Origin of the sequence: Flagellimonas alvinocaridis, assembly GCF_004916895.1 — a bacterium.
GTDB lineage: Bacteria > Bacteroidota > Bacteroidia > Flavobacteriales > Flavobacteriaceae > Flagellimonas > Flagellimonas alvinocaridis.
Genome location: NZ_SNTZ01000013.1, coordinates 1 through 57,671, shown reverse-complemented (window position 1 = coordinate 57,671; position 57,671 = coordinate 1). Strand labels below are relative to the sequence as shown.

Sequence of the window (57,671 nt, the reverse complement as noted above, 5' to 3'; positions counted from 1 at the left end):
GCATTGCCCACCCAAACCCCAATGGTGTATTTGGGAGTTGTGCCTACGGCCCAGGCGTCCTTAAACCCAAAGCTGGTGCCTGTTTTCCATGCAATGGGTTGGGAGGAATCAAAAAATTGCCAATTCTCGCTTCCTTCCGGGCGGTTCACCTCCATCATGGATTGAAAGGTGCCATAAATGGCCCCCGCGCCAAAAATGGGAGGGTCAAATTGTTGTTCCCCAAAATCCAGTTTATCCTCTAGAAGATAAGAAGGTTCCAGAAACTCGGTTGGGCGGTAGGTGCTCGAGTGGTCCACAAAATAATTCAATGTGGAGGCCAAGGCAGCATAGGTTTGGGTGACCTCCCATAAAGAGCTTTCGGCTCCCCCGAGAATCAAGGACAATCCATAATACGAAGAGGGGCGGTCCAGTGATTCCAAATTCATTTTTTTGAGCTTGTTGTAGAATTTTTGCAACCCATATTCCCTGAGCAATCGTACCGCAGGGACATTCAAAGAGCGGGAAAGTGCCCTGCTGGCCGGTACCGCGCCCACATGTTTTTTGTCGAAATTCTGAGGATGGTATCCATTAATGACCGTGGGAACATCCTCGACCAAACTATGGGGCAACACAATACCTTCATCGAGCAAGGAAGCAAAAAGAAAGGGTTTTAGTGTACTGCCCGTACTTCTATTCTTGGTGATGATATCCACATAATTGGCATGGTCTTTCCCCGAAGGGGAATTCCCCACATAGCCCAAAACCTTTCTGGTTTCCACATCTAGGACCAAAATGGCCAGATTATGGATTTCGTTGCTCTTTAGTTGCTGATAGTGCCTTTCGGCCAAAAGGTTGAGTCGATTCTGCAGGGGGCGTTCAATAGACGTTGTGATGCGTTGTCCAGGATGTTCATTTCTAATCCGTTCCGTGAGATGGGGTGCCACATCTGGGAGGGGCATGGGTTTTTGGGGCAAGGGCTCCTCCAAGGCCAATTCATAGGTGGTTTCGTCTATCACACCCTTATCCCGTAGCTTTTGCAGCAATCGGTTACGTTTGTCCAAAAGCACCTGCTCATTTCTGCCGGGAAAGATCAGGGAGGGTGCATTGGGTAAAATCGCCAATGCCGCCGATTGCCCCCAACTCAATTCATGGGCGGGAAGACCAAAGTAGCGCCATGCAGCCGTTTCCAATCCTACCACATTGCCGCCATAGGGGGTATGCGAAGCGTATAAATTCAGAATCTCCTCTTTGGAATATCCCAACTCCAAGCGGGTGGCCATAAAAATCTCAATACACTTCTCCCAATAGGTTCGACCCCTGTTTTTCCGACTTAGACGAATCACCTGTTGGGTAATGGTACTTCCTCCCCTGCGGTTTTTTTTGGTGAGGTTATGTCCAATCGCCTTAACAATGGAGATGGGATTGAAGCCGGGATGTCTGTAAAAATATTCATCCTCAAATAATAGGATGCATTCTTCGAAACGCTTGGGAACCGAGTCCAACTGGGGAAACCGCCATTGCCCGTCATCAGCAATCCTGGCCCCAATCAGAATCCCATCGGAACTGTTGACGACCGTTGAGGTAGGATCTTCGAACAGTTTTTTGGGCAGACAGAACAACCATAAAACCAAGATAGCACCAAGGACACTTATCTTGATTTTATGCTTGGCAAGAGTATTTCGCAGGGTCGCTATGTTCTTTATCCACGCCACATCACTGAACCACTTTAATCCATTGTCCTTTGTTTCGGGCTTGGTAGTTATTGTCGTACATGGCTTCGGCTTGTGCTCCGGGCAGATAGTAATCGCCTAGGAATGAAGCATTCAGTTTTATCGTGAAGCTTTTTGATTTTTTCGGACCAAGGTCAAAATATAGATGGGTACGGTCGTCCCTTGTATCCACATAATCCGCTTTGGAAGCATTACCATTGTCACCACCCGCATAGGAAGTGTCCACGATTTCCCATCCGCTGGGCACAATATGGGTCAGGGCCACATTGTCCACATAATCATTGGAACTGTTGTAAATCGTGATTTTTGCCTGAAACTCGCTTCCTTGCCTAAGCTCGTTCACATTGATTGCGTTTCCAATGGCATCCAGATAGGCAACGGACAGATTCAGGTTTTGCTGTTGGGCCAATTCTTCACCAACAGGAAGTTTTCCGGTTTGCGTGAGGGTGGCATAAATGATGTTGCCCTGTTTGTTGTTTATCTGCAATTCATTGTTGAAAGAAGTAATGACAAGACCTCTTTGGGCAATGGCCCTATCGGTTTTTAGGGTCGTTTCTTTCCCGTTTTGAGTGAAGGTCAAATTAATGGACTTACCACCGTTCTTCAGCACCATTTTAGATAGGGAGAGTAGGGCGTAGGCCGTTTCCTGGGTGCTGTACCAATGTTGTGATGATAGGTTTTTGGCCAAGGAAATTGCCAGCTCCCGTTGTTGGGCATCCCCCAAAATGACCAAGGTTTCCAATGCCATGGCCCGGTTTCGGAACACAGAACCATAGGTTCTGTAATTGTAATTGTTGGGAGTGAAGTTGATGTTGGCCTTTTGCGCAATCTCTTGTGCCACTTCTTTCTTTCCAGCCAAGGCGTAAGCCGCTGCCAAACGCCATTTGGCCTCGTTGCTCAGGTTTTTGGATTCGCGGAGTCGGTTCATGGCTGCCAGTTCCGGTTGTTGAGCCAAGGCCAAGGTGTAGAGGCGGTAAGCCTGTGCAACATCAGTGTTGTATCCCGTAGCCTGATTGCTCCATTGGCGGGCCGTATTCTTTTGGTATCGCAGCCAATTGCTCAAGAAGGTCAATGGTAGCTGATACCCTTGTTGTTTGGCCTCCAACATAAAATGACCGGCATACGAAGTGCCCCAATCATCAACATTGCCATAACCAGCCCAATAGCTGAGTCCGCCAGATGGGGTTTGAAAATCACCCAACCTGCGGATGGCCGCCTTCACGTTTTTCTCGATGTCTTTTTTTCGCTCAAAGGTGATGTCCAAGATATCGGCCAAGAACAACTGCGGGAATGCGGCGGAAGTCGTCTGTTCTACACAGCCATGGGGGTAGCGCAGCAGATAATCCATCCGTTTTGAGAAATCCATGGGGGGGAGGGTGGAGAATTCCACAAAAGCCTCATTGGTTCCCGAAGTGCCGAAGGTTTCAAAGGATAGGGTCTGCGAACCATTGGCGGCGATGGTGTGCAGTTCACTTTTTGTGGTGATGGGGTTGGGGTTTTCCACATCAATTTCGGTTTCACTACTGGCATTTTCCCCAGCGCCCGAAGCTTTGACCTTTATGGTTTGGTAGGAGGTCGCGGGATTGACTTTAAAGTCAAAATTCACGATCTGTTCCCCAACCGAGCTGAACGTAATGTTTTTGGAGGTGCCTTCAACGGGTTCCAAGGCTTTGCCCGCATCAATGGAAACCGTTACGTTTTTTACTTTGGGTTCCATGGCAAAGACCGTCACAGGGATGGTCACTTTTTCGCCGGGGGACAATTTTCTGGGAATGGAAGTCAATACCATCAGAGGCTTGCGAACCGGCGTGGTTTTTTCGGTATTCCCATAAGCGCTGTTACGATTTCCGGCCACCACCATGGTTCGGACGGCACCCACATAATTGGGCATGTCAATGGTATGGGATGCTTTTTCGCCAGCTTTTAAGGTGAAGGGACCCAAATAGGTGACTACAGGTTTAAAGCGTTGTGCCTTGCGATTTTTGGCCCCGGCTCCGATACCACCCCCACCAATGGCGTAAATATTATCCACACTGATGGAATAAGCCCCCATGACATCATCAAAAATATCGAAGGTCTTTACGCCCAAGGCCTGCCTTGCGTAAAATGAACTGTGAATGTCCGGGGTCTTGAAACGGGTCAGGTCCAATAGACCTTCGTCCACCACGGCCAAGGAATAGGTCATAGGTTTTTTATTGGCTTCGGAAACGGATATGGTATAAGATTTCTCAGGTTGCAGCACCTCGGGCATGGTAAGTTGTGGTTCCAAAAAGGTGGCTGGGTTTTCAACCAAAAGGGGTACCACGCCATACAGACGGATGGGCAGATCATTCTTTACCTGTCCATGGGGTTGCAACAACGAGATATTGATATAGGCATTGGGCGCCATCTCGGCCGTAATGGGTATGGTGGCCTTGGTTTCTTGGGCTGAGGTCTCGATCCACTGTTGGGAAAGAACCTCGGTTCCGTTTTCAATACTGATCAAAGCGCGCCCACCTCTATCCGAAGGGAAGGTAACCACAGCTTCTTCACCCAATTGGTATTTTTCCTTATCAGCGGAGAAGACCAAGATTTTGGAACTTTCGGTATCCCCGGAAGCGGGTCTTTTCCACCAATTTCGGTAGAAATAGGCGGTTCTTCCTGTGGCGTGGCCAGAGGCTTCATCAATCACCCGAATCAAGAAACGCCCGCCTTCCTCGTCGGGAACATTGATGTTGAAGTTGGCTTTTCCATCTGCACCTGTGGTAATTTCCATTTCCTTGAAGGGACGATGAACCGTGGCGTTTTCATATCGTGAGAGATTGTCATAGCCCCGGTTCCACCACCAGCGCCATTCAATTTTGAATACTTGAACCTTTAATTTTCGATTCCCTGATGGTTTTCCCTGATCATTGACCGAAACCACATCAAAAGAGGTGTTCTCATCGGTGAGGAAGGAGCCATATCGTTTGGCTTCTGGTGAGCGAAGACCCACAAAATGTGAAAATGGAGCCAGTTTTTTGGAGAAGACATCGATGGAGAAATCTCCACCGCCTTCAAACACTTTTGTGGTAAAAGTAGCCTGCAGCATGCCAGGAGCATTGCCATTGATGCTGATTTTTTCGTTGATGTCCAAAACCCCATTGGCATCCAATTTTGAGGTGATCCATTGTAGCTCGGTTTGGTTGAAACTCCGCACGGGATCTTGAAAAACGTACCCCTTGAAGTTGGGGAAGGCGCTGCTGCTTTGCTGCAAAGAGGCATTGATATCGATCTTAAGATTTCGCGCGGGTGCTCCGTGCAGCCATTGCACCGTTGCTTTACCCTTATTGTTGGTGTTGGCCTTAAGGACTTCATCATCAAAGGTAAAGTCTACTTTGAGTCTGTTGGGCTTTACGGTGGCCACCTTTAAACTCTTATTGAACTGGGCCCCGCCCACAATGATTTTGGCATTCCAGGTCCCGGTTGGTGAGTTGGGTTGGGTGGGAATGGGGAAATAGTGGAACTTTTCCTCTTTTTTGGCATAGAGACCTTCAGATATGTGAGCGGCTTCCCCGGTGAGCACATTGCGCTGCACCAATTTGCCACGGGCATCGCTGACCTCCAAGGTTACCGGATGATCTTTGGGCAAGGGATTGCCCTTGTCGTCCAATACAAAGGTAAGGTGGATGACATCGCCCGGGCGGTGTACCCCTCTCTCGGTATAAATGAAACCCTGAAGTCCCTTTTGAAGTTCTTCCCCGGAAACATCAAATTTGCTCAAGGAAAGGGCATTGCCATCCGCTAGTTTGGCATAGGCAAAGTTGTTGTTCTTTTGGGCCACGGCAAAAGCGATGGACTTATCACTGTCAAAAACGGCAAAGCCAGAAGCATCTGTGGTCACTTCACCCACCAATTGCTGTTGGAAATTGTACAGTTTTATGGGAGTGTCGGCTTCCGGTTTGGTGGTCAGTAGATTGGTCACTGCAAAATGATGGGAGCGATTGTTTCCTTTTTTTACGATAAGCCCAAGATCACTGCCCAATAAGTTGGTGGATGCAATACGATCGTAGTTGTAATAGGCTTCATGACATGGATTGTCACGCTCTTCCCAGTTGTAGTTGTAATTTCTCCAATAATAGATTTCATTGTCCCAATACCGCTCCTCCAGAGATTCATCGCTGGAGCTTTGGGAAGTATACTCTTGGGTTTCTTCTGGGTTGTTTGTATTGCCACAATCATAGGTGGTGTGCTCTTTTTTAAAACTGAATTCCACTCGGTACAGGGAACCAGGGTGAATTTTTATCAACTCGGATAGGTCCAATGCATGGGCCTTCCAGTAGCTTGAGTTTTCAGTTCCGTTTTCCGCCAAGGGAATGACCTTGTAGGCTACCCTTCGCCCCACAGGTCTAAAATCGGGGTCGTAATCTTGGGTGAGGTCATTGTTTTGGAGGTATTGCAGCATATTGTTCTCAAACACCTGGATCACCCGTACTTCAACGGCGGAAAGGTTCACGGTTTCAAAATAAATGGGCGTGGATGCCGCATTGGGCAGAATGGTTCCTTTGGAAATGAGCCGAACGGCAGGCTTTAATTGCTCAAAGGAAACCAGTTCCGAAAATGTGTTTTTCAAGGTAAAGCCATATTCGCTTTTTATACCCTCAAAGGCATTGACCCGAACCTCGCCCAAGATGCGGTTGGATGGATATACTTTGAGCAAGTTCCCATCAATTTCATAACGGAGGCTCTCCGCATTTTCAATGGTGACCAGACCCTTTAAATTTTGGTTTGGTTTAAGGGGTTCTGAAAAATTAAGGGTCAGTACCGCGTTGGGTGCCGAAGTGGTCTTGGCGTCCACAATCACAAATTTGTTCAATCCAGGAATGGGATAGGTCTCGGAGCCTTGGTTGTCCACACCCAACGCCTTTCCATTCCAATTGATAAGCAGCTCACTATCCTCTGTTTTTCGTGAGATACTGTCAATTCGGAAACTGAAGTATTGGGCATTTTCAGCAGTTTCGTCCCATGTAACCGGTACGTTATTGCCATTTTGCTGTACGGAAAGTACTTGAATGGCCTTTGAGGCCTCCAAGATATCGGAAGCATCCAAGGTCCCGGTCAAATATTGCCAATCCTTGCTGTAGGATTGCAAGGTACCCAGATTGATCTTAAAGTTTGGGGCAATGGTCTTAAAGCTGAAGGTGTATTTTTTAAAATCTCCCTCAATATCCTCAAAAAGTTTATTGAGGGCCACTGTGACGGTATACTCGGTATTGGGTTGTAGGTATTCCGAAGGTTGGAAGATAAGTTCCCGTCCATTTTCTATGATCAGTTTTCCATTGACCTTAGGAGAAATCTTGAAATATTCATTGGGGAGTTCCTGGGTAAGTTCAAATTGTTCCAATTGCTGGGCAAGGGCAAGGGTAATGGGTGTGGAAATACTTTGGTTGCCATGGGTATGGTAACTGATATAATCCTTGAACTTAAAGAGGTTGTCCGTTGCGGTTTCATCAGATTTTTTCTTACAGGAAACAGCTAAAACAAGTAGGGATACGAAGAGAAATTTACAAAAGTGGGACATGCCAAACGGGAATTGATTAAACTAAGATTTTGCCAGAACCAAGATAGTTAAAATTGGATACAAGGCTTTTACTAGTTTACGGATGGCGTCTATGGATTTACGAATAGATTCTTGGACTAGGATGTCTCATTATGAAACATTTATGATTTCTCTAAGATTGATTGAATGATAAAAGGAATATCTTGAATCTCATCAACAACCATCAAAAAACAACATCATGATTCAAAAATTAAGTGTATTCTTTTTGGCAATGGTCACTTTTGGGACACTTCAGGCCCAGTCAGATTATCAATTGGTAGAGCAAACCGTAAATTATTATCTGGACGGAGGGACCAATAACGATTTTGAAACCTTAAAAAAGGCTTTTCACGAAACTGCCACGATGAAATTCATTGGTAAAGAGGGGTATACTGAGGTGAACGCCATTGAATTCTTTGGAAAAGGAATGAAACCAGGACCGAAACAGGACAGACAAACGAGAATTGCAGATATCACCATTGCAGGGAATGCGGCCAACGCAAGATTGGAAATTGAATATCCCACATTTACCTTTATTGATTTCATGAATCTGCTGAAGATTGATGGGGAGTGGAAAATTGTGAGCAAGATTTTTTATAGGAAAGTAGATTAGATAGCAGGCTTACCAACCTCCAGAGGCACCGCCGCCGCCGAAGCCGCCACCACCGAAGCCACCACCAAAACCGCCGCTGCTCCCAAAACCTCCGGAGGAACTGGAACTACGGCCCATATTGCTGAGGATAATCATGTCCCAGATGTCGAGACCGCTGCCCTTACGTCCACCACCTCTACCATTGTTGTTCTTTCGGCTCCAAAGGATGATTAGGATAACGATGAAAATAATAAAAGGGAACAGGGCCTTGAAAGGAAACCCTGGGGTGTTTTCAAAGGTTCGGTCTTCCGTGAACTCTCCATTAAGGACCTGAAAAATGGCATCTGCCCCTTTGTCCAGACCACTATAATAATCTCCTCGCTTAAATTCAGGGATGATAACGGACTCAATGATGCGCTTCGACATAAAATCAGTCAAGGAGCCTTCCACACCATAACCTGTGTTAATGGCAATCCTTCTGTCGTCCCTTGCCAAAAGCACCAAAACGCCATTGTCCTTATCTGCTTGTCCTATGCCCCATTTCTGCCCCCATTGCGCTCCCAAATAATTAATGTTTTCTCCTTCCGTGGAACTGATTATGGCAATTACAATCTGTGTGGAGGTACTGTCCGAATATAGGATAAGCTTTTGCTCCAAAGCTTGACTTTGGGATGATGAGAGTAGATTTACATAATCATAGACGCTGGTCTGCTTTTGGGGCTTTTTAGGTATGGTGAACTGTCCCCAAGCTATGGAAATACATAAAAAAACAAGTACAAAAAGGCTAGCCCTTGGATATAGCATCGCTCAACTCGTTGGTGTCGTTATGATCCCATGGAAAATGGGCCTCCAATTCCTTTCCTGCGGTTAATACACCCTCTACGATTCCTTGCTTGAAGTTTCCGTTTTTAAAGTGGGAGGCCATAGTGTCTTTGGTGGTGTCCCAAAACCCTTTCGACACGGCACGGTCAATACCTTTGTCACCATAGATTACAAATTTTTTGTCGTCCACGGCCACATAAATGAGGACCCCATTGGCCTCCTTGGTATTGTCCATTTTCAAAAAATGGAATAGCTGTTGGGCCCTACTGAAATGGTCTATTTTGGAAGTGGCTTCAATGTGTACACGGACTTCACCAGAGGTGTTTTTCTCGGCTGCAATGATGGCATTGATGATTTCTTGTTCTTCCTCTGCCGTTAAAAATTCCTCTACGTGCGACATGTCTATTCAAAATCGAAGTTGACATCCGGAGCATTTTCAGACCCTGGATTGGAAGCGAATAAGGCCATTTCATCAAAATTGGCCAAACTAGCTATAATATTGGTGGGAATTTGCTTGATTCTGATATTGTATTCCCCAGCCAGATCATTGAATCGGTTCCGTTCCACATTGATCCTGTTCTCTGTGCCCTCAAGTTGGGACTGCAACTCCAAAAAGTTTTGATTGGCTTTAAGTTCCGGATAGCGTTCCACGGACACCAAAAGTCGGGACAAGGCAGAGGATAATCCCGTTTGCGCCTGCTGGAACTCAGCCAATTGTTCAGCAGTAAGGTTATTGGCATCTATGGTGGTTGAAGTGGCCTTGGCCCTAGCTTCGATTACCTCGGTAAGGGTTTCGCGTTCAAAGTCCGCAGCACCCTGAACCGTTTTTACCAAGTTGCCAATAAGGTCGCTTCTTCGTTGATAGGAGCTTTCCACATTGGCCCATTGTTTTGTGGCCTGTCCCTTCATATCGACCAGCATATTGTTGGTGCGGATATACCAACCTCCAATGATTACCCCCAATACAATTAGGATGATAATGGCGATGATACCTTTTTTCATTTTCTATGGTTTAGTGTTATAGTTGTTCTTTGATTTTTATGAGCTCTGCCTTGACCTTTTGTAACTTTTGGATGACCTCAAAGGTGGAAAGGGTCTTTTGCTTCTCTTCCTTCAAATGGATTTTGGCACCCTCCAGGGTAAAACCACGTTCCTTGACCAAATGATAGATCAGTTGCAGATTATGGACGTCCTGTGGAGTGAACTTACGGTTGCCCTTGGCATTTTTTTTGGGTTGAAGTACATCAAACTCTTTCTCCCAAAAGCGGATAAGGGAGGTGTTCACTCCAAATGCCTTGGCCACTTCGCCAATGCCATAGTATCGTTTTTCGGGAAGTTCTACGTGCATTAATCCAGGGATTGGTTCTCTTGGTTGGCAAACTTGAGCATATTCTCAAACTCTTCCGCTGTTAAACTTCCATAGTAGAAGTTAATGGGATTGATGCGCTCATCATCCTTAAAAACCTCATAGTGTAGGTGAGGTGCTTCGGACCGCCCTGTGTTTCCAACAAAACCAATGAGGTCTCCCCGCTTTACTTTTTGCCCCACGGTTACGTTGTACTTGCTCAAGTGCGCATATAAGGACAGGTAACCATATCCATGATCTATTCTGATATGCTTTCCATATCCAGAAGATCTATTGTCCGCCCGAGTGACTTTTCCATCTCCTGAGGCATAAATGGGTGTGCCTCGGGGAGCAGTGAAATCCATGCCCCAATGCATTTTACGGGCTTTGGTAAAGGGATCGGAACGCCAACCATAACCAGAGGCCATTCGGGTTAGATTTTCGTTGCTCACAGGCTGGATGGCTGGGATGGCTGCCAATAATTTCTCTTTCTCCTCGGCCAATTTGGCAATTTCATCCAACGACTTGGATTGGATTACCATCTGTTTTTGGATGATGTCCAACCGCTTTGTAGCATTTATAATAATTTCGGAGTTGTTGAAGCCTTCTAAGGATTTGTATCGGTTTACCCCACCAAAACCAGCTCTACGTTGCTCTTCTGGGATAGGATTGGCTTCAAAATACAAGCGGTAGATATTGTTGTCGCGGTCTTCAATATTGGCAAGAACCTGTTCCATCTGTTCCATTTTCTTACCTAAAATTTCATATTGAAGCTCATAATTTCGAACTTCACGTTCCAACGAAAGCTCTTTGGGAGTATTCACCCAACGGGTATTCAATAGAATGGTAAGGCCTAAAAAACCAAACAGGGCAGATGCCAAAAGAAACAGAAAAAGATTCCTGTATTTTTTGGATTTCTTTGGTTCGATCTTTCTATAGGAAAGCGTATCCGGGTCGTAATAGTACTTAACTTTAGACATGAAGGGATTTTATCCTATTTTTGCTCACTCTTTTTATCAAAACAAGCAAATATAAAAATTGTTTTGCTTAAAGTGTTAAATTTAAGAAAACCCTAGCAATTGCAATGACATCCCAAGAAGTTAGAACCCAATTTTTAAACTTTTTCAAAGAGAAGAACCATAAAATAGTGCCTTCTGCGCCCATGGTGATGAAGAACGACCCCACTTTGATGTTCACCAATGCCGGCATGAACCAGTTCAAGGAATTTTTCTTGGGAAACACCGTTCCAAAATCCAAACGGGTCACGGATACCCAAAAGTGTCTTCGGGTAAGCGGTAAGCACAACGATTTGGAGGAAGTGGGCAAGGATACCTACCACCATACCATGTTCGAGATGTTGGGCAACTGGAGTTTTGGGGATTACTTCAAAAAAGAGGCTATCCAATGGGCTTGGGAATTGTTGACAGAAATATACAAGATTGACAAGGAGAGCCTATATGTTACTGTTTTTGAAGGGAGCAAGGATGCCGATCAACTGGAAATGGACAAGGAAGCCTATGATCTATGGAAGGCCATTGTCCCTAAGGAGCGTATCCTTATGGGAAACAAAAAAGACAATTTCTGGGAAATGGGGGATCAAGGCCCCTGTGGCCCCTGTTCAGAAATTCATGTAGATATAAGATCAAAGGAAGAGAAAGCCAAAATCCCAGGGGCTTCCTTGGTCAACCAAGATCATCCGCAAGTAGTGGAGATTTGGAACTTGGTCTTTATACAATATAATCGAAAAGCAAATGGATCTTTGGAAGATCTTCCAGAAAAGCATATTGATACGGGAATGGGCTTTGAGCGTCTGTGCATGGTATTGCAGGGAGTGCAATCCAATTACGATACCGATGTATTTACCCCCCTTATCCGTGAGATTGATACCATTACCGGGCAAAAATATGGGAAGAATGAAGAGACTGATATAGCCATTAGGGTAGTGGCTGACCATATCCGTGCCGTGGCCTTTGCCATTGCGGATGGGCAGTTGCCGAGCAATACCGGAGCGGGCTATGTTATCCGAAGGATACTCCGTAGGGCCATTCGTTATGGCTTTACCTTCTTGGGAACCAAGCAACCTTTTATCTACCGGCTGGTAAATGTTTTGGTAGAAAGTATGGGGAAAGCTTTCCCCGAGCTTCCCAAGCACCATCAATTGATTGAGAATGTGATCAAGGAGGAAGAGAATTCCTTTTTGGGTACTTTGGAGCAAGGATTGGTGCTGTTGGATTCGGTCATTAAATCCTCAAAAGATAAAACTGTTTCAGGGGAAAAAGCTTTCGAATTGTACGATACCTTCGGATTCCCCATTGACCTTACTTCTCTGATCTTGGAAGAGAAAGGATATAAATTGGATGTGGAAGGTTTTGAAAAGGCCTTAAAAGCCCAAAAGGATCGTTCACGTGCAGCTTCCGAAGTCTCCAAGGACGATTGGACGGTGTTGATGCAGGATTCCGAAGAAGAATTCATTGGGTATGATAGCCTTGAGGCAACCGTAAAGTTGGTAAAATATAGAAAGGTGACCAGCAAAAAGGAAGGTGATCAGTATCAACTTGTGTTCAATCTTACCCCGTTCTATGCCGAGGGAGGTGGACAGGTAGGCGACAAAGGGTATCTGGAGGCATCCAATGGAGATGTGACCTACATTGTGGACACTAAACGAGAAAATAATGAAATTGTCCATTTTGCCGATGGTCTTCCCAAAGATGTTTCGGGAAGTTTTAAGGCCGTAGTGGATAAAAAGCAACGCTGGAGAACGGAATGTAACCATACAGCGACGCATTTGTTGCATCAGGCGCTTCGTGAGGTTTTGGGGGGTCATGTGGAACAAAAAGGTTCAGCGGTCCACTCCAAATACCTTCGTTTCGATTTCTCCCACTTCTCCAAATTGACTGTCAAGGAACTCCGGGATGTGGAAAATTTTGTCAATGCCCGTATTGAAGGCCAGTTGCCCTTTCAGGAAAACAGAAATGTGCCCATCAAGGAAGCCATGGAACAAGGAGCCATGGCGTTATTTGGTGAAAAATATGGGGATACCGTCCGTACGGTCCGTTTTGGTCAGTCCATAGAACTGTGTGGTGGGACCCACGTAAAAAATACGGGTGACATCTGGCATTTCAAGATTGTTTCCGAAGGGGCCGTTGCAGCGGGAATCCGAAGGATAGAGGCCATTACCTCCGATGCGGCCAAGGATTTCTACTTCCAGAACAATCGCATGCTCTATGAAATCAAAGACCTGTTGAGCAATGCCCAGGATCCCGTAAAGGCGGTTGCCGGGTTGCAGGAAGAAAATACAGCCCTTAAAAAGCAAGTGGAACAGCTGCTGAAAGACAAGGCCAGAGGACTCAAAAACGAATTGATTTCAGAATTGAAGAACATCAATGGTGTACAGTTTTTAGCCAAAAAGGTAGACTTGGATGCGGCTGGTATCAAAGATTTGTCCTTTGAGATAGGAGGGCAAGTTTCTGACGTATTCCTATTGCTCGCTGCGGAAAATGACGGAAAAGCGTTGCTTTCGTGTTACATTTCCAAGGATTTGGCGTCCAACAAGGGACTGAATGCCGGGAGCATTGTACGCGAACTGGGCAAGCATATCCAAGGAGGTGGGGGCGGACAGCCGTTCTTCGCTACTGCCGGGGGTAAAAATCCCGAAGGCATTCCGGTCGCTTTGGCAAATGCCGAAGAGATGATCAGGACAACAACATAAGCATGGGCTTCTTCAACATAAAAGGTATCAACTGGAAATACATCTTCGGAGAGATTTTCCTGCTGTTCGTGGGTATCAATCTGGCTATTTGGTTCAACAATTGGAACACGTCCAAGGGCATGGAAAAGGATAAGGTGGTCGCTTTGGAAAAGATTGAAGGGGAGATCAAGGCCAATTTGGACCAATTGGTGAAAGATCATGAAGTGAACCAAAAAATACCTTCCTTTTTTTCTGATTTTGACGCCCTAGAGGCTGAAGACGGGAGGTTTGTTACCTCACCCGAAACCATGGGGGCACTTCAAAAAAAATATCCTGAGTATATCCGGGAAGTGGACTCCACTGAAGTGGGTGATGGCCAGTATGCCTATCGAATCGATTCCTACATTAATCTTGAAATCACCGATTTGAGCAGTATTGCATGGGAAATCTCAAAATCCACAGGGATATTCCATGAATTTGGCTATGATTGTCTGTACGACCTGCAATCCCTGTACAATACCCAAGATTTGGTGAAAAACGAATTGAACAAGGCAACGGAAGCCTTGCGAAATACATCCATGAAGGATTTGGTACGTACCTTGGGCATCTTGAAACAACTGGAGGAACAGTTGGAAAAGCAATACCGGGACATGCTCCAAAATATCAAGGATTGCAGATAAAACCCTTTTCCATGAAGTTACAGACCATTGTTCCACTTCAAAAAGCAGAACACCCTATCGATTATTCGAGTAAAATACTGCTTTTAGGGTCTTGTTTTGTGGAAAATATGGGGGGCAAGCTGGATTACTTCAAATTCCAACAACTGCAAAACCCATTCGGAATTCTATTTCACCCGCTTGCACTGGAGAATTTGGTGGAACGGGCCCTGTCAGGTAAAACCTATCATGTGGATGAGGTGTTTGAACAAAACGGGATTTGGCATTGCTTTGATGCCCATTCCGATTTGAATGCACTTTCCAAGGAGGGTCTGCTTAACCATCTCAACCAAAGGTTGCGGGAAACCAAATCGGAGCTGGAAAATGCCACCCATGTAGTCATCACTTTGGGAACGGCTTGGGTATATGGACATCAATCATTGGGCAAGACTGTGGCGAATTGTCATAAAGTACCCCAAAAGGAGTTTAAAAAAAGATTGCTTTCCCCTGAGGAAATACAATCAAGTCTGAACCGTTTGATGGATTTGGTCAATCAAGTGAATCCAAAGGCGAATATCATTTTTACAGTGTCGCCAGTTAGGCACCTGAAAGATGGTTTTGTGGAAAATCAACAGAGCAAGGCACACCTTATTTCCGCGTTATGGTCACTGTTGTCATCTCGAGCGCAGTCGAGAGGTGTGTCCTACTTTCCGGCCTATGAAATCATGATGGACGAGTTGCGTGACTACCGTTTTTATGGAGAGGATTTGGTACATCCCAATGCATTGGCGGTGGAGTATATTTGGGAAAAGTTCAAGTCTGTATGGATTTCCCCCGATTGTTATCCGGTGATGGATGAGGTCGATGGTGTGCAAAAAGGGCTGCTACACCGTCCTTTCAATCCCGATTCCGAGGCCCATCAAACGTTCAGGAAATCGCTTCGCACAAAAATTACGTATCTTCAAGAAAGGTATCCTTTCATGAAATTCGAATAGATGAAGAAAATACTTATAGGAGCTGTCATTGCACTGGCCTCCGTATTGATCTACAAATCCTGTGCCGATGAACGGGAACGGAAAACGGTATTGCAGGAGAATTCCATGCTCATCCAACAGGAACTGAAAAATGTCTCCAAACTCATTGTGACCGAAGGCCACTTTGTGGAAGTCTACAACTATAAGGATTCCAGGGAATTGTTCGGTTCCTTGGTCACGTCGAATAAAAAAGCTTTGGTGGTGGTAAATGCTGAGGTGACCATAGGCTATGACCTGTCCAAGATTGGGTATGAAATGGATGAGGCCAACAAGACCATTCGCATTACGGAGATTCCTCAACCAGAAGTAAAGATCAATCCGGATTTTGAGTACTACGATGTCACGGCGGATTACTTCAATCCATTCAATGCGCAAGATTATAACGCCATCAAACGAAATGTGAATGTGTCCCTTTCCAAAAAGGTGGAAGCTTCCTCATTGCGAAAAAATGCCGAAAACCGACTGTTGAGCGAACTTTCCCGAATCTATGTGCTCACCAACTCACTGGGATGGACCTTGGTCTATGGCGATGAAAGTGTTGATTCTCCCGAAAAACTAATCGACCTTCAAAAAACTGTGGTCGATTAAGCGAATACCGTCATCAATCAAATGCCCCACTTTGGGATTGTTCCGTTTGATGTCCTCCAAATGGGATAGTATTTCTTCCTGAAACCCAATATTGTTCCCTTTTTTGGCCAATTCGTACAGCTCAACGGGCAACAACCAATCATGGGGATGGTTTTCCTTGAGTTCCTGAAACACCTTGTTACGGGAGATGGTCGTATTTTTTCCTTCCCTGAACTCCCGGATTTGTTGGTAGTAGAGTTCCAGTTGTTGACGCTCGGGACTTTTCTTGGGTTTGATGGTGGTTTCGGTGATCTCATGGGTAATGAGGTCAAAACTGCCCAAATCGGCCGGACCGTTAAAAGCGGAGACCACGTGCTGCCCCACGGCCATATGGTAAAGGCCCCATTCCGGAGCGAACAGCAATTTGCCATTATGGGTCACGGTACAGTTCTCAAAGGTCACCAAGAGAATCTTTCCTCTGAGGTTTCGGGTCCCGGTGATGATGGTCCCTTCAACTTTTACCCCGCCTTCAAACTCCAAAGATACTTCTTCGCCTTCGTAGATTTTGTAGGCTTTAAGATCGCGGGGTCCCATATCCTCAATGGCGATGTTGATGCCTTTCAGTTTGCCCACGGGCATGCCAAAACCGTCAGGATGTTGCGCCGTGCTGTGCCCTACCAATTCTTTTTCGCGATAAGCCAGGGCCGTTGCGCCTTTGGTCTGGATGTATATGGGTTTGCCATCCTGTTCGAGGACATCATAGAACTGTCCCGAAACCTGAAGCCCGGTACTCAGTTCAATGGTGCCCAACGCTTGGGATTCAATCAATTTTTGAACCCCCGATAGTCCACCCTTCCGCAAGGCCATGGTGTTGGCGAAATCCTCCAAAACCTGACTCAAAAAGGCAAAGTCGGGCGTAACGAACAATTGGGGTTGTGGTTTGGTGATATCGAACTCGGTATGCGCTGCCTCAATGGAATAGGGTATTTTTTTTACTTGGTCCGTCATGCACCATGCACTTTCGCCAATGGAGGAAAGTAGTCCCGCTCCATAAATTTTAGGCATGTCCACCGTACCAATGAGACCGTATTCCACCGTCCACCAGTGCAAATTCCGGATCAAAGCCATTTCACTGGGCTTGCCCATGTTTTTTTGAAGGTGTTCTATATGCTTTTCAGCTTCCTCGATTTCCTTTTCCGGGGTGCAATGGGCTTCCTTGATGATGCTCAAGTGCCGCACCGCATTGTACAGTTCATAATCCTTGGCGCTGGAAATGGCCTTGCAACCTATTTCCCCAAAACGGCGGAGGTACTCTGCGTATTCGGGATTGGCAATGATAGGAGCGTGTCCCGCACCCTCATGGATGATGTCCGGTGCCGGGGTGTATTCAATATTTTCCAATTGCCGGATGTCCGAAGCAATGACCAGCACATTGTACGCTTGGAATTCCATAAAGGCCGATGGCGGAATAAACCCATCCACGGCCACGGCGGCCCAACCAATTTCCTTGAGGATTCGGTTCATGCCGTACATATTGGGAATATGGTCTATGGAAATCCCGGTTTTTTTCAATCCATCCACATAAGAACTATGGGCCACGCGACTTAAATAGTCCACATTTTTGCGCATTACATAACGCCATACTGCTTGGTCAATAGCGGTATAGTCCCTATAATTTTGCGGTTTTATGAACTGCTTGAGGTGTTTGGGCAATTTGTCCAGTATAGGATTGGATTCGTAACTCATAGGTGCAATTTTGTGCTGTCTAAAGATACGAAATCGTTATCGCAAACCAGAAAATTTGGAGGAAGGGCAATAAAAAACCGCCCTTTGGGCGGCTTATATTTTTAGTTGACGGCAACTGCCGTGGCGGGAGGATATTCCTGTAGGATCTGTGACACAAATTCTTTGATGCGCGCTTCCTTTTTCTCAATATCCTTGGTATTGTTCAAGGTGCCCACACCGCGACCTTGCCATACCAGTTCCTTTTTGTTGGCGTCAATGACATCAATATATAGGGAGCCTTCGGTTCGGGTGCTCACATTATTATTGTTCCAGCCCCATCCCCAACCGGGACCCCAGACCCATGGGTTGTAGAATGCGCCGTAACCCCAACCAAAGTTGTTGTTGTAGACGTCCACACGTTCCCGTTCCTTGGTGAAAATGCTGATCAAAACGTCTGGATTGTCGGATTTGACAAAACCACGGGAGCCCAATTCGGCCTCAATGGCCCGTAAAATACGTTTCTTGTCCAAGTCTGAAATCTGGGCCTTGTCAATCCCAGTTTTGTAAAAAGCATAGCTTCTGTACGTATTGAAGTCCGCTTGCTTGTCGTAGTCGGAAACCACCCTAACGGAACTGCAGGAGGCCAACAGAACCACCGAAAGTGCAGTCAAAATGTATAGTTTAAAATTTTTCATAGTACTTTTTTTGAAGTGTTGAGATTATGATAAAAACCACAAAGATTATGCCGAAAACCGGTTTCAGCGCCTTGTGTTCGTTTTCGTACTATAGCCATACGGACAGTGACGGCAGCCACTTTCACAACAATACCCCCTTTTTAGGTGGTATTGGGCTGTAAATACCTTATATCCCTCATCTGAAAAGTAAAAATCACCCTCTTCCAAGGGAATACGCTCTTTCATACACGATGACACCGATTCGTTACTTAAAAGTAAGGCTTTCATGGCAAAACCGCTAGGATTTTAAGATTTCCGAAACAGGTTATTCACCGAAAATGTTAATGGTATTGTCGATAAGGTCCATTTTTCTTCTTCGTAAGCTGTTATATTTGTGAGGAACCCTTGAACGTTTTCAAGTGATATTGATCTTTAAACATTTCTTCTATAAAAACTATGTCGGACTATCGCTCTGGCCTTTTATCATCCTGAAGGAAGGTGCCCTGCGAACCGATGATGTGCTCATCAACCACGAACGCATCCATCTCCGACAGCAGCGGGAATTGTTGCTTGTACCTTTTTACTTCCTCTATTTTTCAGAATGGATTTTGCGCACCGTCCTATATTTGGATAGCTACCGCGCCTACCAGAACATCAGTTTTGAACGGGAGGCCTATGCCAATGAAAGGGATATGGAGTATCTTTCCAAGCGGAAACGGTTTGGTTTTATGCAGTACCTGACGCGATAAGCATTCACTTTGAACATTCCCAATCAGCATATTGATGTGCCCTTGTTTCGAGAAAAGGGCGTGACGCTCCATATCAAAAGGGAAGACACCATCCATCCGCAGATTTCCGGAAACAAATACCGAAAGCTGAAATACAATCTGCTCGAAGCCCAAAAATTGGGACACCATACCCTGCTCACCTTTGGTGGGGCTTTTTCCAACCATATAGCCGCTGTGGCCTGTGCCGGACATGAACAGGGATTTAAGACCATTGGCGTAATCAGGGGCGAGGAATTGCAGGATAAGTGGCAGGACAATCCCACTCTGAGCTTGGCCCATGACCACGGCATGCAGTTCCATTTTGTATCGCGAAGCGATTATCGACAAAAAAGTGAAGCGGGTTTTCTCCGGATTTTGAAAGAGGAATTTGGTGATTTCTACTTACTGCCCGAAGGCGGTACCAATGCCCTTGCCGTAAAAGGTTGCGAGGAAATTGTAACGGAGGCCGATTCCAACTTCGACTATATCTGCAGTAGTGTGGGAACGGGAGGGACCTTGGCCGGACTCATCAACTCGGCAAAACCCCACCAGACCGTTTTGGGCTTTCCCGCGTTGAAGGGTGATTTTTTGAAACAGGATATTCATACATTTGTACGGAACGATCAATGGAAATTGATGACCGATTTTCATTTTGGGGGATATGCCAAAGTGAGTGAAGAATTGATTCATTTCATTAATACCTTTAAAGAAGAAACTGGGGTTCCGTTGGATCCCATCTACACAGGTAAATTGCTTTTTGGTATTTTTGAACTGGCAAAACAGGATTTTTTCCCAAAGGGAACCCAAATTTTGGCCATTCATACGGGGGGTCTGCAAGGGATAGCGGGAATGAACACTGTGCTGAAAAAGAAAAATTTACCCTTATTGGATATATGATCAGGCGAATTGGATATGTACTTGTTGTGGCACTGCTGTTGACTTCTTGTGGTGCCAAAAAACGGACCTCGACCCATAAAAAGGGGGCTCCCATTGTCAGGAATACCGAAAACAAGGATGAAAGGCCTGTCGCTGTGGATGAAAACGCGGAAGGTTCCGATCTGTATCCCATGCCTGCGGATCCAGGAAGGTTTGAGCATTTTCCCATCACAAATACCGAGGAATATATCAAGACCTTTGCCGAAATTGCCCAGTACGAAATGCGTGCCTTTGGCATTCCGGCCAGTATCACCTTGGCCCAAGGTATTTTGGAGAGTGGCTCTGGAAGAGGGGAGCTGACCAAAAAGACCAACAACCACTTTGGGATCAAATGCCATACCGGATGGCAGGGCGAATACGATTTTCATGACGATGACGCCAAAGGGGAATGTTTTAGAAAATACAACCACCCCATGTTTTCGTTCCGGGACCATAGTATTTTCCTTTCGTCCCGTTCCCGATATGCCTTTTTGTTCAATTACAGGAAGGACGACTATAAAAAATGGGCCCACGGCCTCCGTCAGGCGGGTTATGCCACGGACCGTGCGTATCCCCAAAAGCTCATCGCTTTGATCGAGCGGTACGATCTGCACCAATATGATGAGGATGTGGTTCGAGGAGGGCTGGAAGTGGTACGGGAACCCAAAAGCTTTGAAGTACTTACCCATGTGGTGGAAAAGGGAGAGACCCTGTATGCCATTTCCAGAAAATATGCCATCTCCGTGGATGAGATAAGAAGGCTCAACAATCTCAATGACAATATCATTTCCATTGGGCAGGTATTGAACATCCGAAAAGAAAAATCAAAATAAAAATTTTCCTTGTTATATCGAGCTGTCATCCCGAGCGCAGTCGAGGGATGCTTATTGATTGTCGTTCTCGACTGCGCTCGAACTGATATTTTCAATTTCCATGAAAGTATGAGGTTACTTACCTTTGCGAGGAGCTGTTCGAATAGCACGTTTCTGTCATCCCGAGTGCAGTCGAGGGGTGCTTATTGATGTTGTTCTCGACTGCGCTCGAACTGACAATTATGGATTAAAAAGATTCCCGCATTCACGGGAATGACATGGATATTTGAATTTATGATCTACCAACGAAGCAGTGCCTTGTTTGCCGAGGCGAAAAAATACATCCCCGGAGGGGTCAATTCACCCGTACGGGCGTTTAAAGCGGTGGGTGGCGACCCTATTTTTGTAAAGGAAGCCAAAGGCGCCTACCTCTATGATGTGGACGGCAACCAGCTTATCGATTACATTGCCTCTTGGGGCCCGCTGATTTTGGGCCACGCCTTTGAACCCGTGATCAATGCCGTGGTGGAAAAGGCCAAAAAGGGCACTTCCTTTGGGATGCCCACCGAAATTGAGACCGAACTGGCCCAACTGGCCGTTTCCATGGTGCCCAACATTGACAAAATCCGTTTTGTGAACAGTGGTACCGAAGCCTGTATGAGTGCCGTTCGCCTTGCGCGCGGGTACACGGGCAAGGACAAGATCATCAAGTTTGCAGGCTGCTACCACGGCCATTCCGACTCGTTTCTGATCCAGGCAGGGAGTGGTGCCGTTACGTTCGGGAGCCCCAACAGTCCCGGGGTCACCCAAGGTACGGCCAAGGACACCCTTTTGGCCACCTATAACGATTTGGCCAGTGTAAAGGCGTTGACGGAGGCCAATAAAGGCGAGATAGCCGCCATTATTCTGGAACCCGTTGCCGGGAACATGGGCTGTATCATCCCCACCGATGAATTTATTCATGGGTTGCGAAAACTCTGCACCGAGGAAGGCATTTTATTGCTGTTCGATGAGGTGATGACCGGTTTCCGTTTGGGAAAAGGCGGTGCACAGGAAGCCTTGGGCGTGGATGCCGATATGGTGATGTTCGGAAAGGTGATCGGGGGCGGACTGCCCGTTGGGGCTTTTGCCGCACGTGCCGAAATCATGGCACATTTGGCCCCCGAAGGGCCGGTGTACCAGGCAGGGACCCTCAGTGGAAACCCCTTGGCCATGAGTGCCGGACTGGCCATGCTCACCGAACTCAACAATCGCCCTGAGGTGTTTACCAGCTTGGCGGAAAAAACCGAACACCTGCACAAGGGCATTGCCGAGGTACTTACCGAAAAAGGGGTGGTACACCAGATCAACCGCTATGGAAGCATGATCTCCGTACACTTTACGGACGAACCGGTGGTGGATTTTGCCTCCTCGGCCAAAGGGAACAACGATACCTTTAAGAAATACTTCCACGGCATGTTGGAGAACGGGGTATACTTACCGCCCTCTGCCTTTGAAAGCTACTTTTTGAACGATGCCCTCAGCTACGACGATCTGGACAGGACCATTGAGGCGGTCCGAAAAGTGTTTTAGTGTCATTTCGAAATGAGGAACACAGTGACGATTGAGAAATCTATTGGAGGTTTTGTATTTGATAATAGTTTGAGATTTCTCACGCTCCTTTCAGTTCGGTTCGAAATGACCACGAAAAGGGTTACGTCATTTCGAAGAAGCGCAGCGACTGAGAAATCTAAATCCCCTACTCACAAACAGTGTTCAGTTCCTGGTAATCCGATTTTGATACGGTGGGAATCTCCTGCCCGGATCCAATTTTGATGCAGCTCAAGGTCGGATTCCTATCGGCACGCAGATCGATAAGTTCTTGGTTGTTGCTCACATCGAGACTGGTCAGCACATTGCTCGAAATATAGAGATGCGTCAGGTTGCTGTTGTGCGAAAGGTCAATGTTTTGGATCGCATTGTCCGAAAGTAAAATAGTCTCCACCAAAGTGTTCTGGCTCAGGTCCACCGTGGTGAGTGCATTGCTGATCAAGAAGATGTTCTTCAGGTTCACCGCCCCGCTGATATCAATGGATGTTAACAGGTTCTGGCCCATATGCAACAACTCCAGAGCAGGATTGTCCAACTGCAGATTTTCCACGTTGTTAAAGGACAGGTACAATTTTTTCAATTGGGTGGCCTCGGACAGGCCTTCAATGGAAGTCAGTTCGTTGGACTCCGCGTTCACCAACAAGAGGTTGGGGTTGTTGGCCAGATCAATATGGGTAAGGTAATTGGCCTGCAGGTACAAGGTGTCCAACTGGGTGTTGGCGCTTAAATCGATCTCCTCCAATTTTTGCCCGCTAGCGGCCAGGAATTTCAAGTTTACAAAACCCTCAATACCGGTCAGGTCGGCAATATCGCCAAACTTGCCCGAAGGGCTGAGGTCCAAATAGGTTAGCTTTTCCGCATCGGTGCGCAGCATTTGTTGGTCCACGGTGCCGTCCGTGTCTATACCCTGTTCCACCAGAACGGTCTCAAAATGGGGGTCCGGAATGTGCAGGTAGGCGTCTTCGTTGGGATTGGGTTGCTCATCGCTTTTGGAGCATGCGGCAAGGAAAAATAAAGAGAGTGCTACGATAGCGTAGGCTTTTTTCATGTTTAGGTTTTTGATGATTGCCTACAAGACGGGATTTTGCCCCATGCGTTACAGCATAGGTAGGCTTTAGCATTTTATTAACTTTTGGGATTACTCTTTGGAAGGCACCAACAGTTCCCGGACGTCCACGTCTAAAATCTCAGCGATTTTAAATAGATCTTTCAAATGAGGTTGAGATTTGTTGATACACCAGTTGGAGACGGTATGTTCATTCTTGTCAAGTTGTAATGCCAAGTCTTTTTGGCTAACACCTTGCCTGACCAAGATTTCTTTGATTCTGTTGAACTTCTCATTCATCCAACCAAATGTACAAAATGCAATTATGCTTTGCACTTGTGAAAACCTTCATTTCATAAATGTAATTTAAAATGTAAATATAATTTGCATTAATGTAATTTTGTTTTACATTTAAACATCAAAAATTTTAATCAATATGTTTGACAAGTCCCACATCATTCTCCTGATCCAACAAGATTTAAAACATAGCCAACTTACCGAAACCCTTCGCCATATGGGTTTGGACGATGGCGGATTGTACGCTTTGGACCTGATCACTATCGTAGCCCGACTCATGGAAGTACCGCCCCACCAAATGGATGATTTTGCAGAAGTGTATGGCACCTTTTTGGACGAGGCACCGCAGTACCCTACTACCTATTTAGGGGAAGCCTTGTTGCCCGTGGCGGAAGAGTGTTATAAAAAGTTGTTGGGGTGTTTGGAGGGGTAGGAGAGAATGGTGCCATTACTTACGGCCATTGTTGTGGTGTTTTTTTTATTCTTTTTCCCAATTCTTTATTTGTTCATAGTTGATTTCATATTCAACCGTTTTTCCTGATGCCAAATACTCTTTTTCAAAAATTATCAATTCGTTTTGAAATTTTAGTGGTTTTATAAATCCTTTTTCGGCTTTTGAGATTTTTGCAAACTTCCTTGTTTTCAAATCAACAATCGTCAAAGCCGTAATAGGTCCTTTTTGGTAGTCAGTTGTCAGCCATTCTTGTAACGCCAAATATTTTGATTCAGGATGCCATTTAAATTCAAATCCAAAAACTCTGTCCTTAATCAACTCCCCGTCCAACTTCAGTTTATAGTAAGTCGGTCCAAATCTGATTTCTCCTTCAAATATGAAGTCAAATCCATGAATTTTTCCAGGTGATTTATATGCTCCTATTTTCTCGTCCATTTTCTTAATGCACCACAACGGCTCGGCTATGAATAGCTGCGTGGTTTAGCACTCAACTTTGCAAGTACACACCAAGCTGAAAATCCGCGAGGATTTTCATAAGTAGGCGAGAACGGCGCCATTACTTATAGCCATTGTTGTGCATAGTTATTAATCTTTCACTGATTTTCTAATTCCTTTGTCAATTCTACCAATCATCGATTTTATATTTGACAATGCGTCATCAAAATATTCTTTATTTAATTCAATTTTTTCGTTTAACTTTCCCCTAGCTTTTTCTCCGGTTTTTTCAAGATATATTGAGTTAATTTTCCCACTATTATGTACTAATAAATCTCTAGTAGCCTTATATTCAAACCAATTAAGCCATTGTACTTCCTCAAGTTCAACACTCAGGACCTTTTCAATGTATTCTCTTTGTTTTTTTGGTCCAGCGTAAAAAAGGTCTCCAAGTTGTTTGTCAATTATTAGGTCAATGATATTATCCTGTGTTTTACAATTTAATACTTCTGATATATCAACTTTTTTATTACTCGCACCACCAGAAACATTCATTCTTAATTTTCTTTGGTCATATTTTAGACATAAGCTTATAATATCGGATAGAAATGCTTCAAATTGGGCTACAATGTATATAAATGTTGATTGATACAAATCCGTATTAACAGCCAAACCTATTATCTTCTTTAAATCTTCGGGTTTTCTTTTTACAGTTTTTCCTTTAACTCGAGAAGGAACTTCAAATTTTTTAATGTTAAGGAAATCATCTGATTCAGCTATAGTCTCCATAGCGATAATTGAAACTGAAACCCATAAAAAAGTATCATTTATAAGTTTTTGCTTTTGACTTCTGTATTGCCCAGCTATTTTCAGAAATTCTGTTTTATTCATTCAGTTTTAATTATGCACAACTTGTTTATATCAGCATAAAATGCATTCCTATACATCCCAAATGGGTAGGTAACCAATCATGGTCAGTCATCTTTATTTTAAATAAAGCATGTTCCGCTAAGACTTGTGGGAGGGGAAGTTTAAGTCATCAAAATACAGTATTTCAGTCAATTAGCATTGCACCAAAACCTTAAAAAAACTAGGGTTTTCCTGCAACACCAAAACAAAAGCCGAGACAGATTACCTGCCCCGGCCTTCACACAAACTAACTCAAAAACTAAACCGTTACATTCGAAAACGATAACAAAAGGGGGCAACGGTCCAGCCCAGAGCATCCAAATAAAAATCGTTCGGCTACAAGAGTTCAAACTCAAAGGCCGGGTAGCCCCGTACGCCGCTTTCGTTGGTCAGCGCCGTGAACCTGATCTTGTACAGATTGCCGTCGGTATCCTTGAGCACAAAGAACACATCGTTCTTCAAAGAGGGCAGGGTGCCGGGCCCTCCACCGTTTCTCCATTGGCTGCCAATACCGCGTTGGTCGTCCTCAAAAGAGGCCTCGTCCACATCGGCCAAGGCAAAATCGGCATAGGCTATTGTGGCGGTTTCCACTGGGTACGCCAATGCGCCGCTTAAGCTATTGGTGGTGATAAAATCGGCATAGCCGTAAGAACCAAAACCTTCAATCTCATTGGTGAACACGGTAAAGTTGATGTCCCAACGGTCCGCTTGCGGCTGTACGTCCACCACCTCTTCGGTATCAAAACTAAAGAAGGTAAAGTGATGTCCCGCAGCTTTTGAAATGGTCATCTCTTCATGAGTAGTGGCATCCAAATCGGCATATTGCAGTATGTAGTCCTCCCCACTGCGCAGGATGCGTATTTTCTTCCATCCCCTGGCGTCACCTTTGACGGCTTCGCTACCGACCTCTGGTTCTGTGGTGCCCACGGCAAAGCCGAGGTTTACCAAGTATACGGGGTTATCGGCATCGGTTTCCGAAATGGCGGCAATGGCGGTTCCGTCCAAGCTGCCGGTAACATCATCCACATAGACGGTATTGGCGGCATCAAAAGTACCTACGGCCACTTGGGGCTGAAGGGTCTCCACATCGGCTTCGGTAACGGCATCGATATCGGTGCTCTCCAAAGCGGCCACGGCCATATAAATGGAACCGTTGATGGCTACCCTAAAGTCACTTCCGCTATAAAACCCAAGGTCCCAGCTATCGCGTTTGGCACTGGTCTGGGTCAGGGAGCTCAGGTCCACATACACTTGGTTGTCCTCATTGGGACCGCCCACTTCGGGGGATACACTCCCGGATGGGGCCGCCGTTTCGGTAAAGCTCACGGCCAATTGGGTGTTTCCCTGTATCTTGGCATCGGCAACACTTACGGCGGATATGGTAAAGTTCACGGCCTTGGTGGTGCCTTCAATGGCATCCTGCAACTTGTTGAAGGTAAATGCCGTTCCTGTGGCGCCGCCCGTAAAATCAACGGTCAGTTGGCCGGAAGCCGCGGCGGGTTCGGTGGTGAAATCGGTATCGTATTCCGTATTCTCGGTGGTGAACGAAATGGTAACGGACCCATCCTCGGGGGCCGTGGTAGAAAATACAAGGTTGATCTGCTTTTCGCTGTCCACCGTATCAAAGCTCAGGGACGGGTTTTGAAAGGCGACCACAAATTCCGCAGGGGTGGAGTCTCCACCGTCATCGCTGCTACAACTTGTGCCGAAGAGCGTTACGGCCAATGCGGCTACATATAGAAAATGATTTTTCATAAAAATTGGTTTTGGATTAAGATTAAATTTTAAGGTTGTATAAAAGCTTTACAAAATAGGACCGGCCATAGCCCAACAGCAGCCCCGTATTGGCGGTGGCATGCGTGCCCCCTCCGGACACCGATGAGGTGTTGATGCGGGTGATGTCCAGTAGATTTCGGGCGCCAAGGGTCAGTTGGAGCTTGTCTTCCATAAAGGTTTTTTTGATGGAGGCGTCCATCCACCCATAGCCCTCCCGCTTGGAGCGCATAAAGGTGGGGTCGTCCTGTTCGGGGTCCAATACAAACTGGTACTCGGGCCCATTGTATTTGAAGAACAGGGAGAAAGTGGTGTTGATCTTGGGGATTTGATAGCCCACGTTGGAACTCACTTGCAGGGCGTAGAGGTAATCGTCATTGAAGGAGTCCTCGCTGTTCAACACCTTGCTTTCGCCGGAGAGGGAAAGGCCCAGGTCAAATTGAAAATCGCCATGGACCAATTTGTTGGTAAAGGAAGTACCCCAGTTGCGGTATTCATCTATATTGTTGTACTGGAAGGCCAGGGGAGTCTCATTGACGATGGTGAGCTCTATACGGTCGTCCACGGTAAGGTACCAGGCCGAGATCTTGGAACTCAGGCGCCATTTTAGGTCTTTTTGGAAAAAGTTCTTTTTGAGGTGCAGGAAGGTGGAGACCCCACGTTCCGGTTCCAGGTTGATATTGCCCTGTACATCGTGGTTGACATCCACAAAATAAGTGAAGAGTTCATCAAAGTTGGGGTTACGGGGCGATGTTCCCACCACGGCCCGAAGCTGATATCCGTTGTGAAAGGCATATTTGGCACTCAACGAATGGGCCATTTGGGTCTTGAACTGGGACGAGAACATGGCCCGTGTGCCCGGTCGGAACGAAAAGCGCTCCCCCAAGGCAAACTCGGCAGTGGCAAAGGCATCATAGGACTCCAACCTGCGTGCAATGTTGTTGCCACTGAAAGCAATGGCGGCCGAAGAGGAATACCCGTTGATGTTGCTCAGTTCGTACCCCAGTTGAAGGCTTGTTTTTTCGGAGGTGAAGAAATTGCTGAACGTACCGCGGGAGTAGAACCCTTTCCGGGATTCGTATTCTTGCGATTCCACATCAAACTTTTCGCGGCTGTTGATGCGATAGGTAAATTGTTCCACATCCCGTTTTTGTTGTTGGTAGGAGGCGGAGATATCGTAGTTTACTTTTTGGAAGAGTTGCCCGGCAACATTGAGGTGGTTAAAGAACCGTCGGGACGTAAAAATATCGTCGGAAGCCGTGGGGTTGCTGGTCTGGGTAGAGGGGTTGAAGTTTTCCCGCACCACGGAATCATAGCGATCTACCTGTTCGTTGAAGTACTCCATCCGATAGAAGGAACGGAAATTGTCCCCCGTATAACTTACCAGTCCCTTGCCTGAGTATTGGAGTTTGGGGAGCCATTCGTACCCCCTTCGGCCATCATTCAGGGCATGGAACTCTCCCTCTCGGTTGTTCTGGTGCCCGGTAAAATCATTGTGGGTCACATTGCCGTTCACATACCATTGGTCCGAGAACCGATGCCCCACTTTTAAGGATTGAATGTGCCTGCCTTGATCAAAAAAGCCATATTCATTGCCAATGGTCTCTTCCTGTACATACGGAGTGATCTCCCACTGGTAGTCGGAATCTTTTCTGGTGATGATGTTGATGATGCCCGAAACGGCGTTGGAGCCATATTGGACGCCCATGGACCCTTCCACGATTTCAACCTGTTCAATGTCATCCAGATTGATTTGGGTAAGGTCCGTGTTGTTGCCCAGTCCCTCGTCATTGATCAGCGGGATATTGTCCACCAAAATTTTAAAGTACTGCCCGTCCAACCCAAACAGTTCCACACTGCTCTTTCCAGAGGAGGGGTTGGGCTGTATGCTGATGTTGAGGGATTGGTTGAGTACATCGGCCAAGGTATTGCCTGCCAAGCGGTCCAAGGTTTCCCGAGGGATCACTTTGACCTCAAAAACAGATTTGTCCACACTTTGCTTATTGATCTGTCCGGTGACCACGACTTCATTGAGGTTTTGCATGGCCATTGAGTCTTTTTCCACGGAAGCGGGTTCTTGGGCCAAGATTCCCACGCTGAAGAAAAATGAAAAATAAATGAACAACCTATTTTTATTTAGACTCATTATATTTAAATTTGTCGCAAATATATATTTTATTTTTATTGAATCTAAATAAGTTTAATATTTTTGTTTCACAATTTTTAACCGTCTAACTGAAAACTATTATGAAAAAATCATTGCTGCTTTCCATGGCCCTTATGGGTGTTTTTACCCTTCTGAAGGCCCAAGAGAAGAAAGAATTGGACCGAGAGGCCATATTGGATATGTGCGGGTGCTACGAGATCACATTTAAGTATACTGAGACCTTCGCACCTGAAATCGATTACGAGAAAAAATTGGATTATACGGCCAAAGCGTTGGAATTGGCCCTTCCCATTATTGATGAAAATGATAAGATATCCATTCAACATTTGTTGGTTATTCATGATTCTACGGTAATCAAACACTGGAGACAGGATTGGTTGTACGAAAACCAGGAGATCTTCCACTACGACAAGGACAACAATTGGACTTTTTCAACATTACCTGCGGATGCCGTGAAAGGGCAGTGGACGCAGAAAGTGTACCAAGTGGATGACAGCCCCCGATATTCCGGTTCGGCTACATGGGTACATTATGATGGCAAGCACTATTGGGAAAATGCCTCTGACTCACCCCTACCACGAAGAGAGTACAGCAAAAGGAGCGATTACAACGTCATGAAGCGCGGTAATCGACAGGAAATCACTTCGTACGGATGGGTACATGAGCAAGACAATGACAAGATCATTCGAAAGGAGGGTGCCGAAGATGTATTACTGGCCCAAGAAAAAGGAATGAACATTTATGAGAAAGTTACTAATGATAGGTGTAAGATTGCCCAAGATTGGTGGGATAAGAACAAAGATTTTTGGGCCAATGCAAGAGCTTCATGGGATAAGGTGTACAATAGAAAGGGAGATTTGACTTTGTTGAAAAAGGTAGATGAGAAACCTATGTTCATGCATTTTTATGAATTGGAAAAGGAGAATGCAAGTAAAGCCGAAATATCCAAAATGATCAAGAAGTTCATTACAGATAAAACAAATGTAAATGCTGAGGGTAAGTAAGTTTAAGTTGCTCAGTGGGGCCGCATGTATTGCGGCCTTTTTACTTTTTGGATTCGGAACCCAAAAGATTTCGCCAAAACTCCAAGAGAAAATAGACAGCGCGGTGCAAACCACCTACGAGGTTACTGATTTCAGTTTGGAGCATATTGTTGTGGAGAATAGGTTGAATGAACAGACCCCTTCGGAATTGGGAGGTGAAAATCTGTTTAAGATCATTGAAGCGGGATCTACCATTGGGTATGTTTATGTGGGGCAGGCACCAAGTATGAAGAATATTTTTGATTATGTGGTGATGTTCAATCCCGATAGGAGCATTAAAAAATCCAAGATCTTGATTTACAGGGAAGATTACGGACGGCAAGTAGGCAGTCAGCGATGGTTAAAACAATTTATTGGCAAGAAAGCAGGACAGAGCCTGACTTATGGAGAGGACATCGATGCCATTTCTGGGGCTACCATTTCGGCAAAATCCATGACCTTGGCCGTGGGCCAAGTTTTGGAAAGTATGCAAACCCTGGATGAGAAGATGACTTTTTGACCAAGTGAACTTTAGATCGATCAATTATGGCCACCTATGGGTGGCTTTTTTGTTGAATGTCATTGACTTTCTGGTTAACTTTGGGAAAAGGCAGTTCTATGACCAGGGACATTGTAGATATCAACGACTTTACCATTTTGGTGGAAGAAGCGCGGTTAGATAAAGAAACCAAGGATGTCTGCACCTTTGATGAGCCCGTCATAGCGGTGGCCTTCTATGGTTCCGGCAATGTGGATTTGTCTGTAAAGTATGGGGAAAAGCAGAAGGATTTTCAGAATACCAAAGGCTTGGCCTTGTCTTTTTATGCGGATGAAAATGTGCAATTTGAGCATACCGTCCATGCGGACAAACCGCTGGAATGTATCGTAATTGCCACTTCGCCCAGAAACCTTGAAAAGCTGCCCAATCAGGAAGGGGAACTGTTCTCAAGTATGTTGAACGAACTGGTTAACCCCAGTGACCATTATGTGGAAGGTCCCCATTTTTTGATGACCCCTGCCATGCAGTCCATTGTGGATGGTGTTTTTCATAATACCTATGAAGGGAAGACCAAGATGATGTTCTTCCGGAGCCAGATGACGGCCTTGCTGTCGCACTTTTTTGGACAACTGGCACAGATGGACCAGCCTTCCATCAAAAAAACCGAACAGGAAAAACTTTTCCAGGCCAAGGAAATCCTTTCTGCCCAACTGGAGAATCCTCCATCCCTTACCGAACTTTCGAGGGAAATCGGTCTCAACAGTTTTAACTTGAAGAAAAATTTCAAGGAACTCTTTGGTGTTCCGGTCTTCAAATACCTTCAAAACCAGCGGATGGAAAGGGCACATGAGTTGCTGCGAAACCAAGATATTACGGTACAAGAAACTGCATGGCAGGTAGGGTATGATAGCCTGAGTTCCTTTTCCAATGCATTTTCAAAAAAATATGGATTTCGGCCCAGCGAGATTCGGAAATAGTAGGCTGTACTGCTAAAACACGCCTTTTTTCATCATAATCCTTTTCAAACAAATCATACTGCTTTTGGAACAAGTGGGCCATAAAGTACTGCTCTAGTTTTGCCCCGTAATCAAAAAAGCCATAGCAAGATGAAATTTTTTAGAGCAATATTGATCGGACTTATCATTTGGGTTTTAGGGGTAAGCATTTTTTTACTTTCCTATTTCTTTCCCATCATGAAGGATTTGGATTTTCAGGCCAATCTGATTCTTTCATTGGCTGTTCTGCCCTTGGTTTGGGTTGGAGCCTGGACGTACTACCAAAAGAGTGGCACTACCCATGGTCTTAAGCTGGGCATGGTGTTGTTCGCGACCAGCGCCTTGATGGATGCCTTGGTCACGGTGCCTTATTTAATGGCTCCGTTCGGGGGTTCGTATTACAGTTTTTTCACAGCACCCGGCTTCTGGTTGATAGGGACGGAATTCATTATCACCACCGTACTGTTTTGGTATTTCAGGGTGAAGTCTGAATCTGGAAGAACCGTCAATACATAGATATTGAAATCAAATCATAAAATAGCAAAATCATGACAAGTAGCATTTTGGTTTTAGGAGGAAAAGGGGAAGACAGACCCAAAGAGCCTGTTTTCTGATTAGAGCAATTCTTTTAAATGACCATAAGCCAATCCAGATAGTATGGCCAACCCAAAACTCAATAGTGTACCAATGAGGACATATTCGGTAAGTTTTCTATTTTTTCCTTTGTTGAGGTCGCCAAAACGGAACACGGACTTGGCCGCAATCAACAGGCCTATGGCAGCCCATTGTTGCAATAGGATGAATCCGAATACGAAAAGCCGTTCCAACATGCCAATATACTTCCCGGCATTTTTTAGGGAACCCCCTTCTTCAGATTCATCGTCCCGTGCAATTTCATCAATGTAGGGAGCCAAGAGCATCCGCATAAGAATACCGCACACAAAAGTGACAAATACCAAGAAAGTGGCCAAGAGGAGATGTTGTTCTGTAATCATGGAGAGGACATCAACCTCAAAAGGGCTTATCCAATGTGTCACGATTCCAAGGACCACCAGATGTAGGGTTTGGTCTGCTGCAAAGAGCCATCGGAAGTTTTTTTCGTTGGTCAAGGCCAATTTTCCCATATCGATGAAGTAATGGGTGACAATGATGATGGCAACGGCCCCCAAATGTTGAAACTGCAGGAGAACCAACAAAGTGATCAAATGCACCCCAATATGCCAATAGAGGTATTTGGACTTCCATTTGTGCTGGAGCTTACCATCTACCCAATGGGCAGGTTGCAGAACAAAATCCCCGATAAAATGGGCTAGTATGAGTTTTAGGGCCAGTATCATAGTTGTGCGAGTTGGATTCTATAAAAATGGATCATTTTTTGCACTTCGTCAAATCCGGCCTTGTTGAGTTCCTCGCTGATGTTGCCTTGTGACTTGTTCAATATGGAGGCCAGTTCCTTTTGGTTCATTTTGGGATTTTCAATTGCCTTTTGCACTGTTTTGGATATGGCCGGGGTCCAGTTGTCCATGGTCAAAAGTGCTAATTCCAGTAATAAGTTGATGTGGTCATCAAATTGGGCATTCGCTGTTTTGATGGCTAGATTCTGTTTTTTGAGATTTTCAAAACACTTTCCCGAATATAGAAAGGCCGGCCCATTGGATTCCGTAATTTTTTGTGCCTCATAGGTTTTTTCGCCCAACCCTATGGCTATCCGGACATCCATTTGCCGAATCTGTTTTATGCAGGCCTTGATGTACACTGCAGCTTCCAAGGCCTGCTCTGGAATGGTCTGTAGTTGAAAACTGTCCCCACGATAGACTTCCCATTGCAGGGGTTCATGCCCATATTGGTCCAAGGCCTGCTTTAAAAGGGGCAACCACTTTGCGGTCTTATGGTCTGTGGAGTTTTTGATATCTCCCGTAAGAATACCTACCATTTTGATCTTTGTTTATGTAAAAATATCTGTTTATTGGCAGATAAGCAAAAATATCTGTAAAATAGCAGATAATTTGAAATATCTGTTTATGGGCAGATAACGGGAGATATCTGTACAATGACCCCGATCAAAGATTGGGGACCTTCTCGTTGTACTTGGGGATCAGTTTACCATCTACCCAACTTAGCTCACGGGTTTCCACGGCAGTCTGTATCCAATTGGAGGAAGCATCCAAGTTTTTCCCTTGCTCTTTCTTATAGAAAATTTTATCTGGGATGCCACCGTGATCATCTGGAAAGATGAGGTTTTCGGAATAATAAGAACTCCCGGTGTCTGAAACTTGTGAAAGTTGGACCACTTCGGTGAGCATATGGTTGTGGGGAAACAAATAAATACCTCCATTTTCCCTATCCTCGGTATTGGACATATAATCAATAAAAAGGATTCCATCTAAATTGGGTACCCCTTTATCGCCCAAGACCGAAATCTTAAAATCGGTATGGACCAAGCGGGTCTTTTTTTCCCAATAGGTACCGTCCTGCACATGCCTGATGTTCAAAAACACAGTATTTCCCTGTTTGGAAAGTGCAAAATAGTAATGGGTACCCTTCAAGGTTTTCCTTTGGATGGATAGTAGTCCACCAAGGATATACCCGGTCATTTCATTGTACTTTACTTTGTAAAACGGGGAATCAAAACCGTTGTAAGGCCAAGAATTTGGGGTTATTTCAATGATTTTTACCCATTCCCCGATTTTAAGTTTCTGTAAAACGTCCGAGGAGGTGTCCGGAGCTGTCCTCAGTTGTGCCTCATTGCCAAAGACATAGACCTGTTGACCGGGTTGAAATTCACCGAAACCATCATGCTCAGGGCTGTGCTGCGAAAAAATGAAAGAAAATGTAAAGATGGAAATGAGTAGTGTGATATAAAAACGTGCCTTCATGATTGTAAATTTTAAAGATTAGACTAAGGCAGTTCTTAGGGAGGTCTTTATATATACGGCCAGAAATATGGGAATGGTTTACGGGTCATGCGAAAAGGGCGAACAGATTCATACAAACAGAGAAGCCGCGTCCATGGCAGGCACGGCTTCTAAAAAATCAACAAAAAACACTATCCTCTTCTTCCTCTCTCCTGCATTTTCTTTTTGCCATGCATGGCTTTATGTTTTCTCATTTTCTTCCAGGTTTGGTATTGGTCATCGTTCAATACCTCTTTCATTTTTTCCTGATGAGCGATTTGACGGTCCAATCGGGCGTTTTCCATTTCAAACCGCTCATCGGAAGTGGGTTTTGTCCATTCGCCACTTTCTTTTTTGGCTTTCATTTCTTCCCACTTGGCTTTTCTGAACTGTGCCTCATCCAGATGTATTTTCATGACCTTTTGTTGCTGGGCATTGGTCAAATCAAGGGCCAATGTCATTTTTTTGGTCTGGAGCGTGGCCATCTGTTCTGGAGTCATGTCCATTTTAGGGCCTTTGTGCATTTTATGACCATTTTGCTTTTGCGCCATGGCACCAAGGCTTACCAATAGTGCCATCAATACTGCGAATCGTTTCATATGTTTAAATTTTAATGATTTGTTCCTTGGACAAAGGTTTTGTTCCATGGTTTAATCACTAAAACAACAATTGTGAAGCTTTTAACAGTAGTGGGTCAAAGGGAAATCACTTTTGATCTTCCTCAAAATCAAGTTGTGGGTTTTCAGGTTCCATTTCATCCTGGAACTCTGCCTCTACGAAGGTTTCGGAATTAATGTGCTCTTGGAACTCGTCTTGTTGCTCAATTTGGTAGTACATCAAGGAGGCAACTACAAAGCACGAAAAATAGATAAGGCTTTTTGTTTTGTAGGTCATGATTTTGAGATTTGGGACTACTAAAGTAGTTAATCCAAATATCAAACTCCATGATATGTTGCGAAACGCCTCGTTTTAGATGTGAACGGGATGAAATGTATGGTATAACCGATAAAATGGACAGTTTACCTCTCAAGAACCCATTTCCAAAGTAAATTCTTACAAAAAGATTGCGGCTATTTTGGTTCCAAAATCATATCAATGCGTTCCAAGGCATCTTGAAGGTGGTACCGGCTCATCGTATCTGAAATTCTACCAAGACCACCTCGGATATCGCTTTTCAAATTGTTGAGTTCGGCCCTGGCCACGGAACGAATATCAGACTGACTGGTATTGACCACCGTCGATTTTTGATAACCTCCAAAATCAGGAAGCTTACCCAAATTATCTGCGGTCATCAAGTATTCCAAACGATCGATATGGGCTTTCTGAAGGTTCCTTCTATACGTATCAATAGCCTTTCCACTTCGGGTTTCGGACCAGATTCCCCTACGAAGGTCACGCATCATTTCCAATAACCCATAGGCATTATTGCCATTGATGGTCTCATTTTCTATGATTCGGGCCAATTTGCCCAAATGCAGAACCGTGTTCAAGTAGCGTACTTGCATGGCACGGATACGGTCTACCGAGCCCGAATATTGGATTTTATTGATAATGTTCTGATCCAATAACCATTCAGGGGTTTCAAAGAGCTGCTCTTGTAGAAAGTCCATGCAATTTTTTTGGTGTTCTCGGTCTACATGGGTATATACGGCGCCTTCTTGATCGGCAGTTTTGTGGTATTCGTATACTCCCCCGATATTATTGGACACATGCCCCATATATCTTTGGAACTGCGCAATGATCTGCCCGTACATGGTTTCCAGGTCTTCGTAATCCTTGCCATCCTCCGTGGTCCATGCCATAAGATTGGGTACAATACGCTTAAGATTGGCAATACCGTATAAACTGGCTTTTACCGCATCGTCACCTAAATCTTCTGTTTGTGAGCTCGGGTCATGGATATCCCCAATTTGTTGATGTCCAAATCGGTACATAGGGTCGTTCTCATGTGCCCTGATCCAACTGTTCAGGATGGGTTTTTCTTCTTCGGCCGATTTGTCCAAAATAGGCTTGTACCCCCATCGAATGGCATATTTGTCGTATATGCCAATATTGGGCATAAGGGCCACGCCTTCATCACCCGGCTGGGCCACGTAGTTGAATCGGGCATAGTCCATGATGGCGGGTGCCGTACCGTATTTTTTGGTAAAGCTTGCGGAACGGAGTGAATCCACAGGATAAGCCACACTACTTCCCATGTTGTGGGGAAGTCCAAGGGTGTGTCCCACCTCATGGGCAGAAACGAAGCGTATCAGTCTACCCATAATATCTTCTTTGAACTGTACGCTACGAGCATTGGGATTGATAGCTGCCGTTTGGACAAAAAACCAATTACGCAATAAACTCATGACGTTGTGGTACCAGTTGATGTCGGATTCCAAAATCTCCCCGCTCCTAGGGTCGCTTACGTGCGGACCATTGGCGTTGGGGATAGGGGAGGCCAAATACCGGACCACCGAATAACGTACATCCTCTGGAGACCATTCTGGGTCTTCCTCCTTGGTGGGAGGGTCTTTGGCAATGATGGCATTTTTAAAACCTGCTTCCTCAAAAGCTACTTGCCAATCCTCTATACCCTGTTTAATGTATGGAACCCACTCTTTTGGAGTAGCACGGTCCACATAATACACGATAGGTTTTTTGGGCTCCACCAATTCACCGGCTTTGTATTTTTCAATATCCTCATCTTTCACTTCCAAGCGCCAACGATCCAAATAGCGAACCGTCTTGCTTTCTTGGGCATCCAAACCATAATCCACTTGGCCTCTGGCAAACCAACCTACGCGTTCATCAAAATACCTACGTTTCATAGGCTCTTTGGGCAGTAGAATCATGGAATTGTTGATCTCTACAGAAATGGAACCTGTACTTTGATTGCTGGGTGGTTCTCCCGCCATGTAGGTTTTTACGTGGCGTGCCTCTATGTTCAATGGGTAGCTTTTAATGGATTCGATGAAGCTACGATCACCATCCATTCTGCTTATCTTATACTGCTTGCGATACCCATCGGGCATGCCAAGAGCATTTACATCTTTACTGAAAAGTGGATCAACCTCAATTACCGTTGCTGGGTTCAAGGAATCTTTTTTGTTGAATGCCTTTATATCGAAGGCAAAAAGTACGGGTTCAAAATTAGAGTTGACCACCGCTTCGTGTACAGGTAATGAGTCCGCAGCAACATTTCCGTAGGAAATTACCCGGAGCAATACCTTTTTGGGTTTCTTTTCCCAACGTAATACTTGTGTGTTGATCTTGCCTCCACCAAAACCTATTCCGGTGGCGGTCTTGGAAATACGACTCACCATGAGCATTTCCCTGCTAAAAAGTGAATCTGGAATTTCGTAGTAATATTTATCCTCTACTTCATGAACGCTAAAAAGACCTTCGTCGGTTTTGGCCTCTTTGGTAATCACTTTGTCATAAGGTTGAATATCCCCCGGTTTTGGTTTGTCTTCTTTTTTTTGTTCGGTGTCCTTTTTTTTCTTTTTGAAAAGTTGCGCTTCTGCAGATTGAAAAGCACCCAATAAAACAAATAAAACGATTAGCTGAGGAAGTAGTTTTTTGATCATTTTCACATTGGTTTGTATATAGCCGTAAAGCCAAAGAACTAAAAAATGAATAAAAAGGACTGTTAAATAAATATTAATGCTCACTTTTTTTGTGAAAAGCCTCAATCTTTCGGAGTCCTGCGTTTTACTGATGCTTCCCGTGGAAACCCCAACTATAGCTGGGCTGAAAGGGGGTCTCAATTTGCTAAAAAAATCTAAACGACTGTAACAATTTGAAATTTGGGCCGTCTTATAAGCATATCATCAATCAAAAAATTCAATCAAAAATGAACAAGTTATTATTAATTTATGGATGTGTACTTTTAAGTAGTACGGCCATAGCAGCAGACCAGCAACCCAGTGTGGTCCAACAATCAGAATCGGAGACCACAAGCACCTTTGAAAACAGCTTTACAGCATTGAACCTAAATGCTGATTGGTATGAAACCTCCTTTGATTTCTCTGAAGGAACAAATGAAGGATTTTATGAACTGAATTTGGACGAAATTGAGTTCGTGGAGGATGAAATGGACATAGACCTAGGGTTTAATACTTCAGAGTATCTCCCCAGGGGCTTTAATCCCTACGAAACCTATTTTGATTTGAATTCCATTATATACCTTGAAAGCGAAGTTGAATTGGATTTGGGGTTCAATACTCACAATTATTTGCCAGAAGGCTTTAATCCTTATACCGAGGTAGTGGATGTTCATAGCATTAATTTTATGGAGGAAGAAGAATTGGAACTTGGGTTCAATACTTGGGATTATCTCCCTGAAGGGTTCTCTCCTTATCAAGTCTATGTGGATTTGAACGCCATAGCCTACATGGAGGATGAGGTAGAATTGGAACTTGGATTGGATGTAGAGTATATGCTTCCTGAAGGTTTTGATCCTTATACCAATGTTATTGAAATTGCATCTGTCAACTATGTTGAAGATGAGGAAATAGACTTGGGTTTTGATACTTCAAAGTACTTGCCCCAAAACTTCGATCCTTACGCAGGTCAGGCGAAGTAAAATGAGTTGGTTTTCATTTTACAATTTTTGAATTGGAAAAGGCTCTCTTTTGGAGGGCCTTTTAAATTCAAGAAAAGCATCGTAATGGATTGATTAACAAAAATATAACATAAGTATTTTTAATATAAAAAAGACAATGAAAGTGCGTTCATTCCAACGAATCCATAAAATTTGATGGACACAGGCAATGGTTTCATAAAAAAAGGAGAGACCGGTTGAAAAAATGATTTAAGCACCAATTTTCCTACAGCGTTAACAAAAATCTAATTATAATAATCTTCACTATTTGGGGTTATATCTTTGTAGTGTAATTGAAAATAGGCGTCATCAAGCATACGACGTCGCTTTTAAATTTTTCCACTGTAGAATGGATGATGAAAAATGACAAGAGGTACTGAAGGGGTTTTTAAAAGTATAGCATAGAAGAGAGTTGAGTTAGTTTCTTACTATTTTTTTGAGTTAGTTAGTTTGTCGATGCCCTTCCAACCGGAGGGGCATTGTTTTTTTAGAACAATACTGGAATCACAAACTTGAATACCAAAACTAAAAGCAATACAGCAATCAGATTCAGTATAATGCCTACTCGGGCCATTTGGGCAATCTTTACGTGACCACTGGCAAAGACAATGGCGTTGGGCGGTGTGGCCATAGGTAACATAAAGGCGCAACTACTGGCTATGGTAACAGGTATCAAAAGGTAGAGGATTGGAATGTCAAGACCAATGGCAATACCAGCAACCACTGGGGCTAAAACAGCTACAAGGGCCACATTGCTCATCAGTTCCGTCATGAACAACATCAAAAAGATTAGTAAGGAAGCGGTCAAAAGAATGCTTATCTCGCTTTTCGCAATGGCATTCGCCACCATATCCACAATACCACTGCTAGACATGCCTTGGGCCAGTGCCAGCCCACCTCCAAACAGGATCAGTATCCCCCAAGCCAATTTGCTGGTATCTTTCCATTCAATGATAAAATCTCCCTTTTTGAGGTTGTAAGGGATGGAAAACAACGCAATGGCGGCAAAAATACTGATCATGGTATCGGTAAGGCCAAGGTTGGGAAAAATACTGTTGAAAAGAGTCCTGAAAATCCAAAGAAAAACAGTGACGGCAAAAATGGCAAGTACCAATTTTTCTTTTCCCGAAGTGGGTCCCAATTTCTCCAATTCTGAATGTATCACTTCTTTGGAGGCATTGAACTTTAAATCCCTGTTGGGAAACATCCATTTCACCAAAACCAAGTAGCAAATACCAATCATTACAATGGAAAAGGGTAGGCCAATGGTCATCCATTTAAGAAAAGAGATTTCAGTATTGTATTCGTTCTCCAGGAGTCCAATCAGGACTGAATTGGGTGGCGTTCCGATTACGGTGGCAATTCCACCAGCATTGGCCGAAAAAGCTATACCCAGCATAACGCTCAAGGCAAAATTTTGATCGTTCTTGGTAAACCCATCCTCGTCATTGATCAATAGATTGATGACGGACAGAGCAATGGGCAACATTACCACTGTACTGGCCGTATTGCTGATCCACATACTCAATGAGCCTGTCGCGATCATAAAACCCAAGATCACCTTATTGGGCGTGGTTCCGGTCAGTTTAATGATGTTCAGGGCAATGCGCCTGTGCAGGTTTACCTTTTCCAAAGCAAGTGCCATCACAAATCCACCAAAAAAGAGAAAAACAATGGGACTTCCATAATTGGCGCCCACCTCTGCAATGGGCAGTATTTTTAGAATGGGTAGGAGAAGCAAGGGCAATAGTGCTGTCACGGAAATGGAAACCGCTTCGGTAATCCACCAAATGAGCATCCACACAGCAACGGAAATAACCGCATCCCCTTTTTCGGAGATGAGCACTACAGGTAGATAGTTTAAGATAAAAAAAGCGACGGGCCCCAAAATAAGCCCCAATCTTTTGCTTAGTTCCATTAAGGTCCTAAGCTATGCTTTTTTGTGAAAATTTAAAAATCAGTTTTTATTCAATAAAAAAGCCCCAAAAGTTTTGGGGCTTTCTTTTATGTGAACGATGAACTATTTTATTTTGAATGTGAGCCTTCCAAAAATATGTCGGCCATTTGTGCCAAACTGTACGGATCGTCTGGAATAAATAAATCTACCATCCGATCTAAAGGCCGGATCATTTTCATCGGGATACACATCTAGGAGGTTATTGGCACCAATGGTAAGTCTTAGGTTACTTGAAAAATCATAGCCTACAGTAAGGTCGGTAATGATCTTTCCACCAAAGGTTGTATCAACCGTTGGGTCATCATTGTTGGTGGCCTCCTCTACTTCACCAAAGTACCCATTTCGCAAGAAAAAGCTCCAGTTTTCCCCAACCTTAAGGTTGTGGGATAGGTTCCCTTTTGTGGTTGGAACAGCACCTTCCAGATAAATTCTACTGGTGGGGTCAAAATAGGTGTCACTTAACCCTGCGTTGGCAATGGCCGTGGGGACCTTAATATTTTCTACACTGGTTTTAGAAAAAGTAAAGGCTAGTGTATTGGTCAAAGAGATGTCATCTGATAAGGTTACCTTATGGTCAACTACCAAATCCAATCCTTTGGTTTGGGTGTCCACAGAGTTGGCAAAGAAGGCCGCTTGCGTGGCATTGGCTTGTTGGAACAAATTGGCCAGCTCGGCGTTTCCATTGTCATCAAATTGCCCGGTTAGGATTACCCTGTCATCAATATTGATCAAATACCCGTCCAAGGTGATTTTAAGGTTGGCTGTGGGTATACGGGCCGTAAAACCCGCAGTTACCCCAAACGATGTCTCTTCTTTGAGGGGCTCAATACCCAACAGGCGGGCCACTCTGGAAGTATTTGGGAAAATACCTACCTCGTTGGGGATTCCGTCAACAAATAAGGTGGAAGTGGAACTGTAATGGATTTGATGTAATGAGGGAGCCCTAAAACCAGTTTGAAGACCACCACGTATATTGAAATTCTCCGAAGCTTTGATTCTGGAAGCCAATTTAAAGTTCAAGGTTCCCCCAAAGTCGGAAAAGTTTTCATACCGAACAGCACCACTTACCAAAATTGATTCGGTGAAGTCGGCCTCAACATCAAAATACCCAGCAATGGTATTTCTAAACGCATCTACTTCATTGTCTGGCTTAAATCCAGGAAACACCTGAATACCACCGGGTCTTGAACTCCCAAAAAAGTCTGCGGGCACCGAAGAGTCAGGGTCAAGAGGGTCATGAACGTTACCTTGGGTGTTGTATTGGGCATACGAAGCCTCTTCCCCAGCAACAATGGCATAATTTTCTACCCGATACTCCGCCCCGAACGCAATATTGAGTCCAGCCAGGATATCATCAAAAAACTGACTCATATCAAAATTGGTGGTATTCTCACTATAGTTAAAGCCACCTGAATCTGCCTCAAAAGGGGTGGAGTTGGCCAAGGATGCATTATTGGAATTGGTGATTCGGTACAAAAACTCATTTTTGCCATACGAATTGCTAAAATCCACATTCCAATCTCCCAACATGCCTTTGATGCCAAAAGCTGCTGATTGGTCCGTTATATTCGAATTGATTTCTGGTAAAAAACCATTCAGATAGGCAGGTGTATAGGTTCTGGATTGGTTGGGCAAACGATAAAACCCAGCGGCAGACCCTGTTTTGAAACTAAGGCCGCCGAATCCATAAAGCTCCAGATTTTCTCCAAGCGGAATAGAAAGGTTGGCGAAGAATTGGGCACCGCGTATTTCGGATTGCCCTACTTGCATATTAAAATCGCTACGTTGAAGCCCTCTGGCAGAAAGTTCTGATTCGGTGGCGTCTGCACTTAAAATACCTTGCAGTTCTTCTTTGGTCTCATCACCGTTTAGTGTAATTCCTGCTGATCCAGCATATTGAAAGATATCGGCAAGGTCATCATCCAACAGAAGGGAGATGTCATAATTATCGGCTTGAGCCACCCGTTCTATGCTATTGTAGGCATTAAAAATGGTTCCTTCCCATTCTTGCATACGGTTGGTGGACCCCCGATAGTTGAAATTACCGGTAAAATTGATGAAACCGCCTTCCTCGCCAATGGGTAGCCCATAGTTAAGTCCAAGGTTTATCTTTTCCCCATCCACTTTTTTGTCTGGGCCATGCTCACTCGTGAAGTTGGCACCAGTGGTTAGATCTACTTGTAGTTCGTTCACACTTTTTTTGAGCACGATATTGATAACCCCGGCAATGGCATCTGACCCGTACTGGGCTGCGGCTCCGTCCCTTAAAATTTCTATCCTGGAAATGGAGTTCGAGGGGATTGTGGTCATATCGGTTCCCACACTACCACGGCCAAAGGTTCCATTTACGTTTACCAATCCAGTTTTATGTCTTCTTTTTCCATTGATAAGCACCAGTACCTGGTCAGGCCCAAGTCCACGAAGGGCCGCGGGGGCAATATGGTCCGTTCCATCCGAAATACTTTGTGGGTTGGAGGTAAAGGAGGGAGCGGCATAGTTAAGGATTTCGGTAACGGTTACCTGTGGTGCAGATTGTACTAGTTCGGTAACATCGAGTACATCTACCGGGACAGGCGTATCGGTTGCGGTTCGGTTGGCATTTCTAGAACCAACTACTACCACGTTTTCCAGTTCCAATCCAGCTTGTAGGGTTACATTTAGCAATGTACCACTTACTGTTCTTTCTTGGGTGTTGAAACCAACATAGGAAAATACCAGCACATCACCGGAACTGGCCTCAATGGTATATTTTCCATCAAAATCGGTAATGGTACCGATGGTGGTTCCTTTCAATAAAATGGATACCCCGGGCAAGGGAATGTTTTGGTCATCGTAAACGGTTCCTGTAACCTCTTGGGCAATGGTTGTTAATGTAGCCAAGAGGGCTAGGAAAAAGGTTAGTTGTAACTTTTTCATGTTAGTAGATTTTAGTTAGATATTATTGTGGGGGCTGCTGGAATTCCTTAAAAATTTTGAAGGAATTATCCAGTAAGGTAACTGTTTTTTTTCAAACAGGGGTTGAATATCAGTGTATTGATGCAAAAAGAAAGGCCCAAAAGGGCCTTAAAATTGAGAAAAGGATTTCTCAAAATCATCTCTGAAAAGTCCTTTTCGAAAAGTTATTTTATACCAAACACCTATTTTGATAGTAGCTTAACCGGTATATTTTGCCAAGAGGGAATCTTCCGTTTTTTCAACTTTTAAAAGCCCATGTTTGCTCAGGTTTTTGGTGCTCTTGTCCCATTTTTTTCCACTAAGGCCAGCTTTCTCCTTAAGTTCGGACAAAGACATTTCGCCTTGCGGTTTAAGAATGTCCAAAATAGCTTTTTCCTCTTCGGTAAGCTCCACTTTTTTCTTTTCAGGCCGCATTTGAGGGAAGAACAACACCTCTTGAATGGAAGAATTGTTGGTCATGAGCATCACCAAACGATCTATCCCGATCCCGATCCCGGAAGTAGGGGGCATACCGTATTCCAAGGCACGCAAGAAATCTTGATCAATGAACATGGCCTCATCATCCCCTTTTTCTGAAAGTTTTAGCTGTTCTTCAAAACGTTCCCGTTGATCAATGGGGTCGTTAAGTTCCGAGTAAGCATTTGCCAATTCTTTTCCGTTCACCATCAACTCAAAACGCTCGGTAAGCGCAGGGTTGTTTCGGTGCTCTTTGGTCAAGGGACTCATTTCCTTTGGATAATCCGTAATAAAGGTGGGTTGTATGTAATGGTGCTCACATTTTTCACCGAAGATTTCATCAATGAGTTTGCCCACACCCATGGTCTCGTCCACTTCAATGTCCAATTTTTTGGCCACTTCACGAAGTTCATCCTCGCCCATGCCCGCCACATCGTAGCCCGTATGGATTTTTATAGCCTCCAAAATGGGAACCCGCGGATATGGTGCCTTAAATTCTATTTCGTGGTTCCCTACTTTTACTTTGGAGCTTCCCGTAGCATCAACGGCCACTTTTTCCAATAGTTTTTCAGTGGTGTCCATCATCCAGTTATAGTCCTTATACGCCACGTAAAGCTCCATTACGGTAAACTCTGGATTATGGGTACGGTCCATTCCCTCGTTACGGAAGTCTTTTGAAAATTCGTAAACACCGTCAAACCCACCAACAATCAATCTTTTTAGATATAGCTCGTTGGCAATCCGTAGGTACAAAGGTATGTTCAATGCATTGTGATGCGTTAAGAACGGACGGGCTGCCGCTCCTCCTGGAATAGGTTGAAGAATCGGGGTTTCTACCTCCAGATATCCACGTTCGTTGTAGAATTCACGGATACTGTTCGTAATCTTTGTTCTCTTGATAAACGTGTCCTTTACCTGCGGATTCACCACTAAATCCACATACCGTTGACGGTAGCGTAGTTCGGGGTCGTTAAAGGCGTCATATACTTTTCCTTCCTCGTTCACTTTTGGCAGTGGCAATGGTCTTAACGCCTTACTAAGCAAACTGAAGTTTTTCACCATTACGGTTTTTTCGCCTACTTGAGTCTTAAAAAGTTCACCCTCAACCCCGATGATATCCCCAATGTCCAAAAGTTTTTTATAGACATCATTGTAAAGTGTCTTGTCGTCATCTGGACAAATTTCATCCCTATTAAAGTATACTTGGATACGACCCTCACTATCTTGAAGTTCAGCAAAGGAGGCTTTTCCTTGGATTCTGCGCGACATCAATCTACCGGAAATCACTACTTTTTTTCCTTCTTCAAAATCGTTCTTGATACTCTTGGAAGTGGTATCAACAGGATACAATGCTGCAGGGTAGGGGTTGATTCCCATTTCCCTAAGTTTGGTCAATTTTTCCCTTCGAACGATTTCTTGTTCCGATAGTTGCATAGTCTATAAAAAATTAAAGCGCAAAATTACACTTTTGCGCTTTAATATTTGGCCTTGCTCTAGCCTTAATGTGCATAATTGGGGATATAAGCCTTGTTTAAGACAATTTGGGCAATGTCTTCTTCCAAGTTTTCAATGGGTCTTTCCACAATGCGGTTGACCTCTTTCCCATTTTTAAAGAAGATCATGGTGGGAACCTTTATGATGTTGAGTCCCTTTTCCTCACCCGTTGGACTTTTTTTGTAGTGCTCTTTCCTTCTGTCCAAAGCAATGATCTTTAATTGGTCCATGGGAAATTTGGCGGCTTCCAATATTTTTATGAACCTAGGGACCTCCCTTTTACTATCGCCGCACCAAGTGCCAAGGAACAATGTAACGTTGTAATCTTTCAATTTTTTTCTAAAGAGATGTACCAAGGTAGGGTCTACGGTGTAGTTTTGATATCCTTGCAGGTACCATGATTGGTAGGGAAGAGCTTCCAGATTTTTTAAATTGATTTCTCCTATTAAAAACCGGTTGCCGTTTTCCAAAATAATTTCTTGATGGTACGCCTGAGAAAGGCCTCGACCGGTGCATAGCATCAGCAGGACTGTAAAAATGATGGATTTCATGATTTTTCGATGTTTGGATTAGAATCGAAAATTGCATGAAAACTGGGCTTTAAACTGATTTTCTTGGTTGGAAATAGGGACTAGACCCCCGGTTGATTTTTTGTTTGTAAAGTGATACGATTTCTTCACGTGAAGAAACCCCCAGCTTTTTGTAGAGATTGTTGATGTGGGTTTTTACAGTGCTTAAACTAATGAATAGTTCAGCTGCTATTTCCTTGTTGCTCATATCTTGTAGAATATAATCCACAATATTCCGCTCTTGGGGGGTAAGCTGCTGTAAATTGGAGCGTACATTAGCCTGTAGTTTAATTTTTCGGGTGGCCAAAAAGTACATGTTGGCCAATATGGACAGAATCAATAAAATTTGCAAAATCCATTTCCACTGCCAAAAGCTGGATGCACCGGTGTTCGCCAATTGTTGGTCCAACCCGATTTCTGTGCGAAATTCCTCGGTGAAGCTTGTATTGGGATAGGTAGACTGTAATCGGTGGGAAAGGCCTTGGTAATATGGATTGGTCTGCAGGTCTTTGAGGTAATAACGATAGGTTTCGCTCCTTTTGTCCGATAAAAAATCATAGATATAAAGTTCCACCAAAGGCTCTCCGGAATTTTGTCCAAAATCTTGCAGGGTAGAAAACCATTTTTTTTCATTTAGGGCCCTATTGGCATCACTGTGATACTCCATAAAATTATAGGCCATTTCCTCTTTCAAGGCATTAACTTGCAATAACAGATCCGATTTTGGATTGGTGGAAGTGACCGAGCAGAGTGCTTGGTCATCAAAAGAGGGTGGAAAATAAAGCGTATCCCTGTTGTGCCCTATAAAAACAATACTTTGACTGTTGCTGCATTGTCCCAGAAAATGACGGGCTTCATCATCATTGGAGCAATTGTCCAGATGAATTCTATACATTCTGTTTTTATCTGGAAGATGGTTTCCGCTGAACCGAAAATTACCCAATGAGTCCACTTGGGTTTTTGCGATAATCTGGTTTACATAAATGCGGGATGCCTTTCGGTAGTCCTCCACCAAGGATAGGTAGATGTTCTGTCCTGGTTGGGCTTGCACTACTTTTCCCGAAAAGTGGTACTGTCCAAATAGTAAATTGGAACCCATCAGAAGTAAGGAAAAGACAAAAAACCGCATATTAAAATCAATAAACCTCAAAAATACAGGTTTTTATGTAACAAATGTTTTGATCTGTATACTAATAAGTATCATCAATCAAAATTTATACCATGAGTTTTTGGAGAGTGTTGTTGGCCATTCTTTTTCCACCCCTTTCGGTAATCGGAAAAGGTTGCGGCTCTTTTTTTATTGTGCTACTTTTGACGTTTTGTGGCTGGGTGCCCGGAGTTATAGGAGCCCTTGTCATTTTAAACAATACGAACTGAAAAGTATGAAAAACATTAAAGTTTTTATTTGCGCGCTGGCAGCTCTGGTTGCCTATTCCTGTAATTTTACTGAAGAAATCCATTTTGAAGAGGATGGTTCTGGAAAAATGTCCATCAACTTTGACGGTTCCGAACTCATGCAAATGGCAGGGGATGAAATGGCGAAGACCAATGAAAAACCTGTCGATAGTATTATTTCGTTCAAAGAATTATTGGAAGAAAAGCACGACAGTATAGCTGAGCTTACCCCGGAAGAGCAGGCCAAACTAAGGCGTTTGGAACACTTTAACCTGCATATGGTCATGAATGCTGAGGAAAAAGTCATGAAGTTCGACCTGTTTAGTGAATTTAAAGATGTAAGTCAGGTGAATGACGCTTTCAATGCTTTTCGGGAGGCAGGAATGCTGAATGCGGGCAAGGGCCAACAACAAGCCCCAATGGCAGGTTCTGACCAAGCCACAGAAGTCAATTACACCTTTAATGGAAACACCTTTTCCCGTAAGGCAACAATTATCGATGAAGAGTTGTTCCAACAGAGTTTGGATAGTTTGACTGGGGCCGAGATGTTCCTTTCAGGGTCTACCTATACAATTAAATATCATTTCCCCAAGAAAGTAAAGTCAACCAATTTGGAAGAGGCTACGTTTAGTGCCGATGGAAAAACACTCATCTACGAAATGTCGTTTTTAGACCTGATGAAGGACCCGACTGCTTTGGACCTTCAGGTAGAGCTGGAAAAATAGATTTCCACCCCAAGCCTTCGTATCTTTGCAGCATGAACAAAAAAGTAAAGGTTCAGGACCTTGGACATAAGGATTACAAGGAAACGTGGGATTACCAAGAAACACTTTTCAAGGATATAGTTGACCTAAAGGTCAAGAATAGAAGAGAAGGTGCCGACGTGGATACCCCCAACCATTTTTTGTTTGTGGAACACCCCCATGTCTATACCTTGGGCAAAAGCGGGGACATGGACAATCTGTTGGTGGATGAACAGGTGCTGAAAACAAAGGGGGCCACTTTTTATAAGATCAATAGGGGTGGAGATATTACCTATCACGGCCCTGGACAAGTAGTGGGCTACCCCATTCTGGATTTGGACAATTTTTTTACGGACATCCACAAATACCTTCGGTTTTTGGAAGAAATGGTGATTTTGACATTGGCCGAATATGGCCTAAAAGCCGAACGCTCTGAAGGGGAAACCGGTGTTTGGTTGGATGTGGGCACTCCCTTTGCCCGAAAGATATGTGCCATGGGCGTACGGGCCAGTAGATGGGTAACCATGCACGGCTTTGCCCTGAACGTCAACACGGACTTGGGCTATTTTGACCTTATGATTCCCTGTGGGATAAAGGATAAGGCTGTAACTTCCCTTAATGTGGAATTGGGTAAAAAGGAAGTGGATATGGAAGAGGTGAGGCAAAAACTGCTTAATCATTTTGTAACCCTTTTTAACGCGGAACTGGTAAAAGAAAAAACCGAGGCATGACCCCGGTTTTGTGCTCATCCGCTTAAGCTGGTCATAAGCTGTATGCTGTAAGTACAGAACTGGCCATTAATTTACCACTTTTATTATAGGATTCCTGTTTTACCATCCCTATGCCTTCGGCGATCCATACCCTTGAAGGCATGGTCTGGTTGGCCATTATCATTTTGGTACGTGTCTCACTGTAGATGACCAGACAGTTTTTAAATGTGCCAGCCGGAGTGGTCACTGTTTCTATTTTTTCCACTTTTCGGTTGATGGTCTCCACATTCATGTTCATGTTCATGGCGCCGCCCATTTTCATCTGTACGGTAACATTACCATCCGGAAGTTCCTGTCCCACCCCAAGATTACTGGGCAGTTCTATATCTGTTCCAGAGACTTCCACTTCCATTTCGCCCAATTGGTTCAACATTTGTTCGTTCATCAATGACTTAAAGTCAATTTTCACCTTATCCCCATCGCAGGTAACATTGTATTCAGAATCGTAAGTATTGCCCTTTTGGTCTTCCAATTGCATGACCATGGTTGCGGTAACATTGTCTCCCGACCCGTTTACATTGGTAACCTTGTAATTGATTTTTCCTTCTTCCTTTCCTTTTTTGTCATAGCTGGTATACTCAAAGTTTGCGCCATCCACCAAAGGATAATAGTGGCTACAGTTTGATTGCCCCAATACAATGCCCATGGAGAACATTACGGTGAGTAATGCAAAAAAATAGTGTTTCATGATGTTATGTTCTTATTGTTTTATGAATTCAACTCTTCTGTTCTGCGCCTTCCCATCTGGAGTGTTGTTATCTCCTACGGGCTCACTTTCCCCTTTTCCTTCCGAAGTCAATCGGTCTGCGGATACCCCATAGACAGATATCAGGGTGTTTCTTACAGCTTCGGCCCTGTTCTTGGATAGTGTTAAATTGCTTTCATCTGTGCCATCAGAATCTGTATGTCCCACAATTTTTAGTTTCATGGAAGATTCTTGGGCCAATACTTGGGATATTTGTAGAATAATCCCCATGGATTGGGGTTGAATGTTTGCAGACCCTACATCAAACAGGATGCCATTGGTTGAAACCTTGCCATCTGAAAGAAGTTTTCTGCGAAGATCCACCCCTCCTTCGGCCACTTTAAGGTTGGAAATAAAGATTTTTTCCTTTCCATCCTTTATCCCATTTACATTGAACTTAAGGGTAGTCAACTTGTTCTCTGGGACCAAACGGGGGATATCCACATATTTTTCTTCGTTTACCCAAAGTCGGAAACGGGCCTTGTTCACCGCAATGGAAATATGGGGCTGGTTGAGTACAGCCTGTCTTATATCGGCCCTTACCTCACTATTGATTGCCGTTCCCTCACCGTAGATATAGTTTTTTGCTCGTATTCCAAAAGCGGCATATTGGCCTACAGGAAGCCAAGCCTCAACATAATGGTTGCCTGCCTTAAAATTTTCATCATCACTCAAAGAAATCTCTATTCCTGCCGTGGATGATGTCTGGTTGTCCATACCGTGGGTCAACAAGTCGAACTCAATGGTGTATTCCTCGGGGAGGTTGGGCATATTGGGAATATAGTGAATGCCGTATCCGGGAATGAGTTCCATCCAGCGTTGTGGAGAATTGTCTATGGTAACCACTTCGCCGCTACCATTGGTGTTCCATTTGGAAGGGAAGTCACCTATAAAATCCTTGGAATAGTCATCAAAGAACATGAGTTTGTCTCCTGGTACGAAATCGAACTTACTGTAAACGGTGATGCTTTTGGTCTGTGGCACGTCTGATGAACCAGTATTGGTATTGTTTCCTGAATTGTTGCCTGTACTCGAGGGAGTGTTTCCAGTTTGAGGATTACCGGGTGCTTGATTTCCGCCAGAGCCTGGTTCCAGAATACTGTCCAGTGCTTGATCGGTCTTTTCGCTTGTTTCTTTTTCAACCCTTCGTTCAATGGTACGCTGAGCGGCTTTTTCAGCTTTCTTACCCAATTTTTTCAAGAATTGGGCATTCATGCTGGAGCCAATCATCAGTGCAATCAACAAACTGAAGATGGTTTTGCTTGAGGTTTTCATTACGGTTTACTTTAGTTAAGGTTTTTGAGCAAAATAATGCTATCCAAGATACTAAAAAAGCATTCTGCGGAAGGGTGAAAATGTGTAACTCGTCTAAACTAATGTATAAGCCGTAGTGAAGTTATTGTTAATTCATTTTATACACAATGAGTGAGTTTTCTTGGTCCTTGGCCACCAATTCCAATTTTTTGTCATTGTCCATGTCGGTAAGGTCAATAAGGGAGTTGCCAAAGACTGGGAAATTGGGAATGGGTTTTGCTTGGCTGTCAAATAAATATATTTTTTGGCTTTGTATATCGGTGACACTCACATAGATTTTGTCATGGATGTAGAAAATTTTGGGTTTGGAGTATACCCCCAAATCCAGCTCAACTTTTTTTCCTTTAATGCTGAGTACATTATCGTCCATGAACACCAAAGTGTTGCTTGTTGCGTACATGCCATGGTCATTGTTCAGATTAAAATTGGTGGCAGTTAGCTTTCCATTGGTATCTATTTGGTGGAGGACCCCTTTTTTGTTGGTCATGGAAATCTTGTTCTTATAAAGGAATGCTTCATTGTTGGAGAAATCTATCTTTTCGGCCACTTTTATCCGGTCTTTCCCGGTACGGTGCAAAATTTTAAGGGTTTGGTCCTCTAACTGAAATACCAAGTAATCTCTGTTGGATACCCTAAAATGTTTTGGAGTTGTAATGATGGGACTGGTTGCTTCGGTAAAGGTAAAGCCACCCACAATTTTTGCCTTGTTGTTGTACATATGTACTTTTCTTCCTTGGGTGATCACAAACCGATAGTCTTTTTTTCCATCATAATCGAAAACGGCCAGGGGATTTAGGTTGCCGCCTTCAAAATCTATTTTGAATGGAGGTACATCTTTACCGTTACGATCAATGATCATAAACTGGTTGCTTGTGCAAAAGGCCAATTGGAGTCGTCCGTTCTTGTAAATATCCACTTGTTGAATAGGGCCGCGAATCCTACTGTCCAGCTGTTTGGTCCAAAGCACTTTTCCTTCCGTGGAAACCAGATACAACACATTGTTTTGGTCCTGCACCACAATTTCCTGCTTATTGGTCCTATGGTTTTTCACAAATTGGGGGTCTATGGCAAGATCCGTATCAAGTTCAAGCGTAAAAAGAGGGGTAACTGTATTGCTGGTGACAGTTTTCCCTACTTTGGAAATCAATATGTTGAAATGTGCAAAATCACTGTCCGCCACTAGTTGTGTGGCAAAGGTAAATTCGTCTAAATCCGTTTTTTGGATGGGATCGGAAAGTTTGGTTGCTAATTCCTTATCGGCAAAAAAATCGATTCCATCACCCCCTGAAATAAAAAGTACACTGGACTCACTGGCCAATGGTGTCTTTGCGGTTTGGTAGATAGGGCTGTTGCTGAACGATGTACCACTGCTATGGTTGTTGATGATGGTCTGCAATGCCTCTTTGTCCTCGGAAAAAATAAAGCTATTTTCCAGAATGGTGTAAAAATTGGAATCAAAATCCGATACCAAGGGAGCAAACCCTTCGGACAGAAGATTTTTATTTTGCAGTTCGATGATTTCACTGCCCTGATAGGTTTGTGCCGAAGCTTTGTCCCTTTCCAAGAACTCGGTGAGACTTTCGGTGCCAAAGGAGTTGAGTAGCACCACCTTTTGATTGTTCAAATAAATTACGCCCACTTCTTCAATGGTGTTAAAGAGAGAGTCAACAGGCTTAGTTCTATCAAGATAGGTATTCTGGTTCTTGGCAAAAACCTGATAGTCATCAAAAGTATAGGACAGTATGGCTTGCGCATTCAATGGTGCAAAAAGAGGGGTTTTATTGGCCAATGGTGCTGTTCCTTTAAATAAATTGATGAAATTTTTGGTGGAATCGGGGGCCATGGCAATACCATTAAGGTTTACCTCGTCCGAGTTGGCGGTAAAGTCGAGCGATACCCATTCCGAAAAGGGCTTTGAAGCTTTATTTCCATTCTTTAGGGACAAAAGCGAAGGGTTTTCGTCCAGATTTATGAACAATGTAGCCGACTTATTGATCGCTGATGTCGCATACAATTTCTCAAGGGTAGGGTTTACGGGATTTTCGTTTTTGGCCCGCACCATGTTTTCCATGAGCATTTGCGAGGAGCAGAGAGCTATTTTGCCATCACTGACCATGGCAAAGACTGCATAATCATCCAAGCTGTATTTGGTAATGTCCTTGCTTTCATAGGATAGGGTCTCAATAGTCTTGTTGGCCGCTTCATCCACGTTAAAGAAATTAGGGTTGTTTTCAGCAAGCAGCACAAAATCATAATTATCCTTGCCCACTTGATAAAATGCAAGAATACAAGGTTGGTCCGTGGAAACATATTTCATCCCGTCCATTTGGCCCAGGAGTTCCTTATAAACAGAGAATCCGTTGGTTTTTCCCAAAAAGGAATTGTTCTTTAGTTCGCTTTTAAAATTGGAAAGATTACTGACTTTAATAATTAAAGCTGGATTGGGAGGAAGGTGGCCCAATAATGATTCTTTGGTCTTCACCTCGGTTTTGCAGGATAGGATAAAAAAAGGGAGCAAGCAAATAAGTACCTTAAGTCTCATTTTTGAAGTTTAAAACAAAGTTAGGATTTTTAAATATCCAGCGTTAATTGTTCTGGAAGCTGTCTGAAGCTTTTTCTGTGATATTTTGTCAAACCATATTTTTTTATGGCTTCCCGATGTTCCTTGGTCGGATAGCCCTTGTTCTTTTTCCAATTGTACATGGGGAATTCTTCATGTATGGCGGCCATATACGCATCCCTGTAAGTTTTGGCCAATATAGATGCAGCTGCAATGCTCATGAATTTTCCATCACCTTTAATGATGCACTCATGTGAAATGGATGGGTAGGGTTTGAAACGATTTCCATCCACCAAAATAAAATCAGGTTTGTGGTGCATATCATCCAAGGCTCGGTGCATGGCCAAAAAAGAAGCGTTGAGGATATTGATCTCATCAATCTCATCTTGAAAAACATGGCAAACAGAAAAAGATACTGCTTCTTTTTCCAAAATGGGCCTTAGGATATCCCTTTTGGCCTCGGAGAGCTGTTTGGAGTCATTCAGGAGGGTATTCTTAAAATCATCAGGTAGAATAATGGCGGCTGCGGTTACCGGTCCAGCCAAGCAGCCTCGTCCTGCCTCATCGGTTCCAGCTTCATTGGGATACTTATATAGGGTTTTAAGCATGTTACTCAATATATGGGAAAGATAATAGCTTGGGAGGGTAATGCCAAATTTTGGCTGTTAACCCACTCTCCAGCATCTGCCACAACCAAACTTTTCACATTTCTTTAGAAACAAAACGTATACCTTTGCCAGACCAAAACCATGGAATGAGATTTCTATTTTTTGCACTGCTCTTTTTTTTGGGACAAGCTCTCTTTGCACAACAGGACTCATTGCCTCCACAAAAAGAAGCAGATTCCTTGAGGATTGTCAAGAAAGATTCTTTGGAACTACAAAAAGTGGATTCGTTGAAGGTAACGGAAATGGATTCCCTAAAGATAAAACCAAAAGATTCGATAAAGCCATCAGGAATTGATAAGCGGGAGAGGTTTGTTAGGATGCAAAAGAAGATTGAAGAGGAAGATTCGGTTTTCATTGAAGACTATAAAATTATATCTTATCTAAGGGATACTACCTTTTTAGATACTACACTTACCATAAATAAGGAGTACAAATACAATTATATCCGCCAAGACGATTTTGAGTTGATGCCCTTTTCCAATATGGGACAACCCTATAATGTACTAGGCAGAACTTTTACGGAAAACCCATATTATCCCCGTTTGGGAGCAACGGCCAAACACGCCCGGTACTTTGAGGTAGAGGACATTATGTATTACCATGTTCCTACCCCAATGACAGAACTGATGTTTAAAACCTCCATGGAGCAGGGACAATTTTTAGACGCCTTGCTAACATTCAATCTGTCCAAGAGGTTTAATGCATCCTTGGCCTATAATGGATTTAGGTCTCTAGGGAAGTATAGATTTGATCAGGCCCAATCAGGAAATTTCAGGGCTACCTTTAATTATTCAACCCAAAATGGTAGATATGGGTTGCGAGGTCATATTGCAGCGCAGGAAATAGAGGCGGATGAAAATGGAGGCCTATTGAACAGGGAACAGTTTGAAGGGGAACTGGACGATTTTCAGGATAGGTCAAAAATAGATGTCAGGTACACGAATGCAGGTAATAGGATTTTAGGGAAACGGTATTTCTTTGACCATAGGTACAAATTGGTGAACAGTCCAAAGGATTCTCTTGACAAGGACCCAACAACACTTACCATTGGCCATGAATTTACATACGAAACAAAATTGTTCGACTTTAACCAATCGGCCCAGAATGATGCCTTTGGGGATGACCCATTTTTAGTGCCTATAGAGGACAGGGCCAGGTTGAAGACCATGTTCAATAAAGGTAGTGTGGAATTCTCCAATAGAACTTTGGGAAAACTTACAGGAAGCGCAAGTCTATATAACTACAACTATTACTTCAATAGTATTTTAATAACGGAAGAAGGAACCATTCAGAATAAACTGGACGGACAAGAAATAACGGTTGGAGGAGCGTATTCCAAAAGAATTGGACCACTGTCGTTAAAAGGAGAGTTGGATTATACTGTAGCAGGCGATCTTACAGGCAACAGATTGAATGCCATGGTGGATTATAAATTGAACGAGAGCACTTCAATTATGGGAGGCATCCATATTTCATCCCGAATGCCAGATTTTAATTATCTGTTGTACCAAAGTGATTACAGAAACTACAATTGGCAGAATACAGATACTTTTGAAAAGCAACAAGTGAAAAGCATAAAGGCAGGTTTCAATTCAAAACTATTGGGTAGACTGGAAGGGGAGTACAGTATGATGGACAACTATACCTACTTTTCATCTACCGCTACGCAAGAACAGATTGATAATGGTCAGGGAACTGCTTTTGTGAAACCCTTTCAAGAGTCCTCAACCATAAACCATTTAAGGGCAAAGTACACCAAGGAGTTTAAATGGAGGAAATGGGCATTGGCCAATACGGTATTGTACCAAGAAGTCACACAAGACAATCAAGTACTTAATCTTCCCCAATTGGTCACTAGAAATTCCTTGTATTTTTCGAGTAATGTATTTAAAAAAGCCATGTTTCTACAGACCGGGGTAACCTTTAAGTACTTTACTTCTTATAATATGAATGCATACAACCCATTGCTGGGTGAATTTTACATTCAGAACAATGAAGAATTGGGAGGATATCCGTTGCTTGATCTATTTATTAATGCCAAGGTCAGGCAAACACGAATATATTTAAAGGCGGAGCACCTTAATTCCATCTTTTCAGGGCCCAATTATTATTCGGCGCCTAACTATCCATACCGAGACTTTGTTATCCGTTTTGGATTGGTTTGGAACTTCTTTTCATAAAAGAAAAAATAATTTTCAGAGAGGGTCTCTGAAAAACAGCAGCTTACATTTTTAACGCATTTTTTTGAAAAAAAATACAGCAAAACATTTTGTGGAGAAGAAATAACCTTCTTATATTTGCACCCGCTTAGCTGATAAGGCAAGGCGCTTCGGGAGGGCCGAGAGGTGTTTTCCCGGGGAAAAAGAGTGAAGAAGTTCATATACATATTGTAACGACAGCGTAAAGAGAATTAAGAACCATTTTGATGCGGGGACTCTGGTTTCCGGGTGTCGGACAGACATTCAAGGAAATACAATGAAGAGTTTGATCCTGGCTCAGGATGAACGCTAGCGGCAG

General features: G+C 44.0%; 50 protein-coding genes (1 of these 50 running past the window's edge). 19 read left to right on the top strand and 31 right to left on the bottom strand.

The window, feature by feature from the left end:
• Positions 1-1,691 carry the 5' portion of a penicillin-binding protein 1C gene (gene pbpC, locus EZV76_RS15135; RefSeq protein ID WP_236640938.1) on the bottom strand. It extends 688 nt beyond the left edge of the window, so 1,691 of the gene's 2,379 nt are visible here — the first part of the coding sequence; the start codon lies at positions 1,689-1,691; its stop codon lies off the left edge, out of view.
• A 1-nt stretch (position 1,692) separates the two neighbouring features.
• Entirely contained in the window at positions 1,693-7,248 is a 5,556-nt protein-coding gene (locus EZV76_RS15130) for an alpha-2-macroglobulin family protein (protein ID WP_136567409.1), read from the bottom strand.
• 217 nt (positions 7,249-7,465) lie between these two features.
• On the opposite strand from EZV76_RS15130, the gene EZV76_RS15125 reads away from it, so the two are divergent.
• Positions 7,466-7,879, top strand: coding sequence for a nuclear transport factor 2 family protein (locus EZV76_RS15125; RefSeq protein ID WP_136567408.1), 414 nt, complete (start codon positions 7,466-7,468; stop codon positions 7,877-7,879).
• Positions 7,880-7,888: 9 nt separating this feature from the next.
• On the opposite strand, the gene EZV76_RS15120 is transcribed toward EZV76_RS15125, so the two are convergent.
• From EZV76_RS15120 to EZV76_RS15100, 5 genes are read right to left on the bottom strand one after another with little or no spacing between them, the layout of a single operon-like run.
• Complete coding sequence (locus EZV76_RS15120) at positions 7,889-8,662, bottom strand: TPM domain-containing protein (RefSeq protein WP_136567407.1); 774 nt, start codon at positions 8,660-8,662, stop codon at positions 7,889-7,891.
• Complete coding sequence (locus EZV76_RS15115; protein WP_136567406.1) at positions 8,643-9,080, bottom strand: TPM domain-containing protein; 438 nt, start codon at positions 9,078-9,080, stop codon at positions 8,643-8,645. Before EZV76_RS15115 ends, EZV76_RS15120 begins: the two co-directional genes overlap by 20 nt.
• Positions 9,081-9,082: 2 nt before the next feature.
• Positions 9,083-9,682 carry a LemA family protein gene (locus tag EZV76_RS15110; RefSeq protein ID WP_136567405.1) on the bottom strand — a complete coding sequence of 200 codons (600 nt, stop codon included), beginning with the start codon at positions 9,680-9,682 and terminating at the stop codon, positions 9,083-9,085.
• A gap of 16 nt (positions 9,683-9,698) precedes the next feature.
• Positions 9,699-10,028 (bottom strand): MerR family transcriptional regulator, encoded by a 330-nt coding sequence (locus EZV76_RS15105; RefSeq protein ID WP_136567404.1) that lies wholly within the window; start codon positions 10,026-10,028, stop codon positions 9,699-9,701.
• Positions 10,028-11,005, bottom strand: a complete 978-nt coding sequence (locus EZV76_RS15100) for a M23 family metallopeptidase (protein WP_136567403.1) — start codon at positions 11,003-11,005, stop codon at positions 10,028-10,030. Before EZV76_RS15100 ends, EZV76_RS15105 begins: the two co-directional genes overlap by 1 nt.
• Positions 11,006-11,109: 104 nt before the next feature.
• On the opposite strand from EZV76_RS15100, the gene alaS reads away from it, so the two are divergent.
• Genes alaS through EZV76_RS15080 form a run of 4 tightly spaced genes read left to right on the top strand, consistent with a single transcriptional unit; the run spans position 11,110 to position 15,991 of the window.
• On the top strand, positions 11,110-13,734 hold the full coding sequence (alaS, locus tag EZV76_RS15095) for an alanine--tRNA ligase (RefSeq protein ID WP_136567402.1): 2,625 nt from the start codon (positions 11,110-11,112) through the stop codon (positions 13,732-13,734).
• A 2-nt stretch (positions 13,735-13,736) separates the two neighbouring features.
• Entirely contained in the window at positions 13,737-14,393 is a 657-nt protein-coding gene (locus EZV76_RS15090; RefSeq protein ID WP_136567401.1) for a hypothetical protein, read from the top strand.
• Between the two features lie 11 nt (positions 14,394-14,404).
• A complete protein-coding gene (locus EZV76_RS15085; protein WP_136567400.1) occupies positions 14,405-15,364 on the top strand; it encodes a GSCFA domain-containing protein in 960 nt (319 codons plus the stop codon).
• Complete coding sequence (locus tag EZV76_RS15080) at positions 15,365-15,991, top strand: DUF4230 domain-containing protein (RefSeq protein WP_136567399.1); 627 nt, start codon at positions 15,365-15,367, stop codon at positions 15,989-15,991.
• Here the strand turns inward: EZV76_RS15080 and EZV76_RS15075 are convergent.
• The 3 genes from EZV76_RS15075 to EZV76_RS15065 form a co-directional block, all read right to left on the bottom strand.
• Entirely contained in the window at positions 15,959-17,716 is a 1,758-nt protein-coding gene (locus EZV76_RS15075) for an aromatic amino acid hydroxylase (RefSeq protein ID WP_136567398.1), read from the bottom strand. The genes EZV76_RS15080 and EZV76_RS15075 overlap by 33 nt on opposite strands.
• A gap of 101 nt (positions 17,717-17,817) precedes the next feature.
• Positions 17,818-18,390 carry a DUF4136 domain-containing protein gene (locus EZV76_RS15070; RefSeq protein WP_116216164.1) on the bottom strand — a complete coding sequence of 191 codons (573 nt, stop codon included), beginning with the start codon at positions 18,388-18,390 and terminating at the stop codon, positions 17,818-17,820.
• Between the two features lie 63 nt (positions 18,391-18,453).
• Positions 18,454-18,615, bottom strand: a complete 162-nt coding sequence (locus tag EZV76_RS15065; protein WP_161594429.1) for a C1orf53 family protein — start codon at positions 18,613-18,615, stop codon at positions 18,454-18,456.
• 173 nt (positions 18,616-18,788) lie between these two features.
• On the opposite strand from EZV76_RS15065, the gene EZV76_RS15060 reads away from it, so the two are divergent.
• From EZV76_RS15060 to hemL, 4 genes are all read left to right on the top strand, one after another.
• Complete coding sequence (locus EZV76_RS15060) at positions 18,789-19,118, top strand: hypothetical protein (RefSeq protein ID WP_116216163.1); 330 nt, start codon at positions 18,789-18,791, stop codon at positions 19,116-19,118.
• 9 nt (positions 19,119-19,127) lie between these two features.
• A complete protein-coding gene (locus EZV76_RS15055) occupies positions 19,128-20,033 on the top strand; it encodes a 1-aminocyclopropane-1-carboxylate deaminase/D-cysteine desulfhydrase (RefSeq protein WP_136567396.1) in 906 nt (301 codons plus the stop codon).
• Positions 20,030-20,884, top strand: coding sequence for a glucosaminidase domain-containing protein (locus EZV76_RS15050; RefSeq protein ID WP_136567395.1), 855 nt, complete (start codon positions 20,030-20,032; stop codon positions 20,882-20,884). The genes EZV76_RS15055 and EZV76_RS15050 overlap by 4 nt, the downstream gene beginning before the upstream one ends.
• 273 nt (positions 20,885-21,157) lie before the next feature.
• A complete protein-coding gene (gene hemL, locus EZV76_RS15045) occupies positions 21,158-22,435 on the top strand; it encodes a glutamate-1-semialdehyde 2,1-aminomutase (RefSeq protein ID WP_136567394.1) in 1,278 nt (425 codons plus the stop codon).
• Between the two features lie 166 nt (positions 22,436-22,601).
• Here the strand turns inward: hemL and EZV76_RS15040 are convergent, their stop codons facing one another.
• Together EZV76_RS15040 and EZV76_RS15035 are read right to left on the bottom strand one after the other, a co-directional pair.
• Complete coding sequence (locus EZV76_RS15040) at positions 22,602-23,501, bottom strand: leucine-rich repeat domain-containing protein (RefSeq protein ID WP_136567393.1); 900 nt, start codon at positions 23,499-23,501, stop codon at positions 22,602-22,604.
• A gap of 90 nt (positions 23,502-23,591) precedes the next feature.
• Positions 23,592-23,798, bottom strand: a complete 207-nt coding sequence (locus EZV76_RS15035) for a helix-turn-helix transcriptional regulator (protein ID WP_136567392.1) — start codon at positions 23,796-23,798, stop codon at positions 23,592-23,594.
• 136 nt (positions 23,799-23,934) lie between these two features.
• On the opposite strand from EZV76_RS15035, the gene EZV76_RS15030 reads away from it, so the two are divergent.
• Positions 23,935-24,228: a hypothetical protein gene (locus EZV76_RS15030; protein WP_136567391.1), complete on the top strand. Its 294-nt coding sequence runs from the start codon at positions 23,935-23,937 to the stop codon at positions 24,226-24,228.
• Positions 24,229-24,273: 45 nt separating this feature from the next.
• Here the strand turns inward: EZV76_RS15030 and EZV76_RS15025 are convergent, their stop codons facing one another.
• The 4 genes from EZV76_RS15025 to EZV76_RS15010 all read right to left on the bottom strand — a co-directional run bounded on the left by EZV76_RS15025 (position 24,274) and on the right by EZV76_RS15010 (position 29,512).
• A complete protein-coding gene (locus EZV76_RS15025) occupies positions 24,274-24,684 on the bottom strand; it encodes a hypothetical protein (protein WP_136567390.1) in 411 nt (136 codons plus the stop codon).
• Positions 24,685-24,834: 150 nt separating this feature from the next.
• The gene (locus EZV76_RS15020) at positions 24,835-25,575 is read right to left on the bottom strand and encodes a hypothetical protein (RefSeq protein ID WP_136567389.1); all 741 of its coding nucleotides are present in this window, start codon (positions 25,573-25,575) and stop codon (positions 24,835-24,837) included.
• A 354-nt stretch (positions 25,576-25,929) separates the two neighbouring features.
• Positions 25,930-27,348 (bottom strand): HmuY family protein, encoded by a 1,419-nt coding sequence (locus tag EZV76_RS15015; protein WP_136567388.1) that lies wholly within the window; start codon positions 27,346-27,348, stop codon positions 25,930-25,932.
• Between the two features lie 22 nt (positions 27,349-27,370).
• On the bottom strand, positions 27,371-29,512 hold the full coding sequence (locus EZV76_RS15010; RefSeq protein ID WP_136567387.1) for a TonB-dependent receptor plug domain-containing protein: 2,142 nt from the start codon (positions 29,510-29,512) through the stop codon (positions 27,371-27,373).
• Between the two features lie 101 nt (positions 29,513-29,613).
• Between EZV76_RS15010 and EZV76_RS15005 the strand changes: the two genes are divergently transcribed.
• The 4 genes from EZV76_RS15005 (at position 29,614) to EZV76_RS14990 (ending at position 32,565) form a co-directional block, all read left to right on the top strand.
• Complete coding sequence (locus tag EZV76_RS15005) at positions 29,614-30,537, top strand: DUF6607 family protein (RefSeq protein ID WP_136567386.1); 924 nt, start codon at positions 29,614-29,616, stop codon at positions 30,535-30,537.
• The gene (locus tag EZV76_RS15000; protein WP_136567385.1) at positions 30,521-31,075 is read left to right on the top strand and encodes an FMN-binding protein; all 555 of its coding nucleotides are present in this window, start codon (positions 30,521-30,523) and stop codon (positions 31,073-31,075) included. Before EZV76_RS15005 ends, EZV76_RS15000 begins: the two co-directional genes overlap by 17 nt.
• Positions 31,076-31,173: 98 nt before the next feature.
• Positions 31,174-32,031: a helix-turn-helix domain-containing protein gene (locus EZV76_RS14995; RefSeq protein ID WP_136567384.1), complete on the top strand. Its 858-nt coding sequence runs from the start codon at positions 31,174-31,176 to the stop codon at positions 32,029-32,031.
• 129 nt (positions 32,032-32,160) lie between these two features.
• Complete coding sequence (locus EZV76_RS14990; protein WP_136567383.1) at positions 32,161-32,565, top strand: DUF5367 family protein; 405 nt, start codon at positions 32,161-32,163, stop codon at positions 32,563-32,565.
• A gap of 98 nt (positions 32,566-32,663) precedes the next feature.
• Here EZV76_RS14990 and EZV76_RS14985 read toward each other — a convergent pair whose 3' ends face one another.
• From EZV76_RS14985 to EZV76_RS14960, 6 genes are all read right to left on the bottom strand, one after another.
• Entirely contained in the window at positions 32,664-33,386 is a 723-nt protein-coding gene (locus EZV76_RS14985) for a DUF3307 domain-containing protein (RefSeq protein ID WP_136567382.1), read from the bottom strand.
• The gene (locus tag EZV76_RS14980; RefSeq protein ID WP_136567381.1) at positions 33,383-33,982 is read right to left on the bottom strand and encodes a transcriptional regulator; all 600 of its coding nucleotides are present in this window, start codon (positions 33,980-33,982) and stop codon (positions 33,383-33,385) included. The genes EZV76_RS14985 and EZV76_RS14980 overlap by 4 nt, the downstream gene beginning before the upstream one ends.
• Positions 33,983-34,109: 127 nt before the next feature.
• Positions 34,110-34,925 (bottom strand): SH3 domain-containing protein, encoded by an 816-nt coding sequence (locus tag EZV76_RS14975; protein WP_136567380.1) that lies wholly within the window; start codon positions 34,923-34,925, stop codon positions 34,110-34,112.
• A gap of 170 nt (positions 34,926-35,095) precedes the next feature.
• The gene (locus EZV76_RS14970) at positions 35,096-35,542 is read right to left on the bottom strand and encodes a DUF4890 domain-containing protein (RefSeq protein ID WP_136567379.1); all 447 of its coding nucleotides are present in this window, start codon (positions 35,540-35,542) and stop codon (positions 35,096-35,098) included.
• A 106-nt stretch (positions 35,543-35,648) separates the two neighbouring features.
• Positions 35,649-35,837, bottom strand: a complete 189-nt coding sequence (locus EZV76_RS14965; RefSeq protein ID WP_136567378.1) for a hypothetical protein — start codon at positions 35,835-35,837, stop codon at positions 35,649-35,651.
• 176 nt (positions 35,838-36,013) lie between these two features.
• Entirely contained in the window at positions 36,014-38,512 is a 2,499-nt protein-coding gene (locus EZV76_RS14960; RefSeq protein WP_136567377.1) for a zinc-dependent metalloprotease, read from the bottom strand.
• Between the two features lie 266 nt (positions 38,513-38,778).
• Here EZV76_RS14960 and EZV76_RS14955 point away from each other — a divergent pair, with 266 nt between their 5' ends.
• The gene (locus tag EZV76_RS14955) at positions 38,779-39,510 is read left to right on the top strand and encodes a hypothetical protein (protein ID WP_136567376.1); all 732 of its coding nucleotides are present in this window, start codon (positions 38,779-38,781) and stop codon (positions 39,508-39,510) included.
• Between the two features lie 505 nt (positions 39,511-40,015).
• Here the strand turns inward: EZV76_RS14955 and EZV76_RS14950 are convergent.
• The 5 genes from EZV76_RS14950 to EZV76_RS17440 all read right to left on the bottom strand — a co-directional run bounded on the left by EZV76_RS14950 (position 40,016) and on the right by EZV76_RS17440 (position 48,109).
• The gene (locus EZV76_RS14950; RefSeq protein ID WP_136567375.1) at positions 40,016-41,446 is read right to left on the bottom strand and encodes an SLC13 family permease; all 1,431 of its coding nucleotides are present in this window, start codon (positions 41,444-41,446) and stop codon (positions 40,016-40,018) included.
• A 102-nt stretch (positions 41,447-41,548) separates the two neighbouring features.
• Positions 41,549-44,401 carry a TonB-dependent receptor gene (locus EZV76_RS14945; RefSeq protein WP_136567374.1) on the bottom strand — a complete coding sequence of 951 codons (2,853 nt, stop codon included), beginning with the start codon at positions 44,399-44,401 and terminating at the stop codon, positions 41,549-41,551.
• A 237-nt stretch (positions 44,402-44,638) separates the two neighbouring features.
• Positions 44,639-46,330 (bottom strand): lysine--tRNA ligase, encoded by a 1,692-nt coding sequence (lysS, locus tag EZV76_RS14940; protein ID WP_136567373.1) that lies wholly within the window; start codon positions 46,328-46,330, stop codon positions 44,639-44,641.
• Positions 46,331-46,395: 65 nt separating this feature from the next.
• A complete protein-coding gene (locus EZV76_RS14935) occupies positions 46,396-46,941 on the bottom strand; it encodes a thioredoxin family protein (RefSeq protein ID WP_136567372.1) in 546 nt (181 codons plus the stop codon).
• A gap of 49 nt (positions 46,942-46,990) precedes the next feature.
• Entirely contained in the window at positions 46,991-48,109 is a 1,119-nt protein-coding gene (locus EZV76_RS17440) for a response regulator transcription factor (RefSeq protein ID WP_313790967.1), read from the bottom strand.
• 71 nt (positions 48,110-48,180) lie between these two features.
• Here EZV76_RS17440 and EZV76_RS14925 point away from each other — a divergent pair, with 71 nt between their 5' ends.
• Genes EZV76_RS14925 through lipB form a run of 3 tightly spaced genes read left to right on the top strand, consistent with a single transcriptional unit; the run spans position 48,181 to position 49,828 of the window.
• On the top strand, positions 48,181-48,336 hold the full coding sequence (locus EZV76_RS14925; protein ID WP_073177245.1) for a YqaE/Pmp3 family membrane protein: 156 nt from the start codon (positions 48,181-48,183) through the stop codon (positions 48,334-48,336).
• 5 nt (positions 48,337-48,341) lie between these two features.
• Complete coding sequence (locus tag EZV76_RS14920) at positions 48,342-49,079, top strand: hypothetical protein (protein WP_136567371.1); 738 nt, start codon at positions 48,342-48,344, stop codon at positions 49,077-49,079.
• Between the two features lie 32 nt (positions 49,080-49,111).
• Positions 49,112-49,828: a lipoyl(octanoyl) transferase LipB gene (lipB, locus tag EZV76_RS14915; RefSeq protein ID WP_136567370.1), complete on the top strand. Its 717-nt coding sequence runs from the start codon at positions 49,112-49,114 to the stop codon at positions 49,826-49,828.
• 31 nt (positions 49,829-49,859) lie between these two features.
• Here lipB and EZV76_RS14910 read toward each other — a convergent pair whose 3' ends face one another.
• From EZV76_RS14910 to rnhB, 4 genes are all read right to left on the bottom strand, one after another.
• Positions 49,860-50,555 carry a TapB family protein gene (locus EZV76_RS14910; protein ID WP_136567369.1) on the bottom strand — a complete coding sequence of 232 codons (696 nt, stop codon included), beginning with the start codon at positions 50,553-50,555 and terminating at the stop codon, positions 49,860-49,862.
• A 12-nt stretch (positions 50,556-50,567) separates the two neighbouring features.
• Positions 50,568-51,887 carry an OmpA family protein gene (locus EZV76_RS14905; RefSeq protein WP_136567368.1) on the bottom strand — a complete coding sequence of 440 codons (1,320 nt, stop codon included), beginning with the start codon at positions 51,885-51,887 and terminating at the stop codon, positions 50,568-50,570.
• Positions 51,888-52,014: 127 nt separating this feature from the next.
• Positions 52,015-54,468: a ribonuclease HII gene (locus tag EZV76_RS14900; RefSeq protein WP_136567367.1), complete on the bottom strand. Its 2,454-nt coding sequence runs from the start codon at positions 54,466-54,468 to the stop codon at positions 52,015-52,017.
• A gap of 29 nt (positions 54,469-54,497) precedes the next feature.
• Positions 54,498-55,094 (bottom strand): ribonuclease HII, encoded by a 597-nt coding sequence (gene rnhB, locus EZV76_RS14895; protein ID WP_136567366.1) that lies wholly within the window; start codon positions 55,092-55,094, stop codon positions 54,498-54,500.
• A 146-nt stretch (positions 55,095-55,240) separates the two neighbouring features.
• Here rnhB and EZV76_RS14890 point away from each other — a divergent pair, with 146 nt between their 5' ends.
• Positions 55,241-57,334 carry a putative porin gene (locus EZV76_RS14890; RefSeq protein WP_236640937.1) on the top strand — a complete coding sequence of 698 codons (2,094 nt, stop codon included), beginning with the start codon at positions 55,241-55,243 and terminating at the stop codon, positions 57,332-57,334.
• The last annotated feature ends 337 nt before the right edge of the window (positions 57,335-57,671 follow it).

Coding starts and splice junctions, on each gene's coding strand:
- EZV76_RS15130 (WP_136567409.1), bottom strand. CDS start 7,248: ATGTCCCACTTTTGTAAATTTCTCTTCGTATCCCTACTTGTTTTAGCT.
- EZV76_RS15125 (WP_136567408.1), top strand. CDS start 7,466: ATGATTCAAAAATTAAGTGTATTCTTTTTGGCAATGGTCACTTTTGGG.
- EZV76_RS15120 (WP_136567407.1), bottom strand. CDS start 8,662: ATGCTATATCCAAGGGCTAGCCTTTTTGTACTTGTTTTTTTATGTATT.
- EZV76_RS15115 (WP_136567406.1), bottom strand. CDS start 9,080: ATGTCGCACGTAGAGGAATTTTTAACGGCAGAGGAAGAACAAGAAATC.
- EZV76_RS15110 (WP_136567405.1), bottom strand. CDS start 9,682: ATGAAAAAAGGTATCATCGCCATTATCATCCTAATTGTATTGGGGGTA.
- EZV76_RS15105 (WP_136567404.1), bottom strand. CDS start 10,028: ATGCACGTAGAACTTCCCGAAAAACGATACTATGGCATTGGCGAAGTG.
- EZV76_RS15100 (WP_136567403.1), bottom strand. CDS start 11,005: ATGTCTAAAGTTAAGTACTATTACGACCCGGATACGCTTTCCTATAGA.
- alaS (WP_136567402.1), top strand. CDS start 11,110: ATGACATCCCAAGAAGTTAGAACCCAATTTTTAAACTTTTTCAAAGAG.
- EZV76_RS15090 (WP_136567401.1), top strand. CDS start 13,737: ATGGGCTTCTTCAACATAAAAGGTATCAACTGGAAATACATCTTCGGA.
- EZV76_RS15085 (WP_136567400.1), top strand. CDS start 14,405: ATGAAGTTACAGACCATTGTTCCACTTCAAAAAGCAGAACACCCTATC.
- EZV76_RS15080 (WP_136567399.1), top strand. CDS start 15,365: ATGAAGAAAATACTTATAGGAGCTGTCATTGCACTGGCCTCCGTATTG.
- EZV76_RS15075 (WP_136567398.1), bottom strand. CDS start 17,716: ATGAGTTACGAATCCAATCCTATACTGGACAAATTGCCCAAACACCTC.
- EZV76_RS15070 (WP_116216164.1), bottom strand. CDS start 18,390: ATGAAAAATTTTAAACTATACATTTTGACTGCACTTTCGGTGGTTCTG.
- EZV76_RS15065 (WP_161594429.1), bottom strand. CDS start 18,615: ATGAAAGAGCGTATTCCCTTGGAAGAGGGTGATTTTTACTTTTCAGAT.
- EZV76_RS15050 (WP_136567395.1), top strand. CDS start 20,030: ATGATCAGGCGAATTGGATATGTACTTGTTGTGGCACTGCTGTTGACT.
- hemL (WP_136567394.1), top strand. CDS start 21,158: ATGATCTACCAACGAAGCAGTGCCTTGTTTGCCGAGGCGAAAAAATAC.
- EZV76_RS15040 (WP_136567393.1), bottom strand. CDS start 23,501: ATGAAAAAAGCCTACGCTATCGTAGCACTCTCTTTATTTTTCCTTGCC.
- EZV76_RS15035 (WP_136567392.1), bottom strand. CDS start 23,798: ATGAATGAGAAGTTCAACAGAATCAAAGAAATCTTGGTCAGGCAAGGT.
- EZV76_RS15030 (WP_136567391.1), top strand. CDS start 23,935: ATGTTTGACAAGTCCCACATCATTCTCCTGATCCAACAAGATTTAAAA.
- EZV76_RS15025 (WP_136567390.1), bottom strand. CDS start 24,684: ATGGACGAGAAAATAGGAGCATATAAATCACCTGGAAAAATTCATGGA.
- EZV76_RS15020 (WP_136567389.1), bottom strand. CDS start 25,575: ATGAATAAAACAGAATTTCTGAAAATAGCTGGGCAATACAGAAGTCAA.
- EZV76_RS15015 (WP_136567388.1), bottom strand. CDS start 27,348: ATGAAAAATCATTTTCTATATGTAGCCGCATTGGCCGTAACGCTCTTC.
- EZV76_RS15010 (WP_136567387.1), bottom strand. CDS start 29,512: ATGAGTCTAAATAAAAATAGGTTGTTCATTTATTTTTCATTTTTCTTC.
- EZV76_RS15005 (WP_136567386.1), top strand. CDS start 29,614: ATGAAAAAATCATTGCTGCTTTCCATGGCCCTTATGGGTGTTTTTACC.
- EZV76_RS15000 (WP_136567385.1), top strand. CDS start 30,521: ATGCTGAGGGTAAGTAAGTTTAAGTTGCTCAGTGGGGCCGCATGTATT.
- EZV76_RS14995 (WP_136567384.1), top strand. CDS start 31,174: ATGACCAGGGACATTGTAGATATCAACGACTTTACCATTTTGGTGGAA.
- EZV76_RS14990 (WP_136567383.1), top strand. CDS start 32,161: ATGAAATTTTTTAGAGCAATATTGATCGGACTTATCATTTGGGTTTTA.
- EZV76_RS14985 (WP_136567382.1), bottom strand. CDS start 33,386: ATGATACTGGCCCTAAAACTCATACTAGCCCATTTTATCGGGGATTTT.
- EZV76_RS14980 (WP_136567381.1), bottom strand. CDS start 33,982: ATGGTAGGTATTCTTACGGGAGATATCAAAAACTCCACAGACCATAAG.
- EZV76_RS14975 (WP_136567380.1), bottom strand. CDS start 34,925: ATGAAGGCACGTTTTTATATCACACTACTCATTTCCATCTTTACATTT.
- EZV76_RS14970 (WP_136567379.1), bottom strand. CDS start 35,542: ATGAAACGATTCGCAGTATTGATGGCACTATTGGTAAGCCTTGGTGCC.
- EZV76_RS14965 (WP_136567378.1), bottom strand. CDS start 35,837: ATGACCTACAAAACAAAAAGCCTTATCTATTTTTCGTGCTTTGTAGTT.
- EZV76_RS14960 (WP_136567377.1), bottom strand. CDS start 38,512: ATGATCAAAAAACTACTTCCTCAGCTAATCGTTTTATTTGTTTTATTG.
- EZV76_RS14955 (WP_136567376.1), top strand. CDS start 38,779: ATGAACAAGTTATTATTAATTTATGGATGTGTACTTTTAAGTAGTACG.
- EZV76_RS14950 (WP_136567375.1), bottom strand. CDS start 41,446: ATGGAACTAAGCAAAAGATTGGGGCTTATTTTGGGGCCCGTCGCTTTT.
- EZV76_RS14945 (WP_136567374.1), bottom strand. CDS start 44,401: ATGAAAAAGTTACAACTAACCTTTTTCCTAGCCCTCTTGGCTACATTA.
- lysS (WP_136567373.1), bottom strand. CDS start 46,330: ATGCAACTATCGGAACAAGAAATCGTTCGAAGGGAAAAATTGACCAAA.
- EZV76_RS14935 (WP_136567372.1), bottom strand. CDS start 46,941: ATGAAATCCATCATTTTTACAGTCCTGCTGATGCTATGCACCGGTCGA.
- EZV76_RS14925 (WP_073177245.1), top strand. CDS start 48,181: ATGAGTTTTTGGAGAGTGTTGTTGGCCATTCTTTTTCCACCCCTTTCG.
- EZV76_RS14920 (WP_136567371.1), top strand. CDS start 48,342: ATGAAAAACATTAAAGTTTTTATTTGCGCGCTGGCAGCTCTGGTTGCC.
- lipB (WP_136567370.1), top strand. CDS start 49,112: ATGAACAAAAAAGTAAAGGTTCAGGACCTTGGACATAAGGATTACAAG.
- EZV76_RS14910 (WP_136567369.1), bottom strand. CDS start 50,555: ATGAAACACTATTTTTTTGCATTACTCACCGTAATGTTCTCCATGGGC.
- EZV76_RS14905 (WP_136567368.1), bottom strand. CDS start 51,887: ATGAAAACCTCAAGCAAAACCATCTTCAGTTTGTTGATTGCACTGATG.
- EZV76_RS14900 (WP_136567367.1), bottom strand. CDS start 54,468: ATGAGACTTAAGGTACTTATTTGCTTGCTCCCTTTTTTTATCCTATCC.
- rnhB (WP_136567366.1), bottom strand. CDS start 55,094: ATGCTTAAAACCCTATATAAGTATCCCAATGAAGCTGGAACCGATGAG.
- EZV76_RS14890 (WP_236640937.1), top strand. CDS start 55,241: ATGAGATTTCTATTTTTTGCACTGCTCTTTTTTTTGGGACAAGCTCTC.